Annotated in this window: 42 protein-coding genes and 1 pseudogene (1 of these 43 cut by a window edge); 19 read left to right on the top strand and 24 right to left on the bottom strand. The window is 55.0% G+C overall.

Annotated elements, in window-relative coordinates:
• The 5 genes from ACT3RP_RS17505 to ACT3RP_RS17485 all read left to right on the top strand — a co-directional run.
• The coding region (locus ACT3RP_RS17505; RefSeq protein ID WP_444624311.1) for a phosphopantetheine-binding protein at window positions 1–489 on the top strand (489 nt) is incomplete at its 5' end.
• Window positions 486–1,451, top strand: a complete 966-nt coding sequence (locus tag ACT3RP_RS17500) for an alpha/beta fold hydrolase (RefSeq protein ID WP_096278047.1) — start codon at window positions 486–488, stop codon at window positions 1,449–1,451. The genes ACT3RP_RS17505 and ACT3RP_RS17500, both read left to right, overlap by 4 nt.
• On the top strand, window positions 1,448–2,596 hold the full coding sequence (locus tag ACT3RP_RS17495; protein WP_096278049.1) for a KR domain-containing protein: 1,149 nt from the start codon (window positions 1,448–1,450) through the stop codon (window positions 2,594–2,596). The genes ACT3RP_RS17500 and ACT3RP_RS17495 overlap by 4 nt, the downstream gene beginning before the upstream one ends.
• Entirely contained in the window at window positions 2,593–4,542 is a 1,950-nt protein-coding gene (locus tag ACT3RP_RS17490) for a saccharopine dehydrogenase NADP-binding domain-containing protein (RefSeq protein WP_096278051.1), read from the top strand. Before ACT3RP_RS17495 ends, ACT3RP_RS17490 begins: the two co-directional genes overlap by 4 nt.
• A 56-nt stretch (window positions 4,543–4,598) precedes the next feature.
• Window positions 4,599–5,378, top strand: a complete 780-nt coding sequence (locus ACT3RP_RS17485; protein WP_176483369.1) for a class I SAM-dependent methyltransferase — start codon at window positions 4,599–4,601, stop codon at window positions 5,376–5,378.
• Between the two features lie 69 nt (window positions 5,379–5,447).
• Here ACT3RP_RS17485 and ACT3RP_RS17480 read toward each other — a convergent pair whose 3' ends face one another.
• The 4 genes from ACT3RP_RS17480 to ACT3RP_RS17465 are packed head-to-tail and all read right to left on the bottom strand — an operon-like array spanning window position 5,448 to window position 12,200.
• Window positions 5,448–7,172 carry an ABC transporter ATP-binding protein gene (locus tag ACT3RP_RS17480; RefSeq protein ID WP_096278055.1) on the bottom strand — a complete coding sequence of 575 codons (1,725 nt, stop codon included), beginning with the start codon at window positions 7,170–7,172 and terminating at the stop codon, window positions 5,448–5,450.
• On the bottom strand, window positions 7,163–8,929 hold the full coding sequence (locus ACT3RP_RS17475; RefSeq protein WP_096278058.1) for an ABC transporter ATP-binding protein: 1,767 nt from the start codon (window positions 8,927–8,929) through the stop codon (window positions 7,163–7,165). The genes ACT3RP_RS17480 and ACT3RP_RS17475 overlap by 10 nt, the downstream gene beginning before the upstream one ends.
• Window positions 8,926–10,161, bottom strand: coding sequence for an MFS transporter (locus tag ACT3RP_RS17470; protein ID WP_096278060.1), 1,236 nt, complete (start codon window positions 10,159–10,161; stop codon window positions 8,926–8,928). The genes ACT3RP_RS17475 and ACT3RP_RS17470 overlap by 4 nt, the downstream gene beginning before the upstream one ends.
• 2 nt (window positions 10,162–10,163) lie before the next feature.
• Window positions 10,164–12,200, bottom strand: a complete 2,037-nt coding sequence (locus ACT3RP_RS17465; protein WP_096278062.1) for a TonB-dependent receptor — start codon at window positions 12,198–12,200, stop codon at window positions 10,164–10,166.
• Window positions 12,201–12,322: 122 nt separating this feature from the next.
• Between ACT3RP_RS17465 and ACT3RP_RS17460 the strand changes: the two genes are divergently transcribed.
• Window positions 12,323–13,243 carry a helix-turn-helix domain-containing protein gene (locus ACT3RP_RS17460; protein ID WP_096278064.1) on the top strand — a complete coding sequence of 307 codons (921 nt, stop codon included), beginning with the start codon at window positions 12,323–12,325 and terminating at the stop codon, window positions 13,241–13,243.
• A gap of 39 nt (window positions 13,244–13,282) precedes the next feature.
• On the opposite strand, the gene ACT3RP_RS17455 is transcribed toward ACT3RP_RS17460, so the two are convergent.
• From ACT3RP_RS17455 to ACT3RP_RS17440, 4 genes are all read right to left on the bottom strand, one after another.
• Complete coding sequence (locus ACT3RP_RS17455; RefSeq protein WP_176483370.1) at window positions 13,283–13,906, bottom strand: 4'-phosphopantetheinyl transferase family protein; 624 nt, start codon at window positions 13,904–13,906, stop codon at window positions 13,283–13,285.
• 509 nt (window positions 13,907–14,415) lie between these two features.
• A complete protein-coding gene (gene idi / locus ACT3RP_RS17450) occupies window positions 14,416–14,940 on the bottom strand; it encodes an isopentenyl-diphosphate Delta-isomerase (RefSeq protein ID WP_096278068.1) in 525 nt (174 codons plus the stop codon).
• A 126-nt stretch (window positions 14,941–15,066) separates the two neighbouring features.
• Window positions 15,067–15,399 (bottom strand): UbiA family prenyltransferase, encoded by a 333-nt coding sequence (locus ACT3RP_RS17445; RefSeq protein ID WP_096278070.1) that lies wholly within the window; start codon window positions 15,397–15,399, stop codon window positions 15,067–15,069.
• Between the two features lie 684 nt (window positions 15,400–16,083).
• Window positions 16,084–16,539 (bottom strand): META domain-containing protein, encoded by a 456-nt coding sequence (locus ACT3RP_RS17440; RefSeq protein ID WP_096278072.1) that lies wholly within the window; start codon window positions 16,537–16,539, stop codon window positions 16,084–16,086.
• Between the two features lie 264 nt (window positions 16,540–16,803).
• Between ACT3RP_RS17440 and ACT3RP_RS17435 the strand changes: the two are divergent.
• A pseudogene (locus ACT3RP_RS17435) lies at window positions 16,804–17,785 on the top strand (phytanoyl-CoA dioxygenase family protein).
• A 118-nt stretch (window positions 17,786–17,903) separates the two neighbouring features.
• Window positions 17,904–18,569, top strand: a complete 666-nt coding sequence (locus ACT3RP_RS17430) for a fumarylacetoacetate hydrolase family protein (protein WP_096278074.1) — start codon at window positions 17,904–17,906, stop codon at window positions 18,567–18,569.
• Window positions 18,570–18,673: 104 nt separating this feature from the next.
• Here ACT3RP_RS17430 and speA read toward each other — a convergent pair whose 3' ends face one another.
• Window positions 18,674–20,602 (bottom strand): biosynthetic arginine decarboxylase, encoded by a 1,929-nt coding sequence (gene speA, locus ACT3RP_RS17425; protein ID WP_096278076.1) that lies wholly within the window; start codon window positions 20,600–20,602, stop codon window positions 18,674–18,676.
• On the bottom strand, window positions 20,599–21,558 hold the full coding sequence (locus ACT3RP_RS17420; RefSeq protein WP_096278079.1) for a homoserine kinase: 960 nt from the start codon (window positions 21,556–21,558) through the stop codon (window positions 20,599–20,601). The genes speA and ACT3RP_RS17420 overlap by 4 nt, the downstream gene beginning before the upstream one ends.
• 201 nt (window positions 21,559–21,759) lie before the next feature.
• Between ACT3RP_RS17420 and polA the strand changes: the two genes are divergently transcribed.
• Entirely contained in the window at window positions 21,760–24,549 is a 2,790-nt protein-coding gene (gene polA, locus ACT3RP_RS17415) for a DNA polymerase I (RefSeq protein WP_442352057.1), read from the top strand.
• 78 nt (window positions 24,550–24,627) lie between these two features.
• Here polA and ACT3RP_RS17410 read toward each other — a convergent pair whose 3' ends face one another.
• Window positions 24,628–25,653, bottom strand: coding sequence for a Fe(3+) ABC transporter substrate-binding protein (locus ACT3RP_RS17410; RefSeq protein ID WP_442352058.1), 1,026 nt, complete (start codon window positions 25,651–25,653; stop codon window positions 24,628–24,630).
• A gap of 224 nt (window positions 25,654–25,877) precedes the next feature.
• Here ACT3RP_RS17410 and ACT3RP_RS17405 point away from each other — a divergent pair, with 224 nt between their 5' ends.
• Window positions 25,878–26,981: an ABC transporter ATP-binding protein gene (locus ACT3RP_RS17405; RefSeq protein WP_442352059.1), complete on the top strand. Its 1,104-nt coding sequence runs from the start codon at window positions 25,878–25,880 to the stop codon at window positions 26,979–26,981.
• 10 nt (window positions 26,982–26,991) lie between these two features.
• On the opposite strand, the gene ACT3RP_RS17400 is transcribed toward ACT3RP_RS17405, so the two are convergent.
• From ACT3RP_RS17400 to dctP, 4 genes are all read right to left on the bottom strand, one after another.
• Entirely contained in the window at window positions 26,992–28,677 is a 1,686-nt protein-coding gene (locus tag ACT3RP_RS17400) for an ABC transporter permease (protein ID WP_441669247.1), read from the bottom strand.
• A gap of 169 nt (window positions 28,678–28,846) precedes the next feature.
• The gene (locus ACT3RP_RS17395; RefSeq protein ID WP_441669249.1) at window positions 28,847–30,181 is read right to left on the bottom strand and encodes a TRAP transporter large permease; all 1,335 of its coding nucleotides are present in this window, start codon (window positions 30,179–30,181) and stop codon (window positions 28,847–28,849) included.
• Window positions 30,178–30,681: a TRAP transporter small permease subunit gene (locus tag ACT3RP_RS17390; RefSeq protein ID WP_441669251.1), complete on the bottom strand. Its 504-nt coding sequence runs from the start codon at window positions 30,679–30,681 to the stop codon at window positions 30,178–30,180. The genes ACT3RP_RS17395 and ACT3RP_RS17390 overlap by 4 nt, the downstream gene beginning before the upstream one ends.
• 64 nt (window positions 30,682–30,745) lie before the next feature.
• Window positions 30,746–31,849, bottom strand: a complete 1,104-nt coding sequence (dctP, locus tag ACT3RP_RS17385; protein WP_442352061.1) for a TRAP transporter substrate-binding protein DctP — start codon at window positions 31,847–31,849, stop codon at window positions 30,746–30,748.
• A 393-nt stretch (window positions 31,850–32,242) separates the two neighbouring features.
• Between dctP and ACT3RP_RS17380 the strand changes: the two genes are divergently transcribed.
• Window positions 32,243–34,459 carry a tRNA(Met) cytidine acetyltransferase TmcA gene (locus ACT3RP_RS17380; protein WP_442352062.1) on the top strand — a complete coding sequence of 739 codons (2,217 nt, stop codon included), beginning with the start codon at window positions 32,243–32,245 and terminating at the stop codon, window positions 34,457–34,459.
• 26 nt (window positions 34,460–34,485) lie between these two features.
• The gene (gene pepD / locus ACT3RP_RS17375) at window positions 34,486–35,952 is read left to right on the top strand and encodes a beta-Ala-His dipeptidase (RefSeq protein WP_483394227.1); all 1,467 of its coding nucleotides are present in this window, start codon (window positions 34,486–34,488) and stop codon (window positions 35,950–35,952) included.
• 114 nt (window positions 35,953–36,066) lie between these two features.
• Here pepD and ACT3RP_RS17370 read toward each other — a convergent pair whose 3' ends face one another.
• The 3 genes from ACT3RP_RS17370 to ACT3RP_RS17360 all read right to left on the bottom strand — a co-directional run bounded on the left by ACT3RP_RS17370 (window position 36,067) and on the right by ACT3RP_RS17360 (window position 39,201).
• A complete protein-coding gene (locus ACT3RP_RS17370; RefSeq protein ID WP_441684158.1) occupies window positions 36,067–37,251 on the bottom strand; it encodes an MFS transporter in 1,185 nt (394 codons plus the stop codon).
• 139 nt (window positions 37,252–37,390) lie between these two features.
• Window positions 37,391–37,867, bottom strand: coding sequence for a Dps family protein (locus ACT3RP_RS17365; RefSeq protein WP_192536089.1), 477 nt, complete (start codon window positions 37,865–37,867; stop codon window positions 37,391–37,393).
• 197 nt (window positions 37,868–38,064) lie between these two features.
• Window positions 38,065–39,201, bottom strand: a complete 1,137-nt coding sequence (locus ACT3RP_RS17360) for a glycerate kinase (RefSeq protein WP_441684159.1) — start codon at window positions 39,199–39,201, stop codon at window positions 38,065–38,067.
• A 120-nt stretch (window positions 39,202–39,321) separates the two neighbouring features.
• Between ACT3RP_RS17360 and ACT3RP_RS17355 the strand changes: the two genes are divergently transcribed.
• The 4 genes from ACT3RP_RS17355 (at window position 39,322) to ACT3RP_RS17340 (ending at window position 42,036) form a co-directional block, all read left to right on the top strand.
• Complete coding sequence (locus ACT3RP_RS17355; protein WP_192536091.1) at window positions 39,322–39,882, top strand: hypothetical protein; 561 nt, start codon at window positions 39,322–39,324, stop codon at window positions 39,880–39,882.
• On the top strand, window positions 39,879–40,238 hold the full coding sequence (locus tag ACT3RP_RS17350) for a hypothetical protein (protein WP_441684160.1): 360 nt from the start codon (window positions 39,879–39,881) through the stop codon (window positions 40,236–40,238). The genes ACT3RP_RS17355 and ACT3RP_RS17350 overlap by 4 nt, the downstream gene beginning before the upstream one ends.
• Window positions 40,235–40,900: a DUF1007 family protein gene (locus ACT3RP_RS17345; protein ID WP_096278107.1), complete on the top strand. Its 666-nt coding sequence runs from the start codon at window positions 40,235–40,237 to the stop codon at window positions 40,898–40,900. The genes ACT3RP_RS17350 and ACT3RP_RS17345 overlap by 4 nt, the downstream gene beginning before the upstream one ends.
• A gap of 80 nt (window positions 40,901–40,980) precedes the next feature.
• Window positions 40,981–42,036: a nickel/cobalt transporter gene (locus ACT3RP_RS17340; protein WP_444671361.1), complete on the top strand. Its 1,056-nt coding sequence runs from the start codon at window positions 40,981–40,983 to the stop codon at window positions 42,034–42,036.
• A 7-nt stretch (window positions 42,037–42,043) separates the two neighbouring features.
• Here ACT3RP_RS17340 and ACT3RP_RS17335 read toward each other — a convergent pair whose 3' ends face one another.
• The gene (locus ACT3RP_RS17335) at window positions 42,044–42,463 is read right to left on the bottom strand and encodes an HIT domain-containing protein (RefSeq protein ID WP_444671363.1); all 420 of its coding nucleotides are present in this window, start codon (window positions 42,461–42,463) and stop codon (window positions 42,044–42,046) included.
• A 175-nt stretch (window positions 42,464–42,638) separates the two neighbouring features.
• Here ACT3RP_RS17335 and ACT3RP_RS17330 point away from each other — a divergent pair, with 175 nt between their 5' ends.
• Both ACT3RP_RS17330 and ACT3RP_RS17325 read left to right on the top strand, forming a co-directional pair.
• Window positions 42,639–42,770: an entericidin A/B family lipoprotein gene (locus tag ACT3RP_RS17330; RefSeq protein WP_096278113.1), complete on the top strand. Its 132-nt coding sequence runs from the start codon at window positions 42,639–42,641 to the stop codon at window positions 42,768–42,770.
• A gap of 110 nt (window positions 42,771–42,880) precedes the next feature.
• Window positions 42,881–43,252: an I78 family peptidase inhibitor gene (locus ACT3RP_RS17325; RefSeq protein ID WP_225734463.1), complete on the top strand. Its 372-nt coding sequence runs from the start codon at window positions 42,881–42,883 to the stop codon at window positions 43,250–43,252.
• 28 nt (window positions 43,253–43,280) lie between these two features.
• Here the strand turns inward: ACT3RP_RS17325 and ACT3RP_RS17320 are convergent, their stop codons facing one another.
• Window positions 43,281–43,886: a LysE family translocator gene (locus ACT3RP_RS17320; protein WP_096278115.1), complete on the bottom strand. Its 606-nt coding sequence runs from the start codon at window positions 43,884–43,886 to the stop codon at window positions 43,281–43,283.
• 97 nt (window positions 43,887–43,983) lie between these two features.
• On the opposite strand from ACT3RP_RS17320, the gene ACT3RP_RS17315 reads away from it, so the two are divergent.
• Window positions 43,984–45,378 (top strand): aminotransferase-like domain-containing protein, encoded by a 1,395-nt coding sequence (locus ACT3RP_RS17315; protein WP_483394226.1) that lies wholly within the window; start codon window positions 43,984–43,986, stop codon window positions 45,376–45,378.
• Window position 45,379: 1 nt separating this feature from the next.
• On the opposite strand, the gene ACT3RP_RS17310 is transcribed toward ACT3RP_RS17315, so the two are convergent.
• The 4 genes from ACT3RP_RS17310 to ACT3RP_RS17295 form a co-directional block, all read right to left on the bottom strand.
• Window positions 45,380–46,384 (bottom strand): ion transporter, encoded by a 1,005-nt coding sequence (locus ACT3RP_RS17310; protein ID WP_483394225.1) that lies wholly within the window; start codon window positions 46,382–46,384, stop codon window positions 45,380–45,382.
• Between the two features lie 35 nt (window positions 46,385–46,419).
• A complete protein-coding gene (locus ACT3RP_RS17305; RefSeq protein ID WP_096278122.1) occupies window positions 46,420–46,947 on the bottom strand; it encodes an acyl-CoA thioesterase in 528 nt (175 codons plus the stop codon).
• A gap of 84 nt (window positions 46,948–47,031) precedes the next feature.
• The gene (locus ACT3RP_RS17300) at window positions 47,032–48,342 is read right to left on the bottom strand and encodes a short-chain fatty acid transporter (RefSeq protein ID WP_096278124.1); all 1,311 of its coding nucleotides are present in this window, start codon (window positions 48,340–48,342) and stop codon (window positions 47,032–47,034) included.
• A gap of 134 nt (window positions 48,343–48,476) precedes the next feature.
• Window positions 48,477–49,214, bottom strand: partial view of an MATE family efflux transporter gene (locus ACT3RP_RS17295; protein ID WP_441684165.1) — the 3' portion only. The gene runs 567 nt beyond the window's last position; only the last 738 of its 1,305 coding nucleotides appear in the window; its start codon lies off the right edge, out of view; the stop codon is at window positions 48,477–48,479.

Raw genomic sequence — 49,214 nt, 5'->3', positions numbered from 1 at the left:
GCAGGCGACGAGGCGTCGTTCCTCGCGGCTCTGACACATTCGCTGGAGCAGGCGCTGCCGGACTACATGATTCCGGGTCACCTGCTGGTACTGGATGAATTGCCGCTGAGCGCCAATGGCAAGGTCGATCGCGTCGCGATTAGCCGTCATTTGCAGGCATTGAGTCAGGAGTCACTATCACTCGAATCTCCGCGTCAGGGGCTAGAGACAGATATCGCTAACACCTGGCAAGCGGTGTTGAACAACGATGATATCGGGCGTAACCAGGACTTCTTCGCTTTGGGCGGCGATAGCCTGAGTGCGACTCGCATTGTGGTGGCCCTACAGCAGCGATTCGGCAAGGAAAGCCTGTCACTGCGGGAGTTTTATGCCAGCGCGCCAACTATTGCCGCGTTGGCTCGCCATATCGAGAGTCATGCGGCGGTTGCCTCAACGTCACCGGCATCCTCCCAAACTGCTCAGGTTCTGTTTGAAGAGGGCGTGTTATGAGTTCTACCGAGACGCAATACCTTTCGGCATTTATCCAACAGCTTAATGACAGCGGCATCCAGATCTGGCATCAGCAGGGCGAACTGCGCTTTCGGGCACCGGTTGGCGCATTGCGTGATGAATGGCGAGAGACACTCAAAAGGCGCAAGCAGGACGTGTTGAAGCATCTTGAAAAGGTCGCGAGAGACCAAGCTGCGAGTTGGTTTCGTGCTTGGCAGCCAAGGCACGAGCCTCGGCAACGACTTATCTGCCTGGCCCATGCTGGTGGTGCCGCCAGCTTTTTTCGGGAGTGGGGGAATATGCTGCCTCAAGACATAGAGGTGGTCTCGGTACAGTACCCAGGGCGAGAGGAGCGAATCGAAGAATTGCTGATCGATGATCTACCAAGGCTGATTGCGCAGTTGGCCAATGCTCTGGTCTGCATGCCGCAATGGCTGGACCGGCCTTACGCGTTGTTTGGCCATAGTATGGGAGGCGCCGTGGCCCATGAGCTTTGCCTGGCGCTGCGCGAGCGAGGCCTCCCTCTACCTACCCACTTACTGGTATCCGCTTGCGAGGCGCCGTCGCGGCGCAAAGATGAGCGCTTTCATCTTGTCTCTGATGCCGCCTTACAGGACGAAATCTCGCGCCTTGGCGGTGCCAGCGCGGATTTCGTTAGCTCGTCGGAATTGATCGAGTTGGTCCTGCCGGTCATCCGCAGCGATTACCAACTTATTGAAACCTACCGACCGGACCCAGACCGTATCCCGCTTGATATGCCTATCACAGCGCTGACGGGCGATGACTACGGAGAGCTGGACCCTGCCGATGCTCGCGCTTGGTGCGAGGAGACCACTCACGCCTTCCAGCACCTTGAGTTCACGGGAGGGCACTTTTATCTGATAGGCCAGCGACGGGCAGTGTTGAGTGAGATCGACGGCCTGATCCGGTCTACGCACGACGCGGGGAATTCAACAGCATGAGTTTAACGAAGACCGAACAGCCCGTTTTGATTCTGGGTGGGCATGGCCGAGTGGGATACGAGGTACTGCGGTACCTGATCGACCATACGTCGGCGCCCATCCAACTGGCTTCCCGGAGCAACCCGGCGAGCGATTACCTGGATTTGGCAGAGCATGCACATCGCCTTCAGGGAATCGCACTGGATGTTCATGACGCCGACGCCCTTCAAGTCGCGGTAGGCAACGCACGCTTGGTCATTGCTTGTATCGGGCCGTCCGGCGTGATTGGGGATCGGGTCGCCAAAGCCTGTGCCCGAGCCGCCGTTCCGCTAGTCGATGCCGGGGGGTACGATCCGCTGTTGAAAGCTCTGGAACAGGAAGAGCGCGATACGCCTGCGAAAGTGCCCTTGATCATTAGTGTTGGACTGATGCCGGGTTTGACCGGTTTATTTCCCCGCTACGTGATGGAGCAGACCGCACATGGGCGCGGCGTGAAGCGTTTGGAAAGTTACTGCATCGGTCGCGATGCTTGGACCTACAATTCCGCCTGGGACATCGTGCACAGCTTGGGTGATTTCGGACAGAATCGTGGCTTCCCCATCATTCGCGATGGTCAGCACCAGACGGTGGGGTTTTTCAAGGCGACGCGAAAAGTCCGATTTGAGGGCAATGCCAAACCGGTTACAACGATGCTCATGCCATCAGAAGAGCTGGCTCGCCTGGCCAGGCAGGCCAATGTGGCGGAAGCTCGCGCCTATGGCAGTAATGTCGGGCCACGGGCAGCGTGGGTCTGTGGGTTGGCCAAGGTATTAGGGGCCTACCGGACGCCGCGTGGTATCGAGCGCGCGGCGCGTTGGCTAGTGCGTGCCTCCGAGGCGGATATGAAGCGTTTACCGCCGATATACCAACTCAACGTTAATGTGGAATATGTTGATGGTGAGCAGGTCAGCGCAACCTTGCAGATCGAGGATACCTACCGCGCCACCGGTGCGGTGGTCGCTATCGCCGCGCGTGAGGTGCTCGCGGGTATCGAAATGCGCAAGGGTGTTCAGATGCTGCACGAGGCGGTAGATAGCCAGCGTTTCATGGCATTGCTCGAGGCAGAAAATTTGGTATCGGTCGCCTGGTCAGGGACCCTGAATAATGCTCAGGAGTATCGAGTATGACGGCGTCCGATCGCGTTTTCGTGAGCACGCCGCGTATCCTGGTCATCGGTGGCACAGGAGAAACCGGGCGTCGCATCCTGCAATCCCTGCATGCGCACCACCCTGATTGGCCATTGACCTGTGCGTCGCGAAGCGGTGGCCTCCCCGCGGATCTCCCAGCTTCGATCCATGAGGCTGCACTGGATGTGCATGATGCTGAGGCGCTACATGCTGTGCTCACACATCACGACCTGATCGTGCTTGCCGCAGGTCCGATGGATGTGCTGGGAGCGTGCGTGCACGAAGCGTGTCTGGAGGTGGGCGTCGACTGTGTGGACATCAATGACAGCTTGTCGGCAGCGGATGCCATCTTTGCTCTCCATGCCAAAGCCGAAGCACGTCACTGCCGGTTACTGACCGGAATGGGGCTGACGCCTGGGCTGTCGGGCTGGTTGCTGATGAAGCTGATAGGTGAGAAAGCATCCGCAAAAGGGGTCTATCGCAGCAGATTCTATGCCGGCGCTGCCTATGGGGGTGGGATGGCAAGCCCTCATATACTGCTGGACAGCTTTGCACCGACACAAACGCAATGGTGTGATGGCCAGCGTGTGACGCAGCGATCTCCGCGCAGCGATGCGCATTGCCTGTTCCACTTCCCAGGGAAACCGAAAGCGTTGCCCTTATTCCCTTATTCGGCCCCTGAAATTGCCGGTCTATCAGCGTCTCGGCCGAGGGGGGGGAAGAGAGATCAAGTGACAGATTCATGGGATGGCGCGGTCCGAACGCTGGACTATCGCTATCACATTCAATTCCTGACACCTCGCATGGCTTCTGTATTTGGTCGACTGGACCGGGTGAGGGGTATGCGCCGCTGCCTGACCTCGATGTTTTACAAGAGTGGGCAGTCGATGAAACATCGTAAGCAGGCGGATCATGACTGCAGCCTATGGGTCTATCCTGATGATCGACCCGAGGCGGGTTGGGTGTTGCACGGGGAAATATCCTCGTATGACTTCACGGCACTGAGCGCTTGCGCGGCTGTAGAAGCATTGCTCGAAGCGGATGTCAAAATACCCCCAGGGGTATACGGCATGGAGCAGTTGCCCGAGAAGGCCTTGGCAAGCGTTGAGGCCTCCTTGCGTGGCTATGGCATCAGCGCACGGCGTGGAGATGATCTCGAACGCCCCGACGATCCATTGCCGTTCGGCTGGTGCAGTGTCGTGAATGGTGAGGTGCAAGCACTACGCCATTACGGGCAGTGTTGGTACGACATTGAACCCCACCCCCGCATGAAGTCACTCCAAGTGTCGTATTTGAAGCAGTCGGCGATCTGGGCGGCATTGCAGGCGTCGTTGTCGAAGTCCGCTTTTGCCGGTTTTGTCGCACGCTTTTTATGGCGATGGCAGCGTCACCACGCGGGTCTGAAGGAGTATCGACGTCAATATCTCGATCAAGCCGGCACGTGGGCGCGTATCACTCGGGACGTGAGCATGTTTACCGCTGGATATAGTCTCGCCCGTGATGTGCTGGGGCAGGAAAAAGCGCTGGCTGGGTACCGGCGTATGTTTGCTGAGACCGGGCGTATGGAGATGCGTTGGCTGTGGCCGTCACCTGAAGTCATCGCGGTTGTGGAAGCGCCTCGTGAAGCCGTTTGGCACTATTGGTCGGCTTTTGTGGAGCGCTATCGGGCTCTGGGATTATTGCAGGCGCAAGTGACTGACAATAGCCTCGATATTCAACAGTGTGCGTTCGCCGAGATGTTCACCCATTTGGGCTGCCCGGAACTCACCAGCCTGATGCGCGACATGGAGCGGGAGGCCCTTGAGCACCTGGGGTCGCTTGTGGATGTACGCATCGACTGGCAGGCAGGTGATGATGGGCAGGCCCGAGTCCGAGTCATTGATGCCAATCCTCAACGATCTGACGTTCGTGTCTTGTCATCTTCGCGAAAAGGAATTCAAATATGAAAACTGCCATCGATACGGCCCAAATTATCCCGGCCTTAGCCGGTGTTCCCGAGACGATGTTGTGGACCATATGGACACGCTCGGCTTATGCACAAGGTCCTGACAGCTTGCTGCATGATCCACTGCTGATCGATCTGATGGAGCGTATCGACTACCCGTTTCCGGAGCACTTCGGGCGCCCCAGCGCGATCCACGCCATTCGCTCACGCTATGCAGACGAGCGTATCCGTGACTTTCTGAAACGTAGCCGGGGGGCTGCCGTGGTGGTGTTAGGCGAGGGGCTGGAAACTCAGTTTTGGCGAGTTGATAACGAGACGGTGCAGTGGTATTCCGTCGATTTACCTGAATCGATAGCCATTCGGCGGGAACTGCTCCCCTCGCATCCTCGTAATCACCTGCTTGAATGCTCGGCACTCGACTTTACGTGGATGGAGCGTATCGAGGTGGCATCTCGACAGCCTGTGTTCATCAGCGCGGCTGGGTTGCTGATGTACTTTTCCGAAGGGCAGGTCGTCGACATGTTCCAGGAAATCACTCGCCGCTTCCCAGGCGGTGGGGAGATATTCTTTGACACCATCCCTCCCTGGTTTTCACGCAAGACCCTCAGGGGTTGGCGCATGTCTCCCCACTACACTGCGCCACAGATGCCGTTTGGATTGGCGCTTGGCGACTTGCCGGCACTCATCGCTCGTGTACCCCAACTGCATTTGCTGACGGCTCTCAACTACTCTCAGCCGTACCCCGCGCACATGCGCTCCTTTAATCTGTTGTCGCGCATTCCCCTGATCCACCGTCGTCTCGCTCCGGGACTGATCCACTGTCGATTCGGGGAATGACGTATCGCGAGGCTTGGACATCGCCAGACGGCGGTGTCTTCTCGCTATAGTCCCTGCTCCCTACTCGTTTTAGTCCTGTCTTTCCTGCGCCCACAGATGGGCGTAAAGAGGAGAGTGGCCCAGCAGCCAGGCATGATCGCCTTGTGCGACCAACTCGCCTTCCGCCATGACCAGAATGCGGTCTGCATGCCGAATGCCGTTGAGCTTGTGGGCAATGATGATAACGGTGCGACCCTGTATCAGACAGGATAGCGCCTGATGGATCGAACGTTCGGTTGTGGCATCGATACTGGCCGTGGCCTCGTCGAGCAGAATGATTGGGGCATCCTTGAGCAAGGCGCGTGCAATCGAAAGACGTTGGCGTTCGCCGCCAGAAAGGTTGCTGCCGTTTTCCTCCAATAGGGTGTCGTATTGCAGTGGCAAGCGCGAGATGAACTCATGCGCCTGCGCCTGACGTGCCACCTGCTCAATGTCCTCACGGCGGGCATTGGGGGCGCCTGCGCGCAGGTTCTCGAGGATACTGCCTGAGAACAGTTGTGCGTCCTGGAAAACCATTGAGACGTATCGAGGTAAATGTTGGCTACCGATGTCTCGAAGGTCGACACCGCCGATGCGGATACTGCCTTCGCTGACGTCCCAAAGCCTGGCGATCAGCTGCAGCAAGGTCGTCTTGCCGGCGCCCGAAGGCCCTACGAGGGCATTCAGGCTATCTGACTCGAGTGTGAAGGAGAGGCCCTGAAGAGTGGGCGTTGAACTGTCGGGGTAGCAAAATTTAACCGCGTCGAATGTGATGTCGTAGTGCCCAGGCTGCTGGGGTGTCGCTGGCTGGGCCATGGGACGAACGGCGAGCAGTGCCCGGGTACGCTGCAGTGCCTGGTCGGCAAAGCGCAGCAGCAGAAAGGCCAGCCCGACCTCGTAAAGCTGCCGATAAACCGGCAGTGCGAGAATGGCAAACAACAGGATATTGTTCGAGGTCGTCTGGCCGGTCGACAGCAACTGAACACCTAAACCGATTGCGATGGCAAAGCCGATTTCCACGGCAAAACCAAATCCGCCGACAAGTGGTGCGGGCCAGACATCAAGCCGGATGGCGGCGCTCCGCAAGCGTGAAAATTGGTGAAAAAGGCGCACCCGATAAGCCTCTTGCTGCCCCAGGCTCCGTAGTACAGTCATGCCTTGTAGGTACTCCAGAAGCTCTGTATTGACGGCTGTGCTGACATTGGCCAGCTTGTCGCTTTGGCGCATCAGAACCCATTGCCCGCCTATCAGAAAGGCGAGCGCGATGGGCAGGCTGGTGAGCATCAGCAGGCCCAGTTGCCAATCCATCCACAGTAAAAACACGCTGAGGAGTGCCGGTACCAGTAATCCGCCACAGAAAACGCCGAGCGAATGTGACCATAGCTCTTCGATGATCTGGAGATCGCGAGTCAGGGTGGCGCTCAAAGCACCGCTGTGCTGCGAACTCAGCCAGCCAAGCGGTACCTCGCGAAGATGCGCTGCTATACGCAGACGCGCCTGGCCCATCATCGCGTAGGCACCTCGGAACAGTGCCGGTGTCGCGATATGCGCGCAGAATAGTCGAGCTATGAGCACAAGGAACAGGGCAATGCCCAGGGCTACCACCTCATCGAGAATAAGCGTCCCTGTCAGTAGTCGGTCGATCATGATGTAGATCAACGGATAGGGCAGGAAGGCGAAAATTGCCTCGGCGACCGACCATGCTAGGCCACGTCGTAAGCGGGGGTCGGTATAGCCGGCAAGTTCCTTGCCCGAGCGTAGAAAGTTCAGGAGCATTGAGGGGATTCGCCGTCGGGTAGGGGGGGGGGCCAACTCATGGTGGATTGTTGGTCTTGCCAGAGCTTTTGATAGACATGGCACTCAGCTAGCAGGTGATCGTGATGGCCCTGGCCCACGACACATCCGGCATCCAGCACGATGATATGGTCGGCTTGCTGGGCGGTGCGCAATCGGTGGGTTGTCATCACTACCGTACAGCCATCCTCTGAACCGAGCAGTGCTTGGTGGATCAGGTTGGCGTTGTCGTTGTCGGCGTGAGCCGTAGCTTCATCCAGCAGTAGCAGGCAGGGCTTGCGCAAAATGGCTCGAGCCAATGTCAGGCGCTGACGCTCGCCCCCCGATAGTTGTGCGCCACGCTCACCCAGCAGGGTGTCATAGCCTTCAGGGAGCCGCTCTATGAATGCATGCGCCTGAGCCAGTTTCGCCGCTTCGCATAGTTGATCCTCGGTGGCACTGGGGCAAGCCAGTAACAGATTGTCACGAATACTGCCTCGGAACAGGAAGACTTCTTGGGGGACGACACCCAACCGTTCGAGCAATGTTGATAGGGGCCAGTCTCGTAGCTCTCGTCCTGCCAGCAGGATGTCTCCATCGCTGATTTCATCCAAACAAGCTATCAGACGTAGCAGTGTTGTTTTGCCCGCGCCGGAGGCGCCAACGATAGCGGTTGTCTGGCCGGCAACCGCAGTGAAAGTGACATTGTCGAGAACGGTTCGGGCATCTCGCGTGAAGTAAACATTGCGCAATTCTAGTGTGTGAGGTGAGTCGAGAGGCGGCGGCGGTGCGTATTCGGCGACGGCCATGTCGGTGTTTTCCAGTAGTGCACTGATTCTCGCCAGGGCCGCATTGCGGCGCTGCTGTTCACCCAGTGCGAACGTCAGTCTCATCAGTGGCTGTAGCATCAAGGGTGCGATCAGCAAAAATAGCACCACTGTGGATGCTGAGACCTCGCCCCTGGCGTGGAGCCAGGCACCAAGCGGGGCCACCAAGATCAGGTTGGCGGAGAGCAGCACCACGAACCATGCCCAGCCGATCGACATTCGGCCCGAGTGACGATCCACCCAGGTCACGATGGCGTTGACTGTGTCGGCCAACTGGCCGAATGAGCGTGCGTCCAGCCCGAAACTTCGGATCATTGGCATCACACGCAGATATTCCAGTAGCCGAGTCGACATTCGGGTCTGCATGGCGTTCCAGTCATTGATCTGGGCTCGTCCGCCGCGCAGCATCAGAATTTGTATGACCACCGCGATGGGGAGTGGCGCCAGCGCTGCCAGCGCCAGCAGCCAGTTAGCGCTCAGTAGATAGGTAAAGGTGAACAGAGGAACGAAGATTGCAGCTGCGGCATCCGGCAGTGTGTGAGCGAGCATACCTTCGAGTGATCCCACATCGTCCATGACAACTTTTCGCAAATCAGCACTATTTCGGCCTGAGTTGCGGCTGAGCGGTGCGTTGGCGAGAGCATCGAGCAAGCGTAGTCGCAAACGGCAAATGACATCAAAGGCCCCCAGGTGTGCGAGGCAGTGGCTGATGGACATGAGGGTCCAGCGCAATAGAACTGCGAAAATCGCATAAAGCACCCAGTCCTGTACGGCATCCAGATCGGGTGTCGCGGCGGATAGCAGTTCGGCAATACGATAGAGACAGTAAAACGGCAATAGACTGGCCAGCCCTGAGAGAACCGCAAATAACGATGCGCTGCCCAGCGAGAAGGGGGCCATGGCCAACAGCGATAACAAGCCCCACTTCTTCATCGGCTCTCGCCCTGCAGCTCGATGCGGCTCAGGCAGCGAACAATCAGCACCCAGGCCAGAATGCCGATTATCCAGGCGCCGCCGAACGTTGGTAAATAACCAAAATGCTGCCCGAGGACGCCGACAATGCTGGCTCCAAGCATATTGGTCAGGCTCTCACAGCACTGCATAGTGGTGTAATCGGTGCCCGGTCGTTCAGGCGAGGCCCAGTTCATGAGTAGCGCCCAGACCGATACGTAGAATGCGCCTTCAAAAAGGCCCTGGAGGCCAAACAGCAGATAGTAGAGACGTAGTTCGTGCCAGCCTGATATTTCGAGCAGCAAGGCGACGCCGAGGAAAAGCATGGCCAGCGCACCTGCGATACCAACTGCGGATCGATTCCCACAGCGCCGGACCAGGGGAATGCCGATCACGATACTCCCCAGTGCCATGAAAGTGAGATTACTGGCTTGTAGTGCCCCGGCGGTGGAAAGATCCAGCCCACGGTCGATCAGCCAGGCTTTGATCAGCGTCGAGACTGCGGTGCTGGCGAGCTTGAACGACATGGCGATGAGAATCGCGAAGATCAGATCATCATGCTGAAGTAGGTCCTTCAGCTTCACGACTGCCGTAGGCGTTTGTGGCTGATGCCGCCGCCAATCACGGCGTAGCCACAACGGTAGATAAAGCGCCAGCATCAGGACAGCGAACACCAGCATCAGGCCGCTCCAACCTAAATAGGGGTGGACGATAAGCAACCCCCCTCCGCCAGCGAGCATCCCCATGATGAATCCGCCGACTTGCATGGCATTGGCGGGGCCAGCTCCTTTTCCCTGTAGCCGGCTGACGGCATAGGCGTTGGTGGCGATGTCCTGCGTGGCGCAGATCAGATTCAGCCCGACAACGCCCATCAGAATCAGCGCCAAGTCTGTCCTGAAGTCGAGTGTTGACATGCCTAGGCAGGCGATGGCCACGAGGGCCTGTGTGACAAACACCACTCTTGAGATCCCAGCCTTGCGACAGAGGTTGTCGATATGGCTGGCCCACAGGAATTTTAGTGCCCACGGAAGAAATGCAAGCCCGACCCATCCGATCTGTGCCATGCCATGACCGCTATGGCGGATGAGCGTCGGGAGTGCCTCGAAAGCGAGCCCCATGGGTAACCCCTGGGCAAAATACATCAGTGCCAGGGCGAGGTAATCGCTGAGGCGTCGATGGTGGACCGCCTCCCGCAGAGGGTGAGTATCAGACACTATTAGAAGTCCATGCTCAGGCTGATGCCAACGGTTCGTGGAGCGCCGGCCACGAAGGTATCGCTGAGGGCACGGGTAAAATATGTCTCGTCCGAAAGATTTTTTCCATAAAGGCCGACAGCCCAGTTATCGAAGCGATAACCCACGTTGGCATCGATCAGGGTGAAGGCATCGTTGGTATGATGGCTATCGGGGTAGAGGAAGGACTGAGCCTGCCGGACTGCGGAGAGCCCCAATGACCAATGATCACTAGGCTCCCAGCGCGCCGAGATGCCCTGGCTGTTACGTGGTGCATTAGGGAACTGAGTGCCGGCGTAGTCAATGCCGCCCGTTGCGTACTCGTCGTACTCGGCTTCCACCCAGGCCGCAAATGCCTGGAGTTCTACGGAGTCCCAGGGGCGTAACGTGGCGCTAAGCTCCACGCCAGCATTATGCGACTTCCCCGCGTTGTCAGTCAGACTTTGGTTCTGGTCGCCAATGAGCACGACCTGCTGGTCGCGTAGTCGGGTATAGAACACGTTACCCTCAACTTCCCAGACCCCCTTGGCGTCACGTAGTCGATAGCCGAGCTCGGCGTAGTTGCCATACTCTGGTGCATAGGATTGACTCGCAGAGTCGGCATCAGTGGCATAAACGTTGAATCCAGAAGCCTTGTAGCCTCGAGCCAGGGTTAGCCAGGAATAATGACGATCATCAGGCTGGTATTCGAGGGTCAGTCGGGGTAGGACAACGGTGTCACGAACCTCGAGATTATCGAGGCGTTGCTGTTGAGAGAATCCGTCACCGGCTTGTAGACTCGTCCAGCCCATCTCTCGTCGATTATGCTCTGCGCGTAGCGCGGCAGCGATGCGCCATTCCGGCTGGAGGTGCCAGCCCAGCTCCCCGAAACCTGCTGCGGTATTGCCTGTCACATCCGCCGTGGTGGAGCTAACGAATGCTGGACCCATGTCGTACAAGTAGGGAGCTTCGCGTTCGAGATGGGACGCATAGCCACCCACCAGCCAGTCGAAATCGCCAGCAACGCCCGAGAGACGCGATTCGGCGCTGAACTGGCGTGTCTTCGCATCAAAACCGTTTTTGGCGCCCAAGGCTGAGTCCGGCATCCAGTAATTCCAGTTGCTCTGACTTCCACCTAATAGCACCACAAGATTGCGATCATTATCGAGCTTTCGGCGATATTCTCCCGACACTAGCGTGTACTCGATATCATTACGACCCGGTGTGGTGTTATCCGACTGATGATGGCTTGCCAATGATTGAGCAGTAAAGTAGTCATTGCCGCCGCGACTCTGAAAATGATGCAGCCCCAAACGCCATTCACCATCATTGTCATCGATGTGTAGCAGCTTGATTCGTCCAAAGCCACTGCGCCAATCGGCGCCCTCGTTATTCAGTCGCGCATTTTCGGTGTAGCCGTCGGACTCCTCTCCACCGGCGACCACGCGCACGGTGGTGCGATCACTGAGAGGGAGGTCGCCGGCGACTTCGACACGTTGGCGCTGATAGCTTCCATAGTCCAGTTGGAGATGCCCTCCCGCCTCGAATCCTGGATCCCGGCTGCGTAGTGCGACGACCCCCCCCATGCTGCCTTGCCCATACAAAGTGCTCTGTGGACCGCGCAGAATTTCAACTTGCTCCAGATCGAAAGGCTGGCCGAGCGCCATCCCTGTGACGGGAATGCCGTCAATGAAAGTGCTGGTGCTGGTGCTATCGGATTCGTCGTCTGAAAACCCCAGGCCGCGAATAGTCAATTGGGGTGTGCTTGGCGCATACGCAGTGAGATAAGTATTCGGCGTACGTACGGCAATATCGCCCATATTCTCGTAGCGATAGGTTTCGAGCGGGCCGCTGTCGATAATGCTAACACCGTTAGGTGTGTCGAATCTGGTAGTCCCCTGCTTGGATGCCGTCACGTTCAGTACCGGCAATACCGCGGGGGCGTCTCGCTCTGCAGAATCATTCACGTTCTGGGCTAGGGCAAGACTGGGGATACAGTGGGCAACGATCAGCAGGGCTCTGGAGAGTGGGGTACGGCGCATGGTGGGATCCTGGAGGGTAAAGGCCAACAATACCTTGCATAATATTGATTCTCATTTATAGTTCTACTCCAAGCAGCCACTTAAATGCCCTCATCGGTATTTTACTCACCAGGATTTCCTTGATGTCTGAATTGAGAGTTGTCGACCTTACGGGTTTGTCGCCGGTGGACTTCTTGGGGAAAAAACGGATATGGCCGGGCACACCTCAAAAAATGGGGGCCTATATGAGCGATTCGGGACTGCAGAGCTTTGCGAGCCGCCGTGACTATATTGGCCCGGTTGATATCACCGTGTGCGATTCGGATCCTCGCATTCATCTCAGCGTGTGGCTGTGTGATGGCGTGGAAATCCGCGCCGGCGGGGTGGCAAGAACTATCAATGGATTAGATTCAGTTGCCGGGTATCTGCCCGGCATTCCAATAGAAACTCGCGTCCAGGGTAAGGCACATCATGTTGGCTTGATGTTCAGCCCCGATACCTTGCGTACGCTTGCAGGTGATGATGGTGAAAGGTTCTTCGAGAGGCTGCACCGACATGCCGGATTGCATATTGCCCCTTGTGACTCACAGACCCTGCGAACGGCGCACGAATTGGACCAACTGCTTCTCTCAACAAGTCCGGCCAAGTTATTATGTGAAGCCAAGAGCTTGGAGTTGTTGGGTTGTTTCCTATTGCGACAGCAATCCTGTGCTGCTATCAGTAAGGCGGATAAAGAGCGCCTACGGCACGCAAGGGAATTATTGTTGAGCGATATTGCCAGCCCCCCTACGACTGCCGAACTCGCACGTGCCAGCGGAATCAATACACTAAAACTGAAACGCGGCTTCAAGGTTTTGTACGGTTTTCCTATCCACACGTTTTATCAAAAAGAGCGTATGCGAATAGCCTGGGAACGGGTGCATGAAGGAGAGATGAGTATCACGGAAATCGGGGCGTCAGTGGGATATCATAATCTAAGCCACTTCAGCGCGGCTTTTGTACGACAGTTCGGTATGTTACCGAGCACTGCAAGAAAGCTCGCAAGAACCTTCCTTGTCGAGTGAGATATTTCGTTGCAATATGCCCTCAAAAATCTGAGATATTCAGGATGGCGCACTCGGAATTTTTTCAATGGCAACGACGCTAAAAATCAGGTCATTGACCCAATTAAAATAGGCATCAAATCGATAAGGGGACAGCCACTGAAGCCCCTGGCCGGGGTTGACGCGTAAGCTGGCCTGACCGCTTCGGTCCCAGTGTGTGATTTCCATCTCCTTGAAGTCAAGCCGCTGTTTTATTGATGGATAGAGCGCCTTGAAAAGACTTTCTTTGAGAGAAAATGCTGATGCAATAAAAGCTTCTGAGCTATCTGTTTTGCTCTTCCCCAGGTGTCGTCGTTCGCTGGTGGTTAAAATTTCATAACTGATTTCTGAAGCTTCCAATAGGGTCAGTTTCCTCTCTATATCGATTCCTATCCCCATATAACGTTGCCGCGGGGCGGCTATCGCCGCCGCGTACCCATTGCTGTGACTAATGGAGCCTACGTAGCTGTCCGGCCAGAATGGGGCACCATCAATATCGATACCAGGTGCGGCAAGCGATGGGTCGAATTTATGCAGCGCCCCGCGAGCACAGAGCCTTCCAGCGAGGAATTCGGCTTGACGCTTTCGGGCAGCCGACTGCAACGTCGGTGGCATTGTTATGTTGCACGCTTCCGGGTCTTGCACACTGAAATCCTGGGGGGCAAAGCGGTATGCGACAAGGTGAACATCACGCCAATGCATCGGCCAAGGCCAGAAATTAGCTAAGGGAGTGCAGAAGCTAGGGTGAAGGGAAGATGAAAAATGTGACTTGATAAGGCGTTGTGTCATAAGGATATTTTATCTAATTAGGATGATTTATAGTTAAGTTTATTTTGGATTTGCTACTTTTTTAGCGAGATCAGCCGGCGAGCATAACCCCGGACTTGACCCAGGAGTGTCACAAGGATTTCCTTCAGGAAACGGAAAAGACGATCAGTAAGTCACTGATAGACTGTAGTGGTCAACTAGTCCCGGGCAGTAATTTAAGATTTGGAGTGCCCCAGATTTCCGGACACGTCGAAGCCTCACGCTAAGGGTGTCTAGAATACTCGGGGCGATTCACCATTGCGTCCGACACAGCCGCGCCGCGACTGGGCGGGAGGATTGCCGAGGATGAAACGCCTGCATAATCCACGCGCCGACTCATTGTGCATCTAACGTATGTATAACTGTAAATGACTGTTCTTTAACTGCATGGACATCCATGGGCTGATTAGTCTTGGCGCATGCGCTACGAGTTCCAGTACCAGCCTGTAATGAACCCACTGGTAGTCCATTGCTTCATCAGGATTGAGTACGGGTGTTGTACTGGTTTTTGCAATAAAAACAGGGCAATACTCATTCTCTTTTATGCCGTTTGTATCTGTCGCTTCATATCTGAAAGAGTTGTCGATAAGCTGAATATCTTGAGCGTCTATGCCTAGTTCCCATTGGCCACGCCGATGCACCGCTGAAGATAGCGATTCATCTGGCAATGGGTGGCCACAAAATGAGTTACTCCACACCCCCGGCCATGCTTTCTTGTTTAGTGATCTACGGGTCATCAGTAGCTCGTTCTTGTCATTCAGCAGGTAGCAGGAAAACGCCAAGTGTAAGGGTGTATTCGTGGTATGTACTTTGCTTTTAGGCATTACGCCACAGGGGGCAAGGCTTTCATTCAACAGCACAACTTGTTCCATGGAGTTTCCTTAGAATGAGTAGGTTATGAAGGATGCACAAATAACGGTGTACCAGTATTCCACTAGCCGGAACGACAGGTGATCGTGATCGCGCGATGGGTTTCTTCTGAACATACGGACAACGATTCACAAAAGGAGGGCAGCGCTAGTCAGCTCGAAACCAAGACTCGCGAGTGGGAGTGGAGCGCCAGGTGGACGATTAAATATCGCGACGTGGGCTATAAGAAGATAGACAAGACAGACCTGAGCAATGCTTAGGCGTGGTCTGCGGGCACCGATCCGAATGGGTAGCGTTACCCTGCCAACTCTTCTGTCCCCTTCAACATCGCGGAAATCCTGAATCCCGAAGAGCAATGTCATCATTATAAATATGTTAAGTAGCCACACTCCAATATCTAGCAGAGGTACGCCTGCGATGATGGCGGCTGGAAGCTGGGTTTGTATGCCAATACTGACCAATAAACACTTGAGTCACCAATGTCTACGACAGCCAGTATAGCTATAGAGCCAAGCGAGGCCAAATCATAGCAGTGCCCATCGCTCTACATTGAGTAGAAAGGCATAAGCGATGAAAGGCGCAGAGATGATAACGGCGCGTTTTTCCCCTGTTTTAGTGTAATGGCGCCTGCAGGTAGCGGTCTCTCGGGTTTGTGGATCCTATCTTCTTCTTATGCCAAAAATTTGGCTGTTTATCTCGAATACATCAATAAATAAGGAAAAGTAGCTACAAGCAATTGTCGTGTTGGCGATTATTAATGATGGTGGTTGATTTGTCGCAACATTTAAGCCAAATGAGAATAGCGTCAGTGGGGAAGCTGTCGTCCATATGTCGGTGCGAATGAATCGCCAGGAAAGCCATGCTTCAAAAAACGGGGTTCACCGCTTTGATGTAATCTCTATAGCTACTTGATTAATTTGATAAATATCTTTATTCGTAATCAATAGCTCCTGGGTTCGGTTCCTAGTGTCCAACACTTAAAATGGATAAAAGAAAAGCATTAGAGAGTTCAAAAGTGCTATCTGAAAAAAAATGGCTTTTTTGTATTTAAGACTTCTATAAGGCACCTCTTTTATCCATGTCCATCATGTTAATAGGCTTGTTTTTAATATAATTATATTGTCCCTAATGTAATGAAGTTGTTGTTAAAAAAGATGCACTGCTTCAAAGCTGGCAAGCTGTTCGTCACTATCTCCGAATAGTATCAACTTATTTCCATTCACCTCCCACTCCACAACCTGCCTGAGAGCGACCAATAAAGCGTGCTCGGTTTCCATTTGCTGTGCGGGGCAGGCCATCATGGTGGTGGCGATTTGGCTGAATGTGATGTGCTTATTCTCAAGATGGTAACTGCCCATCAGCGTATTGCAGCCGGTAGCACCCGCCAGACGCGAAGCATCTTGGTGAAGAACCAGGTGGGCTTCACGGACATTCTCTCGCGTCACGACAGACTGGTCGCCTAACGTGGCAAGCTTCCAATACGTATTGATCAACGATTCATTAGGCATTGTGGCAGGTGGCTGAGTATTCATCGCAGCTGTGCAGCCTGCCGTTATTAGTAGCGTGCCGGTCAACCAGTAACGCGCTAATGGGTGTTTCAATGTGTTATTCCTTGTTCAATTATTTACAAAGGTTATTACCATTTTCGTTAAATAAAATTACTTCAGTAGCGCTTAATAGTCTGGATGTTGCTTAAAAAAGCATCCTTCAGTTTTTTTCATGTAACCTACATTATCAAACCGGTAACCGCTCCTTGCGAGGAAACTTTAGTCAACTAGGCTGCCCTCTGTAGAGTATCTTAATTGTGCATTTATAAATATGTAAAGAGTTCGATCTGTAACCTAATCATACAAGGAGTGGATTAGATGACAGTCAAAAGCACACCGCTAAATTCTGTAACCGCCCATAAGCTCTATAGCGAAATGGCCGATACACCTAATGTTCACGGCAAACAGGCTGAACGCACACAGGCACAAGATCCTTACCCGTCGCGCTTGGCTTATATGCCCGAGAAGCGCTGCAGCCGCGCCAAGATGCGGTCGTTAAGGGGCACCAGTTGCCTGGCCCCTTAAGTCAGGCACAGCTCGATGAGTTCGAGCGTAAAGGTTTTTTATTCATCCCTAATCTCATTGAAGGTACTGAGCTTGATGAACTGCGCCGGAAAATGCAGGTGCTAATGAGTAACGATGACTATCGTAATGAGGACTTCATTACTGAGCCAGCGAGCCAGGAAATTTGTTCACTGTTTGCGGTACATTTCCTGTCTGAGCGCTTAGGTAAGCTGGCGAGCGATGAGCGGGTCGCGGGCGCAGTGCGCCAAATTATTGGCGACGACCCTTATGTGCATCAGTCTCGAATCAATTATAAACCGGGGTTTGCCGGTAAAGGCTTTAACTGGCACTCCGATTTCGAGACGTGGCACTCTGAAGATGGCATGCCCGCGATGCATGTGGTTAGTGCATCGCTGATTCTGACCAACAACCATGAGTTCAACGGCCCATTAATGCTGATCCCTGGCTCACTCAATAAGTTTTTGCCATGCCAGGGGGAGACGCCGGAAGATAACCATAAAAGCTCACTGAAAGCCCAGGAAGTGGGGGGGGGCGAGCCCTGAAGCGCTTTCACTGAGTGAGTGGCTGAACACGGTATTGAAGCACCCAAGGGTAAAGCCGGTGGCTTATTACTCTGCATGCCTCGAATGCTAATCTGTCGCCAGACCCGCGTAGCAACGTGTTCTTTGTGTTTAATCGTTCCGATAATTGCTGTGGTGAACCTTATGCGGCGGCTAAGCAGCGCCCGGATTTTCTGGCCCACAACCCGAGTAAGCAGGCGCAGCAACATCGATAATAGTCGTAGGGAGGATAAATTCATGGCTGAAGGGTGTGGAACCTTAGTATAGGTGGGGTAAACTGTTGCGCCTGTCGTTACGAAAGCGACACGCATAATGAGAAGGAGAATACCCGCCATGAGTTTTGTTCTACAGTTTACAGATGGTCAGGAATTTCCCCACGCGCTGGGCAAAGTCATCTGCATCGGCCGTAATTATGCCGCACACGCGAAAGAATTAGATAATCCTATTCCCACTGAGCCTCTGCTGTTTATTAAGCCGTCGACCAGCGTGGTGGATTTAACCAAGCCGCTAGATCCGCCTTTTTCACGTGGCGACGTCCATTATGAAGCAGAGCTTGCGCTGCTGGTAGGCGAAACGTTAACCCATGCTACTCAAGATGAAGCCGAGCGCGCCATCGTGGGGATTGGTTTGGCGATGGACCTGACGCTGCGTGATGTTCAGGCAAAGCTTAAAGAGAAGGGGCATCCTTGGGAAATTGCCAAGGCCTTCGATGGCGCTTGCCCGCTGTCGCCTTTTTTGCCGCTAAGCCGCGTTCCCAACTGGAACGCGCTGCGATTTACGCTTGAAATTGACGGGGAAGAACGCCAGCACGGTGAAGGCGCCGATATGATTTTCGCCGTTCCCACGCTGGTTGCAGAAATGAGCCGTCACTTTACCCTAGAGCCAGGCGATGTCATTTTGACCGGCACGCCGTCAGGCGTCGGTGAGTTGGTGCGTGGCTCATCGTTGCGCTTTACGTTGACCGGTGGTTTGGAAATCGAAACCAGCGTTGTTGAGTAATCAGTGATTGAATAAACGCTACAGCTAAGCCCAATAGCAACGCCACCCTGGATTAGGGTGGCGTTGCTCGTTTGGAACGTTGTAAACCGCTTATTTACAGCGATCTATTCAAGATAGGTGTATCCCTCAAGGCCTTCGCTTAAGCTCGCCGCAAAGTGCGCCTGCTCATCGGCAGAAAAGCCGCTAGCTGCGAGCTGGTCGGTTAGCTTTTGCTTGAGCACATTGGCATTGAAGTTTACGTACGCCAGCACGTCTGCGACCGAGTCACCTGCCTGCGGGTTCGAAAGCATCCATTCGCCGTCTGCATTGAGCGCGGCATCGACAGAGTCGGTGTCGCCAAACAGGTTATGCAGGTCGCCGAGAATTTCCTGGTAGGCACCCACCAAGAAGAAACCAAGCCAGCGCTCGTCATCCGACGTCCACTCTGGCAGTGGCAGCGTGCTTTCTACCCCCTGGCCGTCAACGTAGCTGTCGATTCGGCCGTCGGAATCGCAGGTGATATCTTGAATGACGGCTCGGCGAGTGGGCGCTTGGTCCAGCCCGCTGAGGGGGAGCACCGGGAAAATCTGCTCAATGCCCCAAACATCAGGTACCGACTGGAAAAGCGAGAAGTTAACAAACAGCTTGTCGGCGAGCTTTTCCGCCAGCTCATCCATGATTTCGCGATGGGCGCGATTGCGGGTATCAAGCTGGGTACGCAGCCGCGCGCAGGCCGCCATGTAAACGCGTTCGCCTTCAGCGCGAGCGGTGATATTGCTTAGCCCCATCACAAAGCGATCCTGCAGTTCACTCACGGCTTGCAGCAGGTCATGCCATGCTTCGACCAGCATGCGCGGCTCTTGAGTGGTCGCTAACTGCTCGAACACTCGCCACAGTAGCTCTACTTGAGGATCTTCTTGGCTTTCCTCTGAGGCATGACGCTCCGGTAGCGTGTCGTCTATACGCTCTTCACCAATGACATTGGTGATAAGCACCGCGTGGTGGGCGGTTAGCGCACGGCCGGATTCACTGATCAGATGAGGCTGTGGCAGCCCCGACTCTTGGCAGAGCTGAGCAAAAGCACTCACCACGTTACGCGCGTATTCGCGCATCGAGTAGTTGGCCGAGCAGAAGCTGCGCGAGCGCGTGCCTTCGTAGTCGATGCCTAAGCCGCCGCCGACGTCCACGGTGTCGATGGGCGCACCTAGTTCCATCAGGTTTTGGTAGAAGCGCGCGCACTCGCGCAATCCGCGTTGAATATCACGAATATTGGCGATCTGAGAGCCCAGATGAAAGTGCACTAGCTGCAGGCTTTCCAGCGCATCCTGATGGCGTAAGGTGTCTACGACGTCAAGAATCTGGCTGGCGGTCAGTCCAAATTTTGACTTTTCACCGCCAGTGTTCTGCCATTTGCCTTTGCCAACGGAGGCTAGGCGTGCGCGCAGCCCGATACGGGGCGTCACCTCCAGCTCACGCGCCTCTTCTAAAATCAGCTGCAGCTCAGAAAGCTTTTCGACCACGAGATATACCTTATGGCCAAGCTTTTCACCCAGCAGCGCTAAACGTACATATTCGCGATCTTTGTAGCCGTTGCAGACAATCAGCGAGGAGCCACCGTCGGAAAGCGCCAGTACGGCTAGAAGCTCTGGTTTGCTGCCTGCCTCCAGCCCCACGCGGCCGTTACCGCGCTCGGCGGTGGCTAAAATTTCTTCGACCACACGACGCTGTTGGTTCACTTTAATAGGGTAAACCGCGGTATAGCCGCCCTGGTACTCGCAATCGCTCATCGCAGAATCAAACGCGCCGCAAAGCTGCTCAACGCGATCGTGAAGAATATCGCTAAAGCGCACCAGTACCGGCAGGCGCAGCCCGGCACTTTGCAGTTGGCGAACCAGTCCGCTCAATGGCAGGGCGGGGCCTTCTGCATCGCTACCCAGCGGGCGTACGAGGGCTTGGCCAGCGTCGTCGACATCAAAATAGCCGCTGCCCCATTGATCGATATTCCAGGTGCGCCGAGCGCGCAGCGCGGGGCTAGTAGTGGCCATCACACTCATCCAGAAACCTCAGGCAGCGGCAGTGCGCCATGGGCAATGCGCGCATGTAAAATAGTACGAAAACGCTCGGGATCATGAGGCGTCAAATCGTGGGCTGGTGGGTCAACGTAGACCACCAGTAAACGCGACAGCCAATAGCGCAGCGCTGTCATACGTAGCATGGTAGGCCATAGTTCTCGCTCCGCTGTGGTTAACGGGCGGCGCGCTTGATAGGCGTTCAATAAGGCATTGTAGCGCTCTGCGTTGAGCGTACCATCCTCGTTAGAGGCCCAGTCATTGATCACTATCGCAAGGTCAAACAGCAAGTCACCGGTACAACCGTTGTAAAAATCAATGATACCGCCAAGCTGGTCACCCTCAAAGAGCGTATTGTCGCGAAATAGATCACCATGCAGGGCGCCTTGAGGCAGCTCATCGTGCTGAATAAAGGCGCTCTCAAAATCGTCGACTTCATTTTTCATCAACGTTTGATCCGCAGGGCTTAAATAGCTCAGCACCTTGTGGTGCATCACCTGTAGCCAAGTCAGGTCGCGCGGGTTCGGGCGGTGACCGTGAAAGTGCTTTGACACCACGTGCAGGCGACCCAATGTATCGCCCAAGGCTTGGCATTGGGCTAGATTAGGCGCTTCTGGATGGCGGCCAGGCAGGCGCGGAAATAACAGGGCCGGTTTGCCTTCAAGGCAATGAAGGGCAATGCCTTCACGATCATGAATCGTACCAGGCACCGGTAAACGGTGTTCGTCTAAATAATCCAACAGTTCGACAAAAAATGGCAGCTCTTCATGCTCACCCTGTTCGAACAGAGTGAGCACCAGTTCGCGGCGCTCGGTGGTCACAAAAAACGTCGAGTTTTCAGTGCCGCCTGCCACGCCCTGTAAGGAAACGAAACTACCAACATCAAATTTTTCTAAAAACGCGGCGACCTGTGCGTCGCTAAGCGGGGTAAATACAGCCATGAGAGTCTCGCCCAGGTTGCTAAGCCCACTATTGTAGCGGCTTGAAAGCTCAGTTGGCAGCGTTGTTGTAACCGTTATAAATAGAGATGAGGTGGATTGGCTCTGCAGGTAGTCTGTGCAACGCGTATTATGGGGGGAATTCTTTTAGCAATTCTTTTTAACGCATTTTTTTAGCACTTTTTTCAATAATGGAACTTGGTTATGGCTCGCGCTCCGATCGTCCTTGTAGATGGCTCCTCGTATCTTTACCGTGCATTTCATGCGCTGCCGCCGCTAACGACCTCTAGTGGTCAGCCTACCGGGGCGGTGAAAGGTGTGTTGAACATGCTCAAGCGGCTGATCAAAGATTATCCGCAAAGCCCCATGGCAGTGGTGTTTGATGCCCCGGGTAAAACCTTCCGCGATGATATGTACAGCGACTATAAGGCTCATCGGCCACCAATGCCTGATGACCTGCGCAGTCAAATTGCCCCGTTGCACGCCTGTGTGAAGGCGTTGGGCTTGACGCTGCTGTGCATTGAAGGCGTGGAAGCAGACGATGTGATTGGTACCTTAGCTCACTATGCCACTCAGGCCGGGCGCGATGCGGTGATCTCCACGGGCGATAAGGACATGGCGCAGTTAGTGAATGCCCATATCACGCTGGTGAATACCATGAAGGATGAAACCCTGGACGAGTCAGGGGTAGAAGAGAAGTTCGGTTTGCCCCCTGCGCTGATTATCGATTTTCTCGCCCTGATGGGTGACAAGGTCGATAACATCCCCGGCGTACCCGGTGTGGGCGAAAAGACAGCGATTGGGCTACTGCAAGGTATGGGGGGCGGGCTTGAGACTATCTATGGTGATTTGGAACGCGTCAAAACGCTTACCTTCCGGGGCGCGAAAACCCTGCCCAAGAAGCTTGAAGAGCATCGCGATCAAGCGTTTCTCTCCTATCAGTTGGCCACCATTAAAATCGACTGCGATTTGCCGGTGGGCTTGGATGATCTGGATATTGCCCATCCTGACCGCGAAGCGCTGGTTGCGCTATATAAAGAGATGGAGTTCCGCCAATGGCTAGGTGAACTGCTGGACGGAAAAGACGAGGGTGTGGATGACGTTAAAGGTGGCGAACCTGTGTCCGCTAGTGCGGGGGAAGTGGATAGCGAGTCCGAGGTGTCACGCGCGTCTGTACAAGCATCTGTGCGTGAAGATCACATCATTCTGGAGCAGGCAGACTTCGAGCGCTGGCTTGAGCGGCTGCAAAATGCAGAGTGCTTCTGTTTTGATCTGGAAACCACCAGCCTCAACTATATGGATGCGGAAATTGTTGGCGTTGGGCTGGCACTGGCAGCGGGTGAGGCAGCCTATATCCCCCTTGCCCATGACTATCTGGATGCCCCCCAACAGCTTGATCGAAAAGCGGTATTGGCGGCGCTAAAACCGCTGCTGGAAGACCCGGAAAAGACCAAAATTGGCCAAAACCTCAAGTACGATATTTCGGTATTGGCCAACTACGCCATCTCTGTGGCAGGCCCTTTTTCCGATACCATGCTGGCTTCCTATGTGCTCAACTCCACCGCCACGCGCCATGATATGGATTCGCTGGCGCTGAAGTATTTAGGTGAAAAGACCATCTCGTTTGAAGAGATTGCCGGTAAAGGCGCTAAACAGCTGACCTTTAACCAAATTGCCTTGGAGCAGGCCGCGCCTTACGCCTGCGAAGATGTCGATATCACGTTAAGGCTTCAGGGGGCACTACGCCCTCAGGTCGAAAACGAAGGGCGCCTGGCAGCGGTGCTAGATCATATTGAGCTGCCGTTGATCAAAGTACTCTCTCGCATCGAGCGTAATGGCGTTGCCGTGGATGCTGAGCTACTGCACAAACAGAGCCAGCAGCTAGAAAAGCGTATTGGCGAGTTAGAGCGCGAAGCATTTGCGCTCGCCGGGCGTGAATTTAACCTGGGCTCCCCCAAGCAGCTGGGGCAGATTCTGTTTGAAGAGCAGAAAATTCCGGTGCTTAAGAAAACACCCAAAGGGGCACCTTCGACTGCTGAAGGTGTGTTGGAGGAGCTGGCGCTGGATTACCCGCTACCCAAGGTCATCATGCAACACCGAGGCTTGGCGAAGCTTAAATCCACCTACACGGATAAGCTGCCTCGCCTGCTCAATAAAGCCACCGGGCGAGTACATACTAGCTATCATCAGGCGGTTACCGCGACAGGGCGGTTATCATCGTCAGACCCCAATTTACAAAATATCCCCATTCGTACCGAAGAAGGTCGCAAAATCCGCCAGGCGTTCATTGCCCGGCCCGGCTATCGCATTGTGGCCGCCGACTACTCGCAAATTGAGCTGCGCATTATGGCGCACCTTTCAGAAGATAAAGGGTTGCTGGAAGCATTTGCTGAAGGGCGCGATATCCACACCGCCACGGCGGCGGAAGTTTTCGGTACCTCGCTTGAGAAAGTGTCCGGTGACCAGCGACGCAGCGCCAAGGCGATCAACTTCGGGCTGATCTATGGGATGAGTGCCTGGGGGCTTTCGCGCCAGCTGCACATTGATCGCAATCAGGCCCAAACCTACATTGATCGCTACTTCGACCGTTATCCTGGCGTGGCGCGTTACATGGAGCGCATTCGCGCCCAGGCGGCTGAAGATGGCTTTGTTGAAACCGTACTGGGTCGGCGGCTGTATCTACCGGAAATTCATTCACAGAACCGTAATCGCCGCCAAGGCGCTGAGCGCACCGCGATTAATGCGCCGATGCAGGGCACAGCCGCCGATATTATCAAGCAGGCCATGATTGATGTGGATGCGTGGTTAGCGGAAGGCGAGTTTGATGCGCTGATGGTGATGCAGGTGCACGATGAGCTGGTGTTTGAGGTGGCTGAGCAGCATGTCGATACGTTTATCGAGCAGGTTCAAGCACGTATGCAGGGTGCTGCCAAGCTAAAAGTGGCGCTGATTGTGGAAGCCGCAAGCGGTGCTAACTGGGATGAGGCACACTAAGGTGATGCGTATGTGACGTTAAACGTAACCCCCCCGCAGCCTAGGCTGCGGGGGGGGCATAAACGTTATGCTTAGCGTTTAACGCCAGCCGACGCGATCAAAAATACGGATGGCTTCTGGGTTGTTTTCACCCAGCACGCTCATGTTCAGGTCATCTTTTTTGAAGTCGCCCCATGATTCGAGCACCGGATCTTTTTTAACGCCGGCCACTACCGGGAACTCATAATTCCGCTCGGCAAGTACTTCCTGGGCAGTATCAGAGGCGAGGAATTCTAAGAATCGAATGCCATTTTCAGGATTCTGGGCATTGGCCACTAGGCCCGCACCACCCACGTTAATGTGCGTTCCGCGATCGTTTTGATTAGGGAATATAACCCCTACTTTACGGGCTGCATCGCGCTCTGCCTCGTCATCGGAGTGAAGCAGGCGCACATAGTAATAGTGGTTAGCCACGGCTAGGGTACATTCGCCGCTGGCCACGCCTAGAATCTGATCGGTATCGCCGCCTTCGGGCGTACGCGCCATATTATTCACAACGCCCTGCGCCCACTCTTGCGCACCTTCTTCGCCGTGGTGCTCAATCATTGAGGCAAGCAGAGATTGGTTGTAAATATTGTTTGAAGAGCGGATGCACACTTGGCCTGCAAACTGTGGGTCAGCAAGGTCTTCGTAGCTTTCCAGCTGGCTGGGGTCGAAGTTTTCACGGTTGTATAAAATCACCCGTGCACGCTGGCTAAAACCAAACCATAAGCCTTCAGGATCACGCATTGACGCTGGGATACGCTCATTGAGCACGTCAGAATCAACGCTTTGGAAAAGTCCATCTTCCTCGGCGCGCCATAGGCGGCCGGCATCAACCGTCAGCATTACGTCAGCAGGGCTGGCAATGCCTTCGCGCTGCATGCGCTCCATCAACTGATCGGAGTCACCTTCCAGCACGTTTACGTCAATGCCGGTCTCATCAGTGAACGCCTTATAAAGAATTTCATCAGAATCGTAATGACGAGCGGAGTAAATGTTGACCGCGTCAGCAAGAGCGCTACTCGCAAAGGCAGAGCCAGCCATGATGGCGGCTACGGAAGCCGTTAGGCGTACTTTTTTCATCACCAAGAATCCCAAATGTTTATGATAATAAGTTTCATTAGCGTCGAGCTGCATTGAAGCGCTTCTAGCTAACGCCGTCAAGAGAAATGCCAGTCACGCCTTGATTAAAGCGGAAGCGTGCATCTGGTTGTGATTAAAAATAGAATGCAAATAACTTTCAAATGTATTGAATCCGCGTTTAGGCATTTATCGGCGCGACGTGCTCACCTGTAAAGCGATGATTTATGACCGCAACTCTGAAGGTAACCCAGCCCGCGTCTAACGCAACAGCGTTAACCCTTCACAATGTGCGCCATGCTTACGATGGCCATACGGTTGTGAAAGGCGTTGACCTGAGCGTCGCGCCGGGTGAAGTGGTATGCCTTTTAGGTCCTTCTGGGTGCGGGAAAACCACGTTGCTACGTATTGCTGCGGGGCTTGAAGTACTGCAAGAGGGCAGCGTCACTTTAGACGATACCTATATTGCTATGCCGGGCCAGCGTCATTTGCCGCCGGAAAAGCGCAATGTAGGCTTGGCGTTTCAGGACTCGGCGCTGTTTCCACACCTCAGCGTGCTGGAGAACGTGACCTTTGGGCTGAAACATTTGGCGTCTCGACAGCGCCGTGAGCGTGCCACGCAGCTACTCGAACAGCTGGGTATGGCGAAGTATGTTGATGTCTATCCGCACATGCTTTCCGGCGGGCAGCAGCAGCGGGTAGCGCTGGCAAGGGCGCTGGCACCATCGCCTCGCCTAATGCTCTTGGATGAGCCATTTTCAAGTTTAGATGCGCGGCTAAGAGACCGTATTCGCGACGATACGCTGCATGTGTTGAAAAAAGTGGGCGCGGCCACGTTGCTGGTGACCCATGACCCCGAAGAGGCCATGTTTATGGCAGACCGTATCGCCTTGATGCGCGAAGGTCAGATTGTGCAGACGGGGACACCGCAAGCGCTTTATTGCACGCCTCAAGATCCGTTTGTGGTGACCTTTTTTGGTGATGTGAATGAGCTGCAGGGCAGAGTGCACAATAGCTTCGTGAGCACTCCGGTAGGTCGGGTGCCTGCCAATGGGTTAACTGAAGGCAGCGATGTGCAGATCATGATACGCCCCGAGGCGCTGCACATTGTTGAGCGAAATCTGCCCGTTGAAGCACATCGCCATAGCCATGTGGTGATGTCGAAACTGCTGGGGCGAACGAGTCTCTTGCACTTGTGCGCGCATGATGACAGCGGCCTTGAGGCGCACCTTCACGCCAGAGTACCTGGGGTTTTTCTACCCGCGGAGGGGCAGCCGGTGGACATTCACCTCGATCTTTCTCAAGTATTTGTTTTCCCGCTCAAGGCTTAAAGCATCGCAATCAGTGCTTAGCGCCAGGGCGTGAGCGGCGCATAGCCATGCTGAGCAGGATAACCGGCAGGATACCCACCACCACAATCGCCAACGACGACGTCGATGCTTCGGCAAGTCGCTCGTCGGATGCTAGATTATGTGCCCTGACTGCCAGCGTATCAAAGTTGAAGGGGCGCAGAATAATCGTCGCGGGCAGCTCCTTCATTACATCCACGAAGACTAAAATACCTGCCGCCAGCAGGCTGCTGCGCATCATTGGTGTATGGATATGCCGCAGCGTGCCGCCAGCCGTTTGGCCAAGGGTGCGTGAGGCTGCATCCATGCTAGGCGTGACCTTGCCCAGGCTCGCTTCAACCGCATTGAAGGAAACGGCTAAAAAGCGTACCACGTAGGCGTAAAGCAAGATAAACGCCGACCCGCTAAATACTAAGCCTATGATGTAGCCGTAGTGGCTGTGAAGCCACGTATTAAGAGCGTTATCTAGCCAGGTAAAGGGAATCAAAATACCCACGGCAATGACGGAGCCAGGAATCGCGTAGCCCATCGAGGCCACCCGGGACGCCACGCGTGCAAACGCCGTGTCGTGCATGCGCACGCCATAGCTCAACACAACGGCTAAGCCCACGGCGATAAGCGCGGCCACTGTCGCCAGGCCTAAGCTATTCCAGGCGTAGCCGATAAAACGTGTGCTCCACTGAGAATCACCCCCGTTTAACGCTAAATTCAGCAAAATACCGCTGGGCAGTAAAAAGCCAACCAGTACGGGCAGCAGACATGCCAGCGTCGCTCCCAGGGCTCCCCAGCCGCGCAGCGCATATTCGGGCAGTTGCTGATAGCGATTGGTGGTATGAAAATAGCGCCGCTTGCCCCGCGACCAGCGCTCCAGCAGTACCAGGATAATCACAAACGTCAGTAAACAGGCCGCTAATTGAGCCGCGGCAACCTGCTCGCCCATGCCAAACCAGGTGCGGTAAATACCGGTGGTAAAGGTATCGACTCCAAAGAATTGGACTGCCCCGAATTCATTCAGCGTTTCCATTAGCACCAGTGATACCCCGCCCACTAGCGCCGGGCGTGCTAACGGAACCGCGACGGTCGCAAACAGCTTCCACGGGCCGCGCCCTAGTGTACGACCTACATCCAGTACGCATACCGATTGCTCTAAGAAAGAGGCGCGCGCCAATAGGTAGACGTAAGGGTAAAGCACCAGCGTAATCACCGTCGCCGCACCGCCTAGCGAGCGCACGTTGGGAAAGTAGTAGTCGCCATATCCCCAGCCAAACATGTCGCGCAGCATGCTTTGCAAGGGGCCCGCAAACTGCAAAAAATCGGTGTAGGCGTAGGCAATGACATAGGTGGGTACGGCCAGAGGCAGCAGCAGCGCCCATTCAAACCAGCGCTTGCCGGGGAAGCGGCACATAACCACCAGCCATGCAGTGCCTGTGCCGATAATTAACGTGCCCAGACCGACCGTTACCACCAGCCAAAAAGTGTTGTTGAGATAGCGGCCTAGCACGGTGCTGGCTAAGTGCTGCCAAACGCCATCGGTGGGCATCACAATATGAGCAAACACTACCAGTACCGGCAGCGCAACGACGAAGGCAACGGCGATCAGTGCTATCGACCAAGGAGTGGCGCGATGGCTAAGCGAAGAGGAAAAAGCGAATAGCCCGCGATAGCCGGATCTGAACAAGCGCACACTCCTTGCAATAGCAGTATTAGTCCAGCAGTCGCCTAATGCGAATCACTGACGGCTGGGAATAGTAGCACTAGCCGTTAGCGGCTGCAGCGTTCCCAACTACCCTTGACGCAATAAAGCCCGCCGAAGCGGGCTCTTAAATGCACGTTTGTTAACGGGCAGGCTAGTAGCTCAGCATCATGCTAGGCAGCCCGGTAATCAGCCAAGGGAAGAATGACATGAGTAAACAGGCCAGGAGAATCAGCGCGACGAAGGGCACAACTGCTTTATACAGATCGACGATTTCTACCCCGGGCGGTGCGACGCCTTTTAAATAGAACAGCGCGTAGCCAAAGGGCGGAGTGAGGAACGAGGTCTGGAGTATGACTGCCACCATGACCACAAACCACAGCATATCCACGCCCATTGCATCGACAATGGGTAGCATGATCGGGAAGCTCAGCAGCACAATTCCAGTCCAGTCCAAAAACATGCCCAAAATAAATACCAGTAACAGCATAAGAATGAGCGCGCCAACGGTGCCACCAGGCATCGCCATGACTAAATCGCTGATCACTGTCATGCCGCCACCGCGGGAGAACACACCCGTAAAGGCGGTGGCACCCACCAGCACCAGCATCACCATGGTGGTGGTTTTGCCGGCTTCCACCATGGTCCAAAAGCAGGTGGATATTTTGCGATCACCGAAGATCAAAAACAGAATGAAGGCGATAAATACACCGATTGCCGACGCCTCGGTGGCTGTGGCAATGCCGGTAAAGAGAGCGCCTAGCACCCCAAGAATTAATGACATCGGTGGTACCACGTACTTTGCCAACATTATAAGTAGCTGTTTTGTGCTGACTGCTGCGCGCTCTTCTGCCGGTACTTTGGGGCCATAGTGCGGCTTAAAATAGCAGATGATCAGCACGTAAAGTGCATACATCACCCCCAGTAATAAACCAGGGATTAGCGCGCCCGCGAACAGTGCGCCCACCGAGACCGGTGAGTAGCTCGCCATTAAAATCAGCATGATGCTAGGCGGAATCAATATGCCCAAGCAGCCGCTGGCCATAATAACGCCCGCGCTAAGTTCTTTGTTGTAGCCATACTTAAGCATGGGCACCAAGGCGATCATGCCCATTACTGCAATAGAGGCGCCAACAATCCCGGTGGTCGCTGCGAGCAGAACCGACACAATGACCACGGTTAGTGCCAAGCCGCCGCGTAGGTTTGCGAGTAGCAGGCGCATGGCGTCAAACATTTTCTCGGTGACGCCCGAGTCGTTTAAAAACCTCGCCATCAAAATAAACAGCGGTATTGCCACCAGCACATAGTTGTCCATGGCATTACCGAAGATATTGTTGATTAGAGTGCCAAGTATGCGCTCACCCGGGCCCAAAAAAGCGCCAATAACGGCCACGCCACCAAGCACGAACGCTAGTGGATGTCCCATAAATAGCCCGACCAGCAGGCCGCCAAACATCACCAGCGTGAGTAGTTCAGGGCTTAAATTCATGCTGATGTCTCCTCGCGAAGCTGCATGATGGCACGCAGCACAATGGCAGTCGCCTGCAGCAGGATGAGCACGGCGGCCACCACAATCACCCCTTTGATCGGATAGACGGGAATTGAGATCATGCCATACGTGGTTTCACCGCGGCTCCAGGCGCGTTCAAAGAATCTCCAGCCCAGCGTGATCAGCATCCAGATAAAAGGCACAAAGAAAATTAGATAGCCCAGTACTTCAAGTGCCGCCTGCTTCTTACGCGACAGCAGACGCTTTAAAACGTCGACTTCAACATGCGCATGGTGGCGTAAGCCATAGGCTGCCATCAGCATAAAGTGGGCACCAAACAGCATCTTGGTAACGTCAAACGCCCAGTCGCTGGGCCGGCCAAACAAAAAGCGTGAGGCAATATCGTAAAGAACGATGAGGGTAATGATGGCAATCAGCGGTGCGATGATGCGCCCAAACGCCTCGTTGATGGCATCGATCGCCTTGGCAATCGCATTCATGGAAGATCCCCGCAGTCAGCACAAAAAAACCGCCTCAGCAAAACCGAGGCGGTGCATAAGCGCCTTATAGGCAAGCTTCGATTTCTTCCAATGACGGGAGATTGTCCATCACTCGGCTCATGTTGAAGGGCGCCGATACGTCGCGCCAAGTGGCGTAGTGCTCAAGATAAGCAATCATTGATTGATACACTTTGGCATGGTCAGCATTCTCACAAGCGCCGCGTAGAATAACGTCGTTGGTGATTTCTTGAATGCGTGCCAAATCTTCTTCAGAGAACTGGTTAATCGTCACGCCCGCATCAATAAATTTCTGCGTGGCTTCGGTTGACTGGCGCTCAGACCAAGCAAGTGACCATGCCATGGTGGCATCTGCAGCAATGCGCAGTTTCTCTTGCGTGTCCTCTGAGAGTGCATCCCAGGCATCTTTATTGATCATTACGCCAAACACGCTAGCGGACTGGTGCCAGCCTGGCGTTGCCCAATAGTCAGCGACTTCTGCGAAACCAGCCTTGAAATCAACGCCCGGGGTCGAGAACTCGCCAGCATCAATGACGCCGCGCTCGATGGCTTGATACACTTCGCCACCGGCAAGCGTGACTTGTGAACCGCCCAGCTCTTCTAATACGCGGCCCTGATCGCGACCCGACAGGCGCAGGCGTTTGCCTTCAAGATCAGCGATACTTTCGATTGGCGTGCGGCCCATAAAGCCGGATTCGTTGTTAGTAATGCCGTAGGGCAGATAGATCATATTGAACTGGCCGTAGATCTCTTCGTATAACGCACGGCCGCCCCACTGCTGAATCCAGTTAAGGTAATCAACGCCATTAAACAGACTGGTCGTCGTCGCCAGCGGCGAGAAAGCTGGGTTTAAGCCTGCCCAGTAGCCCGGCCAGTCGCCCGCCGCTTCAATGCTGCCTGTTTCAGTGGCATCAAATACTTCGGTGCCGGGCATTAATGTACCGCCCGCGCGGAAGTTGATTTGCAGTTCGTCACCAGCCAGCTGATTGACCAGTTCGGCCCAGTGCTGGTCAATTTTGATCAAATCAAGGTTTTCCGGCCAGGTAGAGGTCATCGTCCACTCTTCTTGTGCTTGGGCGGTGGTGGTGAAAACAGCGAAAGCGATACCAGCAGCAAGGCCGCTGAGGGCAAATTTTGTGGTTTTTTTCATGATGTATTTCCTGGTTTGGCGTATGGCGTTATTAGTGTTTGTTACCTGGATGCAGGAAAGTGCAGCGTAGCAAAGATTACGTTTACGTAAACAAGGAGGTTTTAGTGCTGCAACGCTAAACTAGCACACTCACCCCGCTGCAATGCAATATCAGTTAATTAAGAGGTTTCGGTTGATTCTTGTGCTAAGAAAATAGCTAATCATCTGTTAAGTAATGAATTACCTTTGTTTTTAAGTTTCCCTGGCAAGGGCTGAGTAGCGAGTCAGCGTTGAAATGAGCCTAATCATGCAACCAAAGTTGTAAGTCAGAGCCCCGCCATGAGAGGCTCGGCGACAGGTTTGATGGGGTGACGCTATGGGAAGCGGTGGCGGCAAATAGAAAAGGGAATAACGGTGGGCGCAGAAACACAGATAGAGAGTCGCGCGTTAGATGGCCAGCAGCTTCGCACAGTGGCTACGTTGGCTTATCACGCCCGGCGTTTAGCCCACAGGCATTGGCGTCAACTGGTCTGGTTAAACGGCGATACCCAGCAGTGTCGGCATCTCGCGCGGGCGCTGTGGCAAGCCCACCCTTGGCAGGCGCCGGTGTGGGTAGGTAGCGACAAAGAGACGAACCAATGCGAGTCGTCTGCTTTTTCGCCGGTACTCTCACCTCGTAAAGTACGCACGCGACTGGGGGCTGAGCATCAGTTAGTCGTGCTTGATACTCATAACACCGGCTTTGATCCTGAGGCGCTGGGAGCGCTGTCTGGAACCCTCATCGCCGGTGGTTTGCTGATGCTGATCACGCCACAGCCATGGGGGCAGGCACCCGACCCAGACTACGCCCGCTTCACGGACCATCCGCTGCGCTGGGACGGTCTCAGCTGTCATTATCTTGCGCGATTAGCACGCCAGCTGCAGGCTTCTGATCAGATCGTGCGCTGGGATGCGGGCGGCGAGCTGCATTTGCCACACTTATCTGCACGTAACGTTCATGGCAATGAGCATAGCCACAATGACGCTAATAATGGCTGCCTCAGTGGCGATAGCGACTGCTTGACGGCCGATCAGGCGCAGGCTGTCAGGGAGTTAATCGGCCTGAAACGCCGCCGACCGCTGGTAATGACCGCTGACCGTGGGCGTGGAAAAAGCGCGGCGCTGGGGATTGCCTGCGCTAGGCTGCTCGCTCATAAGCCCCGTACGGTCGTGCTCACCGCGCCGCGCCTTAGCTCGGTCGAGAGCGTGTTTGAACGTGTGGTGGCTCTTTGTCCGAGCGGCAGCCGCGTTGCCCCGGGTCACTTTGTGCTACCCCAGGGCAGCGAGCTGCTTTATCTAGCGCCGGATGTATTAACCGAGCAGATCAATGCGCAGCAGCAGGGCGGCGATGGCAGCTACTTGCTAGTAGATGAAGCGGCGGCCATTCCTGCTGCTTTACTGGGCCAGTGGCTTGGCGCTTTTCCACGGATTGCGTTTGCGACCACGGTGCATGGCTACGAGGGTTCTGGGCGCGGCTTCGCGCTGCGCTTTCGGGCCACGCTAGACCGGCTGACGCCACAGTGGAAAGCGCTCACGCTTAAGGCTCCGATTCGCTGGCGTATCAATGACCCGCTGGAAGATTTGGTCAATCGACTGCTGCTGTTAAAAGCACCGCTGCCTATCGCACAGGCGCAACAAAGCGCTGAAATAACCACGGTCGTTGATCGCGCCGCGCTCGCTCAGCAAGACGCCAGGTTGGAAAAACTGTTTGGGCTGCTGGTGCAGTCGCACTATCGCACGTCGCCTAACGACCTGCGTCAATTGCTTGATGGCCCGGGTGTTGAGCTGCGCACTATCGAACAGGCTAGCGAGCCGCAGGCTGTATTGGTTACTCGCGAGGAGGGCGGTTTTGAGGCGGACCTTGCTGACCAGGTCGCCCGCGGCCTGCGTCGTCCGCAGGGGCACCTGCTAGCTCAGTCGCTCGCCACTCATACGGGTAGCCGCGCGGCGCTGACCGCTCGCTGGCGCCGGGTGGTGCGTATTGCCACTCATCCCGAACGGCGTCGCCAAGGGCTGGGGCAAGCGCTCCTACAGGCAGATATGAACGCCGCGAGACAGCAGGGCGTGGCGTTGTATGGGGCCACTTTTGGCGCTGAGGCATCGCTGCTGCAATTTTGGCTGGCGCAAGGTTTCATCCCGGTACGCTTAGGTATTAGCCGCGAGGCCTCGACCGGTGAGTTTGCCGTGATGGTCGCAAAAGCGTTGAATGAGCAGGGAGAGGATGTGTTGGTTGATCTTAGCGCGCGCTTCCAGGCAGCGCTTTTAGGCCTATTGGCGTTTGAACTTAACACGCTGCCCGCATCAATGGTTGCGCTGCTGCTCGCTGCATTGCCTGGCGCGGCGCTGAGTGCGCGTGATTGGCAAGATATTGACGATGTGGCCTTGGCGCATCGCGATCCTGTGCTTGCACGACCGGCGCTACAGGCTCTGGCGCGCGAAGCCAGTCGCTGCGTTTTAACGGAGTCGCAACAGCTCGCGCACTACCAATTGGCCGCATGGGCATTTCAAAACCGACCGCTGGCGAAGGCTCATGGCGAGGCAGTTCAAGCCTTACGCATCGCTGTGCATATACTCATTGAACCGGTAAAGTAGGCCGGTTGCCTTAACGAAGAGTCACCATGAACGCACATCTTGAAGCACTGGCGCCCACTATCGTTTGGCGCCACTTTCGAACGCTTTGTAATACGCCGCGCCCATCTGGGCATGAAGCGGCGCTTGTAGCCATTCTTGAGTCTTGGGCCGATGCGCAAGGCTTTGCTCATGACCGTGACACCTTTGGTAATTTACGCATACGTAAAGCCGCTTTCCCAGGCTGCGAACAGGCGCCCGGCGTAGTGCTTCAGGGCCACCTGGATATGGTGGCGCAAGCGAATAGCGACCATGCGCATGACTTTACTCGCGACCCAATCAGCACCTATGTTGCCGATGGCTGGCTGCACGCCGATGGCACCACCCTAGGTGCTGATAACGGTATGGGCGTAGCGGCGATTCTGGCCGTGCTAGAAGATCCCGATTTACGCCATGGGCCGCTGGAAGCCCTGTTCACCCTGGAAGAAGAAACCTCCATGGGCGGGGCGTTGAATCTAGCCGAGAATTGGTTAGAGGGTTCGCTACTGCTCAACCTGGACAGCGAAGATCGCGGCCAGGTCTATATTGGCTGTGCTGGCGGGGCTGATGTTGAAGTGGATGCTCAGCTACCCAGCGCTGCCGTGAATGATCATGAGCAAGTGATTAGCATTGCGCTGACCGGTTTAAAAGGTGGCCATTCCGGCATTGATATCCATAAACCGCTGGGCAACGCTAACCGTCTATTAATCAGAGTATTGCGCTCTCTAGAGTCGTTTGATGCACGCCTGATAAGCTATCACGGTGGCACTTTGCGCAATGCGATCCCTCGCGAAGCGTTTGCCCAGGTGGCGCTGCCTGGCGATGAAGTCGATGCGGCCATGGTCGCTATCGCCGGGCTTGAAACTATTCTGCTGAGAGAGCTTGGGAGTGGTGACAGCGGTCTTAAAATCAGCGCCCAGCGTGTGAAGGAAACACCTGCTGCTGAGCCGTTAACCTTAGATGCTAGCTTAATGCTGCTGGCCGCGCTGCATGCCGCTCCCTGTGGGGTTGAGCGAATGAGTGCCGATGTGCCAGGCGTGGTAGAAACCTCCAATAATCTTGGCGTGTTAAGCCTGGAAAACGGCCGGCTACATCTTTGTGCATTGGTGCGTTCACTGCACGACAGCGCGGTCATTGCCATGGGCGACCGTTTTCATGCGCTGTTTGGGCTCATTGGGGCGCGGGTGAAAGTTGAAAATGGCTATCCCGGCTGGGCGCCTAATCCAGATGGCGAGCTGTTGGCGACGTTCAACGCACGCCATTTGGCGCTGCTGGGCCGCGAGCCAGAGGTAAAGGTAGTTCACGCAGGGCTCGAATGCGGCATTTTGGGCAGCAAGTACCCGCATCTAGATATGATCTCGTTTGGGCCGCTGATTCGCGGTGCCCACTCACCGGATGAGCGGGTAGAGCTTGCGTCGGTGGAAGAGTTCTGGCTGATGTTGCGGGCGTTGATTGAGGATCTTGCCGAAGCTAAATAACGCGCTGAAGCGTATAAAGATACGTGTATAAAGATGGCCTATTTCAAGCCCTTGGTGTTGTTTATCCCAAGGGCTTGAAACGTTAGAGGCCGATGTCACTATCGTTAAAGGACGCTATGCCTGCTTACCAAGCGCTGATTGAGATGGCTGGCTATTGCTACCGCGCCGTGCCACATAGGGCAACAGGCTAAGTAGCCCAAGAACGGCCAGCAGTGTGCCGACCCAAAGCGGTGAAAGCAGGCCATAGCCTGCGCTGATGCCGAGACCACCTAGCCAAACGCCCATTCCCAAGCCAATATTGATTACCGATGCATGCACCGTGTTGACCAGCGTGCCCGGCCGGGCCGTTCTCATCACCCGTGCCACCATGGCAGGGTTCATTGTGACACCCACCAGCCCGATTAAAATGATCATCATAATACTGACCGTGGCGCTTTGCGCTAGCAGCGAAAACGCCACCAGTGCCGTGATCAGCAGCAATAGCCCGCAAACCATTACCGAATACGTGTGCTTATCCGCGTAGCGACCCACCACTGCATTGCCGACGATATTAGCGACGCCATACATGCCAAGCAGCCAAGGAATGGCCGTTATGGAAAACCCGGTTACTTCTGTCAGGATTGGTGTGAAATAGCTGAAAGCTGCGAATGTCGCGCCGATAATGAAGGCGCTGGTGGCATAGGCAGACCACAAGTGGCCATTCTTAAACTCGGCCAACTCCTTGCTCAGCCCAATGGGGGCTGACGATTTAGATAGCGGCACTCGAATGCTAATGGCAACGGCACATAGCGCCGTGAGCGCCACCACGAGCCAGAAACTGGCGCGCCAGCCTACATTCTGATCAATCAGTGTGGCGATAGGTACGCCCAACGCTGCCGCTAGCATTAACCCGCCCAACACGATTGAAGCAGCGCGTCCGCGCGCCTCGACAGCGACGACCTCTGCACAGATGGATAACGCGGTGCCGATACAGGCTGATGCCGCCACGCCTGTCGCGATGCGCGCTAATGTCATGATCGTATAGCTGTCTGTCGACGCGGCAATAGACTGCGCGGCGGCGTACAGCGCTAGCAGCCAAAGTAGCGCCGATTTGTTGGGCACACGAAGTTTGAGCAGGCCAGCGGTTAGCAGTGGCCCGCCAATCACCATGCCAAAGGCATACATTGAGATGAGAGAGCCGACCTGCTCTAGCGAAATATCAAACGCTGCTGCCAGCGATGGCATCATGCCCGCGACCATGAATTCCGATGTGGTCAGTGAGAAGATAGTTAGTCCAAGAATATAAACAACGAGGGGCATGAAAATTTCCTGCCGTGTCACGGGCGTTAAAAGTGAGTAGCTAAAGCGCTGGCTTAATATTGCTTGCTTAGAAACATAAAAACGGCACCCTTAGTGGGTGCCGTTTGACGTACCTATTGCTAGGCGGTTATTTAACCACTTATTTACTCAAGTAAGCGTTCAGCATCCAAATGGTTTTTTCCTGCTCACGGATGTAATCACCGGCTTGAGAGGCCGTGCCTTCATCGTCGGCGTCCGACGCTAGGGCTAGCAGTTCACGCTGCAGTTCAATGAGCGTTTGGTAGCCTTTCAGAACACCTTTGACGCAGGTTTTGCCGTCGTGAACATCCTTTTCTTCCTGAATGTTCGAAAGCTTTATGTAGTCGCTGTAGGCGTGTACTGGCTTGTGGCCTAGAGTCAAAATTCGCTCGGCGACTTCATCGACCTTGGTCAGTAGATCGGTGTAATACTCTTCAAATTTGACGTGGAGTTCGAAGAAGTCACTGCCCCTGACGTTCCAGTGATAGCCACGTACGTTCATGTAAAAAATCTGATAGTTGGCCAGCAGATGGTTAAGCTTTTCGGCGAGCTGGCTAGCGCTGCCTTCGTGTAGGCCAATGCTATTGGTGTCTGTCATATCCTGCTCCCTATCGGTGCCGCTGGCGCGGCGGTTAATGCGTGATATGCAGCATAGAGCGTATTGGACGCGATGCAAAACAGGTTTTATGTATCGCTTCCATAGCGCCACGACATTACGTCTGTGTCGGCTGCCTGTGACTGATTACTAAATGCTGGCAGCCATTGATTTTTTCAAGGCCTGAGGAGAAACATTCACTATCGCTGGGAGGTTGCCCATAGCCGTAGCAGGCTTTCACAGCGTGCCTCAAGCAGTTCGGCGGTGCGTGGCAGGGCATCTTTTAATGCCATGGGGCCATCGGCTAACGCAAATGCCGCGGTCACGCCTTCATCAAAGCAGGCTTCCCAGCCATCGCCGAGGCTGCCTGCGAGCACAATCACCGGTTTATTGGCACGCTGGGCCGCGCGGGAAACGCCGATGGGTGTTTTGCCAGCTAGGCTTTGGCCATCCAGGCGGCCTTCACCGGTAATTACCAAGTCTGCACGGGCTAGCCGCTCCGCCATACCGGCCTGCTGCATAATCATCTCAATGCCGGGTTTTAGAGTGGCGTTCAAAAACGCCTTTGCAGCAAACCCCATGCCGCCGGCTGCTCCTGCACCGGGCAGCGCCCGATGATCGCAGCCCAGCGTTTGCGCACTGATGTCCGCAAAGTGGCTAAGTGCTTGATCGAGCTGCTCGACTTGCTGCAAAGACGCGCCTTTTTGCGGGCCGAATACCGCACTAGCCCCGCGTTTCCCTAGCAGCGGATTATCCACATCAACCGCGGCCTCTAGTGTGAGGCTGGCTAGGCGATGGTCCAGTCCCTCAAGTTCTAAACGATTTAACTGGCTAAGTGCCGCCCCGCCGAGGGGGAGCGATTTACCCTGCTGGTCGAGCAGCTGGGCGCCCAGCGCCTGCAGCATGCCGGCACCGCCGTCGTTAGTGGCGCTGCCGCCGAGTAGCAATAGTGCCTTTTCTGCGCCTTGGTCAAGCGCTGCGAGTAGCAGCTCACCGACGCCAAACGTCGAGGTCGTTAAAGCGTTACGCTCCTCGGCGGTGAGGTGTTGTAAGCCGCTGGCTTCTGCCAATTCGATAAACGCGGTACGCTGGTCGCTTAGCCAGCCCCACGTTGCTTGGCGCGGACGCCCCAGAGCATCTTGAACGCTCAGCTGGCGCCGTTCTGCGCCGGTGGCATCGATCAGTGCATCTAGGCTGCCTTCGCCGCCGTCAGCCAAGGGGCAGGTCTGAACGTGTGCATCAGGCACCGCGCGTTTTACACCCCGCGCCATGGCTTCAGCGGCCGCCTGGGCGCTCAGCGCATCTTTGAAACTGTCAGGGCAAAGCAATATATTCATTGGTACGGACTCCGCAAAACGTTCTTATCAAAATATTGTCATCATAATACGGCCATTGTTGGCGAGCTCAGCGCGCTAATCAGCGGTCAACCAGCGGCCTCGTCCGTTAGAGGATCTAACATGAAGTCGATACCGATAAGCTTAACCTGTCTGCTGACACTGGCTGGCTGCCAGGCGGTCCCTGATCGTTTGCCACAAGCCGAGCCTGCCCCCGCCGCCGCTTGTTATTTTCCCACCTCAGCAGAGGGTGCGCTTAAAACCAGCGTGGATGTGCTAATCGAAGAAGGGTTTACCCTAAGCTCTACCGATACCACATTAGGTCTGATTAGCGCCAGTCGTGAGCGTGCGCTGCAGGGGTATTATGATCCTTACGACAACGCCTACGGCTACGGGCGGGGAATGCGGGTATTCGGCGGATTGGGGTTTGGGCGGGGCGGATCAGGTGTGGGTATCGGGCTCGGCGGAATTGGTTTTGGCGGCGGGGTAGGCCAGCAGCCGGTTGAGGTGGAGCGCGTCTCATTACTGGTGAGCGACGCCCATATACGCATATCTCGAGATATTCGCCGCTTTGATCACGTAGGTGATTTACGTGAATCCTATAGCGCCAGTAACGCCGATTTCTGCCAACGCTTTCAAACCAGTTTTGAACAACGTGTGCCGGCAACGAGGACACCGCTATGATGATTCGCCATTGGCTGCTGATAAGCCTGCTGGGCGGGCTGGCAGGCTGCGCAACGACGGCACCGCTTGAAACTCGCGAGCTTTTCTATGCCACTGCGCCTGAAGAGACCTTTCGCGAAGCGGTAGAACTCATGGTGGAGCAGGGCTACGTCGTTCGTCATGCGGATATTTCACTGGGGCGAGCGGAGGCATCGCTTGCTCGTTGGCCTGAATATCGTTTGCAGCTGCAGGTCAGTGAGGAGCGCAGCGGTAGTCGGGTGAGTGTTTCCGCGCTGCGGGGTAATCAGCCGCTGCCTCCCTACGTATTAGACCCATGGCTTGTATCCTTACAGAGCAAACTAGGCGTTGCGCCATGAGGCTGGCGCACGCTGCTATGGCATTAGGAATGGGGGTGAGTGGCTTGTCTGTCAGCGCGGAGGCACTCGCGCACCCGCATGGCTGGATTGATCTGAGCGTTCAGGTCATGACAGATGATCAGGGCGTCGCTAGCGGTTTATATCAAACGTGGCGAATGGATCCATTTTACAGCCTGGTTGTCTTTGAAGAGCTTCAGCAGGTAGAAAATGCAAGCCTTGAACAGGGGCTTGATCAGCTGGGAAAAGAAATTCGCGACAATCTCTCTGGCGAGCACTACCTCACCGAGATAAGCATTAACGGTGAGCGTCAGGCGCTGGGCGAGGTGAGCGAATATACCGCTATGGAACGCGATGGCCGGTTAGTTTTCATGTTTATTCTGCCGCTGGAAACGCCTCAATCCCTGACCGATTCAACCCTTACGTACCAAGTGTTTGACCCCACCTACTACATCGAAGTAGTGCATGAGGCGGACGATAATCAGCCCACCGATGATGCACTAGTCCTCCAGGGGGGGCCTGCCTGTGAGCTGAGCATTCTGCCCGCTAACCCTGATCCCGAACTGGTGATGCAAGCCGCACTGCTTGATAAAGGCGAAAGCGGTGAACCAGGGCTGGGACGCTATTTTGCGGAAACGGGCAGCGTTGATTGTACGGGTCGCTAAGAATGTTGTTTTTCACAAAATCCCGGCTGACAATTGATCGTGATGTGTTACTTTATAACTTTTAGCGGTGAGACATTACGATGCCCTTAGCACGGCCTTTAACGCGATCCTTCACACGCCATTCTGGCTTACTACTTTGCTTTCTGCTGGTGGGCGCAGCGCTGGCCCTTATCGTTTGGACTGGTGCGCTACAGGGCGTGAGCTATCAATTGTTGGCCTGGCAGCGAAGTTTGCATCGTTCGCTCACGATGGCGATTACCGAACTGTCAGGCGCGCCCACGCTGATGACATGGGTGAGCCTGCTGAGCATTAGCTTTGTTTATGGTGTTTTTCATGCCGCTGGGCCAGGGCATGGTAAAGCCGTGCTGGCGACCTATTTAGCCACTCATGGCGGCGCGGTGAAGCGTGCGCTAGGGCTCTCTTTTGCAGCCTCCTTACTCCAGGGGCTGACCGCCATTATGCTGGTGGTAGTGCTGGTGTACGGCTTGGGCTGGGTAACGCGCCAAGCGATGGGCAGCGTAGTGTGGGTTGAACAGGCAAGCTTTCTACTCGTAGCCGCCCTGGGTGTATGGCTATGTTGGCGAGCCATCAAGCAGCTTCGGCGTGCTTATAAGCCTGCCGTCGCGGCGCATAGTCACAGTCATCAGCACAATCACAGCCATAGGCATGATCACAATCATGAGCCCCATGTTAGCCATGACAACCACTGCTGCGGCGGAGCCCATCATATTGAGCCCCAGCAAGTATTGGACTGGCGTACGGCGCTGATGACGGTGGGGGCCATTGGTATGCGCCCCTGTAGTGGCGCAGTGCTGATGGTCGGCGCTGCTAGTTTGCTAGGCCAATTCTACGTGGGCGTTGCGTCAGTGGTCGCGATGTCGGTTGGCACGGGCCTCACCGTTTCAGCGCTTGCAGTCGCCAGCATTGTGGCGCGCGGATGGGCGCAGCGGCGCTTGGCTACGCAGCAGCATAGCGAGCGTCGCGTTCAAAAAGCCGCTGGTTGGCTGGCCTTAGCCGGTGGGGCGTTCATCGTCTTGCTAGGGGGTTCACTCAGCGTTGCGGGAATAGTCGAGCCTGTCGGCGGGCCGCTGCTTAACGAGCCGCCCGCCCGAGTGGGCCACCCTCTTAGCGGGTAAGCGCTGACTAAACATCTAGCGTTTGAATGTGTGCAAGCAACTGGTCACGCATGTGAGCCTGGCCTGCTAAGTCATAAGGTTCCGGCGTGCCGTTGCCCCAAACGGGCGCAGGCCAGGTAGCATCGCCATGCTGACGTATGACGACATGCACGTGCAGTTGGCTCACAACGTTGCCAAGCGAGGCAATATTAAGTTTGTCGCCTCCCAGCGCTACCTTCATTGCTTCGCCTAGCTGGGTTGCCTCACGCCATAGCTGCTGTTGATCCGCCGCGGGCAGTTCAAATATCTCGCTGATCGCTGGGTGGCGCGGTACCAGAATGACCCATGGGTAGCGCGCATCATCCATTAGCAGTACGCGGCAAAGAGGCAGATCCGCCACGGGGAATGTGTCGCTGGCAAGGCGTTCATCAAGCGTGAAATCGTTCAAGTAATAGGCTCCCGTATACTTACTAGGTGTTTATTAGCATAGCAGCCACGGCGTGGCGTAGGGAAAACAAGCGCAATTGCGAAAACGCTGTTACCCTAAAAAAACTCCCAGGCGGTGAGTCGCATTGCCAGTGGAGTTCCCCCCGATGTTGAATGCCTCGTTAAGGAGAACGTAAATGAAAAAATTATTGGCCATGAGCTTTATGCTGCTGATGACGGCAGGTGTTCTGTCCGGTTGTAACACTATTTCTGGCGCTGGTCAGGATGTGCAAGAAGGCGGTAAAGCCGTCCAAGATGCAGCTGAATAATTAGTTAAGGCTGGATTAGAGATAACGCTAGTATTCCCACGGGCTAGGCTAATGCCTAGCCCGTTCGGGTTCATTAGCTCATTTTTTCATTACGTTTTGGAGACTCAAGGATGAAGCCTCGCTTTACCCTGTCTAAAGTTGTGGCCATGGGCGCCTTCACTATGCTGCTAACGGCGTGCGTTAGTTCTCAAATGCCGATTTCACCGGCTAACGATGATGTAGATGCCGCGCCGCCCCCGCCAACGGTCACTTCCAGTAATGCCGCTCAAGAGCAGGCCTCAACCTGTGATTTAGAGGCTATCAACGATGCGATAGGTGAGTCATTCGATGAAGCTGGGGTGTCCCAGCTGCAAAGCGAAAGCGGCGCCAGCCAGGTGCGTGTCTTGCGTCCAAACGATATGGCGACCATGGACCATCGTCCTAATCGTTTGAATATTCATCTTGATGATCAAGATGTTATTGCCGATGTGCGCTGCGGCTAAGACGCTTGACGCTTTAACCCATGCAGCGTTAGCGTAAAATCAGTACAACGCAGGCGGCGGTCAGCGCGCCCATCGTTATATTGAACGAACGCCATGCGCGGTCGCTTTTGATCCACTGCCCAATGGCACTGCCAAAAGCGGCCCATAGTGCAATGCAGGGTAGGCCCACCAATTCCGCAAAGCCGGCAAGCATCAGCGCGTTAAGCACCGGAGGGCCGCTTTCCGGCAGAAAGCCCGCCATCAAAGCAAGCCCCATCACCCACGCTTTAGGGTTAGCAAACTGAAACGTCGCCGCCTGCCAAAATGTAAACGGCACGCTATGTTCTTGGGCCTTAAGATTGGGTGGCGGTGCGGTGGCAATCTTCCACGCCAAATAGAGCAAATACAGGCTGCCGAGCCAGCGCAAGGCGAGCTGGAGCGATGGATAGCGCTCAAACAGCACACCTAAGCCCAGCGCAATGCCCGCGAACAGTACAAAGCAGCCACCCAAAATCCCCCACATATGCGGCAGCGTACGCCGAAAACCGAAGTTAGCCCCAGACGCCGTGAGCATGATGTTGTTTGGGCCAGGCGTTAGCGTCATCGACATCATATAGAGTGCGGCAGGGCCCAGAATTAACCATTCACTGTTCATTTTTTGTATCCATACAATGTGCGCTTTAAGATTGTCTTGAGGCTGCTTTTGCTAGCATAATGGGGATTAAAATGACGTCAAAGGTTTTATTGTCACCATGACAATCTGGGTGCCTTCATTAAACGAGTTTTCTGGATCGCGCTATCGTGCTATTGCCAGCGCCGTCGAATCCGCCATTCAGGACGGGACACTGCTAGCTGGGGAGCGTTTGCCGCCTCAGCGCCGGTTGGCAGATGCGCTAGGGGTGACCGTCGGCACGGTGACGCGTGGTTATGCTGAGGCTGAGCGCAATGGGTGGGTGTCGGCCAGGGTAGGCAGTGGCACCTATGTGAAGAGCGAATCCCAAGCCAGCGCTTTTAGCCCGACATTTCATAGTGATGAAACGCCCGGCATGATCGATTTAAGCCTTAGCATACCGCCACCACATCCGTTGCGTCAGTCGCTGCTGAGCGAAGCCCTGGTTGCCTTAAGCCAGTCAGGGGCCGCATTAGCCCGGGGTGTTACCTATCAAGAAGCCCAAGGCCGTCGTGAGCAACGTGGTGTGCTGGCGAGCTGGTTGAATAGCTTGGGAATGCCGTTTAGTGCCGATGAGCTATTTATTACTCAAGGTGGCCAGCACGGTATTAGCTTAGCGCTCAGTACGTTACTGCGGCCGGGCGAGCTGCTGGCTGCTGATGCGTTAACGTACCCTGGCGCTATTAGCGCCGCGCAACAGGCGCACCTTAAACTGGTTGGAATCGGTCAAGACCATGAAGGAATGCGGGTGGATCTTCTTGAAGCTCAGTGTGCCCGGCAACCGCCTCGAGCTATCTACCTGACACCGGATCAGAACAACCCCACCGGTGCCTGTTTAAGCGAGCCACGTCGCGAACAGCTGGTGGCGTTAGCAAGGCGTTATGATATCTGGCTGATTGAAGATGGCGTGCAATATTTGCCGGTGGAGCAGCGCGGCACGCCGCTTTATCAACTTGCACCGGAGCGTACGCTGTTTGTCTTCAGTACCGCTAAAGTACTCGCGGGCGGGCTGCGTATTGGGGTGCTTCGAGCGCCGACATGTTTGCATGAGCGACTTGCGACGGGGCTACGCTCGCAGAGTTGGATGGTACCTCCATTAATGGTTGATGTGGCATGTCACTGGGTCAATCAGGAGGCGGCTAAGGAGCTGCTTACTTGGCAAACCCAAGAATTAGCTGAACGTCAGCGGTTAACGGCCGAATGGCTGCAAGGTTTTACCCTAAGCGGACGTTCACACAGCAGCAATGTATGGCTCACGCTACCCGAGGGTCGGCGCGCGGTGGAGTTATGTGAGCGACTCCTGCAGCGAGGCGTGAAGGTCAGTAGTGCAGAGCCATTTTGTGTCGGGAGTACGCCAGCGCCACAAGCGATTCGTCTATGTATTGGTGCCGCGTCGAATCGTAGCAAGCTTATTCATGCATTGAGCATTGTTGCTGCCTGTTTAACTGAGCGCCCCCTGGCGCCCGCCACGTTGTAAATTATTCATAACGGTCTTTCCACCCTTGATGGCGCACTTGGTCTTTTAGCATTTCGAGAACATCGTATAGTACTTGCTCTGTCACGCGGCTGCTGCCTTCATCGACCGTTAACCAAGTGTCAAAGCCGCTATCGGCGGTGCGCTCTACTAGCTGTCTGAATTCGTCAGAATGAATGCCGAGCATCAGCTCATCGACTAAGCGCTGGGCAACGCCGCTTAAAGAGACTTCCATCGCGCTGGTTGCCTGCTGCCCCATCGGCAGTCGGTGCAGCCGCTGAATCTCTGGGCTTTCGCGCAGGGTGCGATGCACCAAATCACTGATTGCCGCCATGATGGATTGACGATTATGCTGGTAAGCCTCACCGACAGTGCTCTCCAGGCGCTGAACAATTTCCTGAATTAGCTGTGCTTTGCGCGGCATAATCACACGCTCAATGATCCGCTCGGTCAGCGAATCGCTGGCGCGGATCTGCTGTTGCACATTGCCCAATAGGCGAAGGGCAATGCGATCAGAAAGCTCTTCAAGCAAAATATCGTAGTATTTGGCAAAAAACAGAGTGATATCCCAGCGGGCAACATCAATAAGGCCGAGGCGATGCAGGCGGTGGATCAGCGACACCACGCGTAGAATCCGCAGCAGGCGGAAGCCCGCCAGAGGAATACAGCCCAGCACGTCATACCAATGTACGAAGGGATAAAAGAACCACCGGTGGTAGCGCCGCTCGGCAATCGCGATGGACCAGCCCAGCAGTACATCAACGATAAAAAAGCTGACAAATATTAAATCGATAGTCGTAAAACGGCTATGTATCACGTCAGCGTAGAACGTGTGAAAACTCGGTGCGATGCTGGCAATGCCTTGATTGATAGGGCCTAGCAGGAATAGTGAATCAAATAGCAGTAGCCCAAGGTTGATGACTACCGCCGCCAGGATAAGAAAATCCCAACCGATGTGGGTATATTCAACGGCTTTAGGCAGGTGCGGGTAGCGTTCCCTAGCGGGCATACGAACTCCTTGTCGTTGGGCGATGCAGTGCTCTGCTACTGAGCCCGCGACTGATACTGTTGCTGGGTCAGACGCTCTTCTTTTTCTGCCTGCTTGCGCAGCTTCTTGCGCAGAGCGGCCTTTTCAAATCGCAGTTTCTGCAGCGGGGTTGCCAAATTAAGCGGCGGCACGCTGGCGGGTTTGCCATCAGCATCGACAGCGACCATGGTCAGGTAGCAGCTGTTGGTGTGACGAATCAGCTTATTGCGAATATCTTCAGCCACGACCTTGATGCCAATTTCCATTGATGAGCGCCCAACGTGATTGACGCTGGCTAAAAAGGTGACTAGCTCGCCAACATGAATCGGCTGTTTAAACAGCACCTGATCCACTGACAGTGTCACCACATAATGGCCCGAATAGCGGCTGGCGCAGGCAAACGCGACTTCATCAAGCTTTTTAAGAATGGCGCCGCCGTGAACTTTACCACTGAAATTAGCCATATCCGGCGTCATCAGTACGGTCATCGACAGTTCGTGCTGCCCGGGCAGGGCGCTGTTCGCACTTATTTCGGCGTCGGTCATGCGGTGTTCCTGCGGTTATCTTAAAACGTTAAGGGTTGCCCGCCGCCTCTCAATGGTGAATTAGCGGCGGGCAATGAAGAAGTGCTAGAACCACACCAGTCCGATGGAGATAATAATACCGGTGATAAATAGCTGAATCAGGCAGAAGCCCATTATGTCTTTCGCCTTTAACCCGGCAATGGCGAGCACCGGTAATGCCCAGAAGGGCTGCAGCAGGTTAGTCCAGGCGTCGCCCCAGGCAACGGCCATGGCAACGCGTGAAATATCGGCACCTAGCGCTTGAGCTGCAGGTAGCATGACCGGCGCTTGCACGGCCCATTGGCCGCCACCAGAGGGTACAAACAGGTTGACGATGCCCGCACTAATAAATGACCAGAACGGTAGCGTTGTCGCCGTGGCAAAGGACACCAGCCATTCGGACATGCTTTCTGCTAATCCGGACTGCACCATGATTGCCATAATGCCCGCGTAAAATGGGAACTGAATAACGATACCCGCGCCGCCTTTAATCGCCTCGTTTAGGCTGTTCAATAAATTACGTGGCGTGCGGTGCAGCACAATGGCCAGGAACAAAAACAGGAAGTTAACTACGTTAAGGTTCAGGCTGCCTCCGCGCAGTAAAAAATGATCCAGCAAAAACAGCAGTCCGGGTACCCCGACCAGCAGCGCGAGAGCCATGCTGTTTTCGAGCTTTTCAGCCGGCCGTGTAATACGCCCCATCTGCTCTGGCTCATCGTCGAGCACTTTAGGGTCTACGTAAACGCTATCCTTTTCATCCGGCAGCATCATGCGGTTGACGAGAGGTATAGCAATGAACAGGCAGATCACGATCGCGATGTTGAAGAAGGCAAAAATCGTTGAACCGGTGCCAATAACGCCAATTTGATCAGCGGCAAAGTGACCCTCGGTCGCAATCGTCAGCGGTATAGAGCCCGCTAAGCCGCCGTGCCAAACGACGAAGCCGGAATAGGCGCTGGCAACCAATAGCCGGTAGTCAACGCGAATCAGACGGGCCAGCTCTTTCGCAAATAGCGCGCCGACAACCAGGCCAAATCCCCAGTTGATCCAACTCGCTGCCAATGAGACTAGCGTGACTAAAATGATAGCACCACCGGGCGTTTTGGCGGTGCCGGCAATTTTTTGCAGAATGCGCTTTACCGGTGGAGAGCTTGCCAGCATAAAGCCTGTCACCAGCACCAGTAGCATCTGCATGGAGAAGGTCAGCAGGCTCCAGAAACCGTCACCCCAAAACCGCAAGACAGCCAGCGGTGACTGGCGCTCAATAGCAATCGCGGCGACTGAGGCGATGAGCGTCAGCAGCAGAACGAAAATGTACGGGTCAGGCAGATAGCGCTCCACTAGCTTAACCGCCGGTTTTGATATCATTTTAAGCATGGGATGCTCTCTTTTTTCATTATTAGGAAGTGCGTGGCTGATCCGTGGCTAATATACGGGGGAGGGCGGCATTTTTCACCTTGAAGCTGCACGCTTCATCTCACGTTAGCTTAGTTAACGCTAATTGCCCCGTTTTAGCGCCAGCGGTTTAGCTGGTAGCGGCGATGGTAGTGACGGTGATAGTAATGGATCAATACCGCCGAGCGAACCAGGGTGAACAGAATAAACGATAGCCAGAGCCCATGATTGCCGAGCCCTTGGGTTAGCCACCAGGCGGGTAGGTAAGCGGCAAGGCCGATAAAAATACTGTTGCGCATTTCGCGCACGCCGGTGGTGCCGATAAAGATACCGTCGAGTAGATAGCTCCACACCGCAATCAGCGGCATAACCACCATCCACGGCAGATACTGCGCCGCGGTTATACGCACTTCTTCAAGGCCGGTAAGCATGGCCACCAGCCCATTACCCCCCACGGCGAACAGGCAGGCCGCCGTGCCCGCGGTCCAAAAGGAAAAACGTGCGGCGGCGCGCACGGTAAGCGCAAATTCGCGCCAGTCTTTGCGGCCGTAAGCGCGCCCCACCAGCGATTCTGCCGCGTGGGCAAAGCCATCTAAAGCGTAGCTGGTCAGCATAATAAATTGCAGGAGTACCGCGTTGGCAGCCAGTATGGTGTCACCTTGGCGCGCGCCCTGAGCGGTAAAAAAGGCCATGACGAATAATAGCCCTAGCGTGCGCACGAACAGATTGGCATTAACGTGAAAAAGCGCCGTGTAGGCCGCTAGCGCGAGCAGACGTTCGCGCAAAAAAGTACCTTTCAGCGTGGCTAGCTGGCGCAGTACTAAATAGCCACCGAACGCAAAAGCCGTGTAGTC

It is taken from the genome of Halomonas sp. AOP5-B2-8 (assembly GCF_052376475.1).
In the GTDB taxonomy this organism is placed as follows: domain Bacteria; phylum Pseudomonadota; class Gammaproteobacteria; order Pseudomonadales; family Halomonadaceae; genus Vreelandella; species Vreelandella casei.
Note: the sequence above shows the minus strand (reverse complement) of the source record. Positions and strands in the feature narration are given on the sequence as shown.

What these genes read in the sequence shown, in the direction of transcription:
- ACT3RP_RS17500 (WP_096278047.1), top strand. Translation starts at nt 486, where the DNA reads ATGAGTTCTACCGAGACGCAATACCTTTCGGCATTTATCCAACAGCTT.
- ACT3RP_RS17495 (WP_096278049.1), top strand. Translation starts at nt 1,448, where the DNA reads ATGAGTTTAACGAAGACCGAACAGCCCGTTTTGATTCTGGGTGGGCAT.
- ACT3RP_RS17490 (WP_096278051.1), top strand. Translation starts at nt 2,593, where the DNA reads ATGACGGCGTCCGATCGCGTTTTCGTGAGCACGCCGCGTATCCTGGTC.
- ACT3RP_RS17485 (WP_176483369.1), top strand. Translation starts at nt 4,599, where the DNA reads ATGTTGTGGACCATATGGACACGCTCGGCTTATGCACAAGGTCCTGAC.
- ACT3RP_RS17480 (WP_096278055.1), bottom strand. Translation starts at nt 7,172, where the DNA reads ATGCTCCTGAACTTTCTACGCTCGGGCAAGGAACTTGCCGGCTATACC.
- ACT3RP_RS17475 (WP_096278058.1), bottom strand. Translation starts at nt 8,929, where the DNA reads ATGAAGAAGTGGGGCTTGTTATCGCTGTTGGCCATGGCCCCCTTCTCG.
- ACT3RP_RS17465 (WP_096278062.1), bottom strand. Translation starts at nt 12,200, where the DNA reads ATGCGCCGTACCCCACTCTCCAGAGCCCTGCTGATCGTTGCCCACTGT.
- ACT3RP_RS17460 (WP_096278064.1), top strand. Translation starts at nt 12,323, where the DNA reads ATGTCTGAATTGAGAGTTGTCGACCTTACGGGTTTGTCGCCGGTGGAC.
- idi (WP_096278068.1), bottom strand. Translation starts at nt 14,940, where the DNA reads ATGGAACAAGTTGTGCTGTTGAATGAAAGCCTTGCCCCCTGTGGCGTA.
- ACT3RP_RS17430 (WP_096278074.1), top strand. Translation starts at nt 17,904, where the DNA reads ATGAGTTTTGTTCTACAGTTTACAGATGGTCAGGAATTTCCCCACGCG.
- speA (WP_096278076.1), bottom strand. Translation starts at nt 20,602, where the DNA reads ATGAGTGTGATGGCCACTACTAGCCCCGCGCTGCGCGCTCGGCGCACC.
- ACT3RP_RS17420 (WP_096278079.1), bottom strand. Translation starts at nt 21,558, where the DNA reads ATGGCTGTATTTACCCCGCTTAGCGACGCACAGGTCGCCGCGTTTTTA.
- polA (WP_442352057.1), top strand. Translation starts at nt 21,760, where the DNA reads ATGGCTCGCGCTCCGATCGTCCTTGTAGATGGCTCCTCGTATCTTTAC.
- ACT3RP_RS17410 (WP_442352058.1), bottom strand. Translation starts at nt 25,653, where the DNA reads ATGAAAAAAGTACGCCTAACGGCTTCCGTAGCCGCCATCATGGCTGGC.
- ACT3RP_RS17405 (WP_442352059.1), top strand. Translation starts at nt 25,878, where the DNA reads ATGACCGCAACTCTGAAGGTAACCCAGCCCGCGTCTAACGCAACAGCG.
- ACT3RP_RS17395 (WP_441669249.1), bottom strand. Translation starts at nt 30,181, where the DNA reads ATGAATTTAAGCCCTGAACTACTCACGCTGGTGATGTTTGGCGGCCTG.
- ACT3RP_RS17390 (WP_441669251.1), bottom strand. Translation starts at nt 30,681, where the DNA reads ATGAATGCGATTGCCAAGGCGATCGATGCCATCAACGAGGCGTTTGGG.
- dctP (WP_442352061.1), bottom strand. Translation starts at nt 31,849, where the DNA reads ATGAAAAAAACCACAAAATTTGCCCTCAGCGGCCTTGCTGCTGGTATC.
- pepD (WP_483394227.1), top strand. Translation starts at nt 34,486, where the DNA reads ATGAACGCACATCTTGAAGCACTGGCGCCCACTATCGTTTGGCGCCAC.
- ACT3RP_RS17370 (WP_441684158.1), bottom strand. Translation starts at nt 37,251, where the DNA reads ATGCCCCTCGTTGTTTATATTCTTGGACTAACTATCTTCTCACTGACC.
- ACT3RP_RS17365 (WP_192536089.1), bottom strand. Translation starts at nt 37,867, where the DNA reads ATGACAGACACCAATAGCATTGGCCTACACGAAGGCAGCGCTAGCCAG.
- ACT3RP_RS17360 (WP_441684159.1), bottom strand. Translation starts at nt 39,201, where the DNA reads ATGAATATATTGCTTTGCCCTGACAGTTTCAAAGATGCGCTGAGCGCC.
- ACT3RP_RS17355 (WP_192536091.1), top strand. Translation starts at nt 39,322, where the DNA reads ATGAAGTCGATACCGATAAGCTTAACCTGTCTGCTGACACTGGCTGGC.
- ACT3RP_RS17350 (WP_441684160.1), top strand. Translation starts at nt 39,879, where the DNA reads ATGATGATTCGCCATTGGCTGCTGATAAGCCTGCTGGGCGGGCTGGCA.
- ACT3RP_RS17345 (WP_096278107.1), top strand. Translation starts at nt 40,235, where the DNA reads ATGAGGCTGGCGCACGCTGCTATGGCATTAGGAATGGGGGTGAGTGGC.
- ACT3RP_RS17340 (WP_444671361.1), top strand. Translation starts at nt 40,981, where the DNA reads ATGCCCTTAGCACGGCCTTTAACGCGATCCTTCACACGCCATTCTGGC.
- ACT3RP_RS17330 (WP_096278113.1), top strand. Translation starts at nt 42,639, where the DNA reads ATGAAAAAATTATTGGCCATGAGCTTTATGCTGCTGATGACGGCAGGT.
- ACT3RP_RS17325 (WP_225734463.1), top strand. Translation starts at nt 42,881, where the DNA reads ATGAAGCCTCGCTTTACCCTGTCTAAAGTTGTGGCCATGGGCGCCTTC.
- ACT3RP_RS17320 (WP_096278115.1), bottom strand. Translation starts at nt 43,886, where the DNA reads ATGAACAGTGAATGGTTAATTCTGGGCCCTGCCGCACTCTATATGATG.
- ACT3RP_RS17315 (WP_483394226.1), top strand. Translation starts at nt 43,984, where the DNA reads ATGACAATCTGGGTGCCTTCATTAAACGAGTTTTCTGGATCGCGCTAT.
- ACT3RP_RS17310 (WP_483394225.1), bottom strand. Translation starts at nt 46,384, where the DNA reads ATGCCCGCTAGGGAACGCTACCCGCACCTGCCTAAAGCCGTTGAATAT.
- ACT3RP_RS17305 (WP_096278122.1), bottom strand. Translation starts at nt 46,947, where the DNA reads ATGACCGACGCCGAAATAAGTGCGAACAGCGCCCTGCCCGGGCAGCAC.
- ACT3RP_RS17300 (WP_096278124.1), bottom strand. Translation starts at nt 48,342, where the DNA reads ATGCTTAAAATGATATCAAAACCGGCGGTTAAGCTAGTGGAGCGCTAT.